The sequence below is a fragment of the Halomonas sp. LS-001 genome (genome assembly GCF_052983955.1).
Genome location: NZ_CM129816.1, coordinates 2,303,662 through 2,361,332, shown reverse-complemented (window position 1 = coordinate 2,361,332; position 57,671 = coordinate 2,303,662). Strand labels below are relative to the sequence as shown.

Below are 57,671 nucleotides of genomic sequence, written 5' to 3'. Positions count from 1 at the left end.
CCCCTTGGGCGAATGAACGCGGTCACGGGTGGCTTTCCATGACGGGCACATCGGGTCGTCAACATCGTAGTTATAGCAGGCACCGTTGCCGTTGCAATATACCGCCGCGTCATAGGCCTGCCAGGCGCGCTCATCGATAGTGCGGTCAAGCTGGCCGCGGGTCGTCACCGCGTCAACCGCGAGCAGCGCCGGGTCGCTGTCGCGGGCAATCACTGCTTCATCCAGTGTCACCGAGGCAGGCAGCGGCGAGGCGATTTTACCTGGGTTCAGCTGATTGTTCGGGTCAAACGCCGCTTTCACCCGCTGCAGGCTTGGGTAAAGCTCCCCAAAGAACTTGGGGCTGTATTCGGAACGTATGCCTTTGCCATGTTCTCCCCATAACAGGCCACCATATTTCTGGGTGAGCGCCACCACTTCATCCGAGACTTCCCGAATCAAACGCGCCTGTTCAGGGTCTTTCATATCAATGGCAGGACGAACGTGAAGCACGCCAGCATCGACATGGCCAAACATGCCGTACTGAAGCTCACGGGCATCCAGCGCGGCGCGAAATTCTGCAATAAAATCCGCCAGATGTTCGGGTGGCACGGCAGTATCTTCCACAAACGGGATCGGCCGTTTTTCCCCTTTAACGTTACCCAAAAGGCCCACGGCACGCTTGCGCATGGCATAAACCTTATTGATCTCGGTACGCCCTTCCGCAAGGGTGTAACCAAGGCGCTGAACGGTGGCATCCTGGCTCAGGTGGTCAGTAAAAGCCTGTATCCGTTGGGTCAGACGTTCAGGATCATCATCGTTGAATTCGATCAGATTAATGCCGCGAATGGGTGTGTCGCCGCCGGGGAAAAACGCCGCCACGCTGTCCCAGACAAAATCCTCCATGGCCAGTAACAGTACCTGATCATCGACGGTTTCAATTGACGTGGGCTGCGCACTGCTGGCCATCAGAGCCTTGGCATCGCGCAGCGCCTCCATAAAGCCTGCGTATCGCACGTTAACCAGCGTGGAATGCTTGGGAATCGGCAGTACGTTCAGCACCGCCTCGTTCAGAAATCCCAGCGAGCCTTCCGAGCCGCATAGCAGACTGTTGAGGTCTAACTGGCCTTCCTGAGTTCTCAGGTGCGCCAGATCATAACCGGTCAGGCAACGGTTGAGCGGCGGAAACCTGGCGTCAATCAAGTCGCGCTGGCGGTCAATGATATCGGCCGCCGTGCGATGTACTTCGCCAATAATGCCGCCTTGCTGGCATGCGGCATGCTCTTCGTCGTCATTGAGTGGCTGACTTTGCAGGTGTTCACCGCCAATCAGGATGGTGTCGAGTACCAGCACATGATCACGGGTTTTACCGTATTCGCAGCTACCCTGGCCGCTGGCATCGGTTGAAATCATACCGCCAATGGTGGCGCGATTAGAGGTGGAAAGCTCCGGCGCAAAGAACAGCCCGTGGGGATTTAGCGCCGCGTTAAGCTGGTCTTTTACCACGCCAGCCTGAACGCGAACGCGGCGTTTCTCCACGTCGATCTCAAGGATTTTATTCATATGACGCGATACATCCACCACGATGCCATCCGTCAGGGACTGACCGTTGGTGCCGGTGCCACCGCCGCGCGCGGTTAACACGACATTGCGATTCGGCACCTGTTTTACCAGGCGGGTGATGCGTTCAAGGTCTTCGCTGTGCCGGGGGTAAACCACGGCCTGTGGCCAGCGCTGATAGATAGAGTTGTCCGTCGCCAGCACGGTACGGCTAGCGTAATCCGGCGCAATCTCACCCTCAAAACCGTTGGTTTTAAGGTTCTCAAGAAAGCGAACATAGTCGCTGTTCAAACGTTCAAACGCGACGTGATTAGAATCCAGGGATGCGATCATGGTGGGGTTAACGCCATCGTTACCGGCTCACCTGCCCCGAAGGGCAGTGCGAGGTGAAAGAACACGGCCAGGTGCCAGCCATTCGAGTTCTCCCACTTTACCGCAGCCGCCGCCCAACTGCACACCGCGACACCGCCAAAAAACGCCACAAAGTGGTCATACAGCTACGCTGGCTTATCCATGCTTTTTCCAGCGTTCTCTTTTTCTTTAGCAGGCGCGGGTGCTTTACTCGCGCTCAGGCTTCGGCCAAGCCATATAACAGTGCCAGAACAGACCACAACCAACAGCACGATTCCACCGTATACATACGGCATCACACTCTCCAACATGAGCATTCTCCCTTTCACGTAATGTATGAATTACTCCCTTTATGGTAGCCATTGGGCCATGGCATTTATTGACCTGGGTCGTCTTTTGCTGCCAGAAAGGGTGAAATTTACGTTGTGTGTTTAAAAGCACTTTGACGAATGCTGACTTGTGTTATTCCCATAGCCCCGGCCCGTGCTTTTGCCTACAATAGTGGGCTTTCTCACGGCGTTGGCCGTGACGTTCACTGAATTCAGGCGAAGGAATGACTCATGCTCGACCCGAAACTGCTGCGCGGTGATCTCGATGCGGTGGCGCAACAACTGGCCCGTCGTGGTTTTACGTTGGATACAGAAGCATTGCAGGCGATGGAATCCCGGCGCCGTGAGCTGCAAACCCAGACCGAGCAATTGCAGAATGAACGTAATACGCGTTCCAAGGCGATTGGTAAGGCCAAGGCGAATGGGGAAGATATTCAGCCTCTGCTTGATGAAGTGAGCGACCTGGGTGATCGCCTGGATGCCGCCAAGCAGCAGTTGGCGGATGTACAGGCCGAGTGGGAGGATCTGGTCAGCGGTATTCCCAACCTTCCGCATGAAAGCGTGCCGGAAGGTGAAAGCGAAGACGAAAACGTTGAGTTGCACCGTTGGGGCACACCGCGCGAGTTTGATTTCGAGGTGTTGGACCATGTTGATCTGGGCAAAAAATCGGGGTATCTCGATTTTGAGCTGGCCGCTAAGCTGACGGGCGCGCGTTTTGCTGTCATGCGCGGGCCGATTGCTCGTCTGCACCGGGCGCTGGCGCAGTTCATGCTGGATACCCAGACGCTGAATCACGGCTATGAAGAGTGCTATGTGCCGTATATGGTTAACCGTGAATCGCTGGTGGGCACCGGCCAGCTGCCCAAGTTCGGGGAAGACCTGTTCCGCCTGGATGATGAGCGTGACTATCACCTGATTCCGACGTCGGAGGTTCCGCTGACCAACTTTGTGCGCGATGAGATTGTTGATCAGGCCGCACTGCCGATGAAACTGACGGCGCATACGCCGTGTTTCCGTTCGGAGGCAGGCTCACATGGGCGCGATACGCGCGGCATGATTCGCCAGCATCAGTTCGATAAAGTCGAAATGGTGCAGATCGTGGAGCCGGAAAAGAGCTATGACGCTCTGGAAGAGATGCGCGGTCACGCGGAAGCGCTGTTGCAGGCATTGGGGCTGCCGTATCGCGTCGTGACGCTGTGTACCGGTGATATGGGCTTTGGTGCGGCCAAGACCTATGATCTGGAAGTCTGGTTGCCTAGCCAGGACACTTACCGGGAGATTTCTTCGATTTCCAACTGTGAAGATTTCCAGGCGCGTCGCATGCAGGCGCGTTTCCGTCAGCCGGAAGTGAAGAAACCACAGCTGTTGCATACGTTGAACGGGTCGGGGCTGGCGGTGGGGCGTTGCCTGCTGGCAGTTCTGGAAAACCACCAGCAGGCAGATGGCAGCGTGACGATTCCTGAGCCACTGCGGCCTTACATGGGCGGCGTGGCGTCAATTACTCTTTAAGCGACCACTCCACGCTTACCCCGGCATCAATGCGAATGGTGCCGGGGCGGTATTCGCTTTTAGGGGCACTGCCACCGGCCGCATCACTTAGCTCGGCGCTCATGGTCATCATGCGTGGCTGAAACATGGGAGATTGGGTTTCTTCAATATGATTCACCGTGCCCAGTTCAGCGCCTAGCGTTTCGGCCATCAGCGTGGCTTTACGGCGAGCGTTTTCGAGTGCCTTGACCAGGGCTTCATCGGTTACCGCGTCACGCTCCTTGAGATCAAATTCCACCCCGTCTAACTGATTGACGCCTGCACTGATCAGCGCATCCAGAATGTTATTGACCTGCTCCGTGTCGTTCAGCGTCACGCTGAAGGGGCGTTCAAGACGTGTGCGCTTGAGGGTTTTACCACTGCCATCTTGCGAGCGGTTATGGATCTGGTGGGGATAAATATTTAACGAGCCAGCTGAAATATCATCGCGATCAATGCCTTGCGCTTCCAGGGTGGTGATTAGTTCACGGGCACGCGTTTCAAGTTGCTCCCGTGCCTTGCCCAGTGCCGCTTCGTCTTCTTCTGCCTGGCGTTCGATAGCGGGCGTCTCTTCCCAGAGTCTTGCATTGATGGTGGCGGTATCCGGCACGACCTCAACATGGGCGTTGGCCTGAACGCTAAGACGTGGTGCGTCACTGGCCTGCGCAGCAGGGGCGATCAGTAATGCGGCGATACCGGTGGCAAGCAGCCAGCGTGGCAATGCAATGGACGTATTCATCAAGTGTCTCCTTACGTTGATATTAATTACGTTGATATTAATTACGTTGATAGATCAATTCTGATTGATTAACGCTGAGCGCTTAAATAACCAAAACGCTTCTTTGGTGCGGCAGTCTGAGATAAACGATGGTCTCATCGTCTGCCGGTCCTGCTTCTGGGAGTCGAACGTACTATAAAAGTTCTTGATTGCACCGTCTTTCCTTTTTGCAGCACCCTGATTCGTTGAGAAAATGGTTCAAAAGCCGTCATGAGCGCCTGTATGCGTGATAGCAGAGAGGAGAGAAGAGAGAAAAGAAGGGAGAATAAAACAGAAGAAAAGACAGAGGAGTAAGGTTTGTGCAATGCCGCGCTAACCGTCATGATGCATTAATTATTATTTTGCCGAGGAGGCTGCGCCATAACCATGCTAGAACCCACTAAGGATCCGTCCGGTAACGACAGCTATAGCAGTATGCCGTTGAATGCCACGCTATCACTGGCGGCACTGGTGATTATTGTCGGTGGCATGAAGGCGGGTGCCAGCCTTATTGTACCCCTGCTGTTGGCGTTTTTTATTGCGGTAGTGTGTACTTCTCCAGTGCAGTGGCTGCATCGTTTGGGCTTGCCAATGCGGCTGTCAGTATTTCTGTCGTTGCTGGTTCTGCTCGGGATTGCATCGCTACTGGGTTTATTGGTGGTGAACAGCTTCAGTACCTTTGTCGATTCTTTACCCGATATTGAGTCACAACTTTACGACGCCTATTGGAGTTTATTGAACACGCTCTCGTCGATGGGGCTTGCGATCGACCCTGAACAGCTGAATGAACTGTTTGATATCGAAAGTGGCACAACCTGGGTGCCGGCCATACTGAGCCAGATTGGCAACCTGTTTCTGCAGAGCATTGTGGTGTCTCTGCTGGTGGTGTTCATACTGTTTGAGACGTTACAGTTTCGCGACAAGGTATCGCTGGCGTTGGAAAACCCGGCGCCGAGCCTGAAGCGTTTCTCTGAATTCAGTCAAACCTTCAAGCGTTATCTGGCCGTTAAAACAATTATCAGCCTGGCGACAGCAGTGCTCGTCTGGATTTCCTGCCTGCTGGTGGGCGTTGAGTTTCCGCTATTGTGGGCCGTGCTGGCCTTTGCGCTGAATTTTATTCCCAATATTGGCTCGGCCATTGCTGCTATACCACCGGTATTGCTGTTGCTGGTGTCGAAGGATGGCGGTTTGTGGCAGGCCTTTCTGCTGGCCCTGTTTTATCTGGGCATCAACTTTGTCCTGGGCAATCTGGTTGAACCCCGGCTAATGGGACGTGCACTGGGGCTCTCTACCCTGGTGGCGTTTTTATCGCTGGTGGTCTGGGGCTGGATATTCGGTACGGCAGGTATGCTGCTGTCGGTCCTGTTGACCATGACCCTCAAAATTGCCCTGGATAGCCACCCACAAACGCGCTGGATGGCTCATCTGCTAGGGCCAGGGGCACAGCTTGCCAATGCGGGAGAAAAGCCTCTGCGCGAAGCAAGAAAGCCACCATTAAAGCGTGAAGATTGAAATAAAAAGACCGCCTACAAAGGCGGTCTTTTGATGCGACGTTGCTGATGCAGTGTTGCGTTAGGGATTAACCATTTTGCTCGATAAATTGGTTTAACTGGGATTTGGATTGTGCGCCAACCAGAGAAGCAACCTTGGTGCCCGACTTGAACAGCATAACGGTAGGCACACCGCGTACGCCTTGTTCTGCCGCAATTTCAGGGGCGTCGTCAACGTTGATGCTGACAACTTTCAGGTTGTCGCCACGTTCGCTGGCGACTTCATCGACGACCGGTGCCATGACTTTGCAAGGGCCACACCAGGGGGCCCAGAACTTCAGTAACACGGGCTGGTCGGCGTTGATCACTTCTTGCTCAAAATTGGCGTTAGTGACGTCAACTTGGGACATGGGATTCTCCTGTTTGCGTTGCTCTTGCTATGGCGTTGCTATAGTGGAAGCAACGTGGGTAATGCGTATTGATAGCGCGTTTGCATTGCGCCAAGCCGATAAATGTTAGCGGGCATCGGCACTGGTGGCAAATAAACACTGACTTAATAGCTTTTTATATACTATAAAGATATTATGATTTAGGTTTTTATTCTATTAAGTTGAGCGTCCCAGCTATCGCCATGATGGGCGTGGACAGATCTCTTGGGCTGAACCAAAGCGTCAGTCCATAAGGATTAACGCTCTACCGATGTTTCAGGGAGGGTGAAATGAAATTACAGCAATTACGTTATATCTGGGAAGTTAACCGGCATAACCTGAATGTTTCTGCCACGGCACAAAGCCTGTTTACGTCTCAGCCGGGAATTTCAAAACAGATACGTCTGCTAGAGGATGAACTGGGCGTCGAAATTTTTGCGCGTAGTGGCAAGCACCTGACGCGGGTAACGCCAGCGGGCCAGGCGATTATCGAGCTGGCGGGCCAGGTGTTGCGTTTGACCGATAATATCAAGGATGTCGCGCAGGAATATAGCGACGAACGCCGTGGCAGCCTGTCCATTTCGACCACCCATACCCAGGCACGTTATGCGTTGCCGCCGATCATCACTGAGTTTACCCAGAAGTACCCGGATGTTGCATTGCATATGCAGCAGGGCACTCCCAAACAGATTGCCCAGATGGTCAGCGAGGGACAGGCAGATTTCGCCATTGCCACCGAGTCACTTGAGCTGTTTACCGACCTTGTACTGTTACCCTGTTACCGCTGGAACCGCTGCGTGCTGGTACCCAAGGATCATCCCCTGGCAAGCCTTGATGGCCCGCTGACGCTTGAGGCGCTGGCAGATTATTCGCTGGTGACCTATGTCTTCGGGTTTACTGGCCGTTCACAGTTGGATGACGCTTTCAGGGAGAAGGGCCTGACGCCCAACGTGGTGTTAACGGCGGCGGATGCAGACGTTATCAAGACCTATGTGCGTTTGGGCATGGGCGTTGGTATCGTCGCTCACATGGCGGTGGACCCAGAGCTGGATAGCGATCTTGTCGCCTTGGAAGCCGGGCATCTGTTTGACAGCTCGACCACCAAGATCGGTATTCGGCGAGGCACGTTTATGCGCGGCTATATGTATGATTTCCTGCGCCGTTTTGCACCGCACCTGACTCGTGAACGGGTTGATGCTGCCTTGACGGCAGGTCCTCGCAATGATCAGTCGATTTTTAGCGATGTGACGCTGCCAGAGTATTAATAAAAAAGTGCTGATAAATAGTGCTGATAAATGGTGCTAATAAACAGCATTGATAAACAGCACTAACCGGTTTTATCAGAACCGCATTAACAGGACAGCGAATTAATCAGGTGGCGGATCTTGTCCAGCGTTTCATGGTACTCGGCGTCAGCCGTTGAATCTGCCACTAATCCGCCACCGCCCCATAAATGCAGCTTGCCCGCATCGGCGACGACGGTGCGAATGGCAATGGATGTATCCATACTCCCGCGTTGATCGATATAGCCCAGGCTTCCGCAGTAAATGCTGCGCTGGCAGGGCTCCAGCTCATCGATAATCTGCATGGCACGAATTTTTGGCGCGCCGGTGATTGAACCGCCGGGGAACGAGGCTTCAAGCAGCGTTAACGGTGAGTTTTCCTTTTTAAGCCGCCCTTTAACGACGCTGACCAGGTGATGAACGTTCGGGTAACTTTCCAGCTGGCAGAGTTGCGGTACGTTGATGCTGCCCGGTTGGCAAACACGGCCCAGATCATTACGCAGTAAATCCACAATCATGACGTTTTCGGCGCGGTCTTTGCTGCTATTCAACAGCTCCTCGGCAAGCTTTTGGTCCTGTGCTGGCGTTTCACCCCGTGGCCGTGTGCCCTTGATCGGGCGGGTTTCGACCTGGCCATGATGTGCCTGAATGAAGCGTTCGGGAGAGAGAGACAGTACCGCTTTATCTTCCCAGGCCATAAAACCTGAAAATGGCGTGGGGGTGGCACCGCGCAGGCGAAGGTAAGCTGACCAGATATCCCCTTGATAATCCGCAGAAAATCGCTGGGCAAGATTGATCTGATAACAGTCGCCAGCGCGAATGTAGTGCTGGACATGGGCAAACCGTTGGCAATAATCCTCCTGGCTCAGCTCGGCTTTGAAAGCACTCTGCAAAGCAAACGGCGCGACAGGCGGTGCGGACTGATTTAGCCACTGCTCTATCTGTGGGTGTTTGGCGGGCGGGGCAATCAGTGATACCTGCTGCTCAACGTGATCAATAATCAACGCCCAGTCATATAGACCCAGGCGGGCCAACGGTAGCGTGTTCGGGGCAGGGCGCTGGCTATACACCCCTTGCGTATATCGACCTAGATCATAGCTCCAGTAGCCTATCAAACCGCCGGTAAAAGGCAGTTCGTTTTCCGGCATCGTGACATCCAGCTGGTCCAGAAGCCATTGCTGTAGCGCAAAGGGGGCGTCGTTCAATGCGTTGGGCGGCGCTGGCAGCTGGTTGGAATCAAACGTCGCTTTACCATCAAGGCCAATGGACAGTACGGCCAGCGGGTCGCTACTGATAATGTCATATCGTCCACTGGCATTGGGGCGTCCACTATCGAGCAGAACGGCACCGGGGCGATGGCGCAGCTGTGTAAACAACGCAAGCGGATCTGTGACATAGGGGAGTGATGTAATGGTTAATGCGACTGTCATGCACCATCAGCCTGGCCAGTGAATGGCCGGTCATTCTAGGGGGCTGGTTCAGGTTAAGCCAGCGTTGCTCACTGACGCCATTTCCACGCTATGGAAATCTGTGCTGATGGGTGAGGGTGACATCAGCGCCACTGACATGATTCCCCAATATCAGTGGTGGATTGTTGACACTGACAGGTGAGACACTCCCTGGAGTACAACGAAAGATGCATAATATCGCCTTGGATGGCTAGTTGACGCCGCCATCAGACGAAGATAAAGTTCACTTACACTATAATTGTCGACAATCAATCATGACAACACTTGCTACGCTATCAACGCCGAAACCGGTCGCAACGAATGACGACGCCTCCCCCGAGGTGCGCACTCTGGCAGAGCGGGTTTTTCATCAGTTGCAGGATGCCATTGTGCGTGGAGAGATTGCCCCTGGGAGCAAAATTACCGAACCCGGGTTATCCAAAACCTATGGCATTTCCCGCGGGCCATTGCGCGAAGCGATGCGGCGCCTGGAAGCGCACCGTTTGATTGAACGTGTGCCGCATGTCGGTGCTCGTGTGGTTCAGTTGTCCATGAAAGAGCTGCTGGAACTGTTTGATCTGCGTGAGGCGCTTGAAAGTATGGCCGCCCGACTGGCCGCAGAGCACATGACGGCCGAGGAAATAGCCGGTTTACGTGAGGTGCTGTCGGTACATGAAAGCCAGGATGATCTTAAGCGTGGAGAAGCCTACTACCAACGTGAAGGTGATCTTGATTTTCATTATCGCATCGTGCTGGGTAGCCACAACAAGATGTTGATGAACCTGCTGTGCGACGACCTTTATTACCTGGTACGTCTGTACCGCACGCAGTTCAGTGCCAGCGGGACCCGGCCGCAGCGAGCGTTTGTCGAGCACCACCGGATAGTTGATGCCATCGAAGCAGGTGATGCTGAATTGGCTGAATTGTTGATGCGACGCCATGTCAGCGCTTCACGAGAAAATGTTGCAGACCGCTACGCAGCAACGCTGGAGCAAAGCGCAAGGCAAACCTCTGACGTGTCTTCAGAGTCGTCGTAATCCTTCGAATCAAGAAAAACCGTACGACAAAAAGGCTAGCGCAATCGTTAGCGATAAACGCTGGCCAAAAAGCCGGCCACCTAACCGGATATAACAGGAGAGACTCCATGTCATCATCAGCTTCTTCAACACTTTCACCCGGCGCGCGTTTCCGTGCTGCCCTCGAAGCCAACCGTCCGCTGCCGATTCTGGGCACCATTAATGCCTACACGGCGATGATGGCCGAGCGGGTAGGGCATCAGGCGATCTACCTGTCGGGCGGCGGCGTCGCTAACGCATCGTTTGGTCTGCCGGATCTGGGCATGACAATGATGAACGATGTGGTAGAAGACGCCCATCGTATCTGCGGCGCGACAGATTTACCGCTGCTGGTGGATATTGATACCGGTTGGGGCGGCGCCTTTAATATCGAGCGTACGGTCAAGGAAATGCAGCGCGCCGGTGTGGCGGCGGTGCATATTGAAGACCAGGTGGCGCAGAAGCGTTGTGGTCATCGCCCCAACAAGGCGATTGTTTCTCAGGAAGAGATGGTCGACCGCATCAAAGCGGCGGCTGACGCCCGCATCGACCCGGATTTCTACCTGATTGCCCGCACCGATGCGTTCCAGAAAGATGGCCTGGATGCGGCGATCGAACGCTCTCAGGCGTGTATCGAAGCCGGTGCCGACGCCATCTTTGCTGAAGCCGTCCACACGCTGGAAGATTACAAAGCGTTCTGTGAGCGCGTTGACGCTCCGATTCTGGCCAACATCACTGAATTTGGTGCTACGCCGCTGTTCAGTCAGCAGGAACTGGGTGACGTGGGTTGCCGGATGGTGCTGTATCCGCTTTCCGCCTTCCGGGCGATGAACGCGGCGGCTCTCAACGTTTACCAAAGCATTCTGGATAACGGCCATCAGCGTGATGTCGTGGACACCATGCAGACCCGTGATGAGCTGTACGATTTCCTTAATTACCACGATTTCGAGCAAAAGCTGGACAAGCTGTTTGCTGAGCAAGGCGGCAACTGATAAGCGTCGGTTTCCTTATAAAGTTTTCCTAATAAAGTTTCCTTATAAATTGGTCGCGCCGTCTGGCGTGACGATGGAATAAAAAAGTTTGCAGGAGTACGCAACATGGCAGATGCAAAGAATAGTGGAGCAGGTCTACGCGGACAAAGCGCGGGTGAAACAGCGCTTTGTACAGTGGGTAAAACTGGCTCAGGCCTGACTTATCGCGGTTTTGATATCAAGGAGTTGGCAGAAAAGGCGACGTTTGAAGAAGTGTCTTATCTTCTGCTTAAAGGCAAATTGCCTAATCAGGCTGAGCTGTCTGCGTATATCGCCAAGCTGAAAAGTCTGCGTGGTTTGCCTGATGCGCTCAAGGCAGTGCTGGAGCACATTCCCAAGGATGCGCACCCGATGGATGTGATGCGTACCGGCACCTCCATGCTGGGTAATCTGGAAACCGAACAGAGCTTTGATGAGCAGCAGGATGCGACCGATAGACTGGTGGCTGTGCTGCCGTCAATCATCTGCTACTGGTACCGGTTCTCCCATGAGGGCGTGCGCATTGAAACCGAAACCGATGATGATTCGGTCGGCGCTCACTTTCTGCATCTGCTGCGGGGTGAAACACCGAGCAAGCTGCATGCCGATGTCATGAACGTATCGCTGATTCTGTACGCCGAGCACGAATTCAATGCCTCGACGTTTACCGCCCGCGTTTGCGCGTCCACGCTGTCGGATCTGCATTCCTGCGTTACCGGCGCGATTGGTTCCCTGCGCGGCCCGCTTCACGGCGGCGCTAACGAAGCGGCCATGGCGATGATTGAAGACTGGAAATCGCCGGAAGAAGCCGAGCGCGAAATGATGGGAATGCTCGAGCGCAAAGAGAAGATCATGGGCTTCGGCCATGCGATCTACCGCACCTCCGATCCGCGTAACGAGATCATCAAGCACTGGTCCGAGAAACTTTCCCAGGATGTGGGTGACAGCGTTCTGTATCCGGTGTCCGTGCGCTGTGAAGAGGTCATGTGGCGCGAGAAGAAACTGTTCTGTAACGCAGATTTCTTCCATGCGAGTGCCTACCACTTTATGGATATTCCGACCAAGCTGTTCACGCCGATTTTTGTCTGCTCGCGGGTGACTGGCTGGGCGGCGCATGTGTTCGAACAGCGTGCCAATAACCGTATTATTCGTCCAAGCGCCGATTACACCGGCCCAGAGAAGAGCGAGTGGGTACCGATCGAACAGCGTGACTGATCGCCCTGTCTGATTTCCTTTACCCGGCGGCCATGTCGTCGGGTAGAGAGTGACCCCAATGTCTCTGACCCAAGCCCCTGTGATCTTCTGATCTCTCGCCGTGAGTTGCCGCCATGAATACCGATTATCGTAAGCCTCTTCCTGGTACCGACCTGGACTTCTTTGACACCCGTGAGGCTGTCGAAGATATTCAGGCCGGTTCTTATGCAGAACTGCCCTACACCTCCCGCGTGCTGGCGGAGCAGTTGGTTCGCCGCTGTGATCCGGCCCTGCTGACCGATGCGCTCAAACAGCTGATAGAGCGCCGCAGCGATTTGGACTTCCCCTGGTATCCGGCACGTGTGGTCTGTCATGACATTCTCGGCCAGACTGCTCTCGTTGACCTGGCGGGGCTGCGCGATGCCATCGCGGAAAAGGGCGGTGATCCGGCCAAGGTCAACCCGGTTGTGCCGACGCAGTTGATTGTCGATCACTCGCTGGCGGTGGAGCATGCCGGGTTTGAGAAGGATGCGTTCGAGAAAAACCGTCAGGTAGAAGATCGTCGTAATGATGATCGTTTCCACTTTATCAACTGGACCAAGACCGCGTTTGAAAATGTCGACGTGATTCCGCCCGGCAACGGCATCATGCACCAGATCAATCTGGAAAAAATGTCGCCGGTGGTTCAGAAGCTCAATGGCGTGGCTTTCCCGGATACCTGTGTCGGCACCGACAGTCACACGCCGATGGTCGATGCCCTCGGGGTGATTTCCGTCGGTGTGGGTGGCCTTGAGGCCGAGAGCGTGATGCTGGGGCGTGCTTCGATGATGCGCTTGCCGGATATCATTGGCGTCAAGCTGACCGGTAAATTGCAGCCGGGCGTGACCGGCACGGATATGGTGCTGGCGATTACCGAGTTTCTGCGCGAATCCAAGGTGGTGGGCGCCTATCTTGAATTCTTCGGGGAAGGCGCTGACAGCCTTACGGTGGGTGATCGGGCGACCATCTCCAACATGACGCCGGAATACGGCGCCACCGCGGCGATGTTCTACATTGATAACCAGACGATCGACTACCTGAAATTGACTGGCCGTGACGATGATCAGGTGGCGCTGGTGGAAACCTATGCCAAGCAGACGGGCCTGTGGGCAGACGACCTCAAGGGCGTAACCTACGAGCGAGTGCTTGAGTTTGATCTGTCATCGGTTTACCGCACGCTGGCTGGGCCGTCCAAGCCGCATGCCAAGCTGCCTACCTCTGAGCTTGCCCAGAGGGGTATCGCGGTAGGTCTGGACGCTGCCCGGGCAGAAGAAGCCGAAGGCAAAATGCCGGATGGCGCGGTTATCATTGCGGCCATTACCAGCTGTACCAATACCTCGAACCCTCGCAACATGGTGGCGGCGGGCCTGATTGCACGTAATGCCAACAAGCTGGGTCTGATCCGTAAACCCTGGGTGAAATCGTCTCTGGCGCCGGGCTCCAAAACGGTCAAGATGTATCTCGAAGATGCTGGCCTGATGAGCGAGCTGGAAGACCTCGGTTTCGGCGTCGTGGCCTATGCCTGCACGACCTGCAACGGTATGTCGGGCGCGTTGGACCCGAAAATCCAGCAGGAAATCATTGACCGCGACCTGTATGCCACGGCGGTGCTTTCCGGTAACCGTAACTTCGATGGGCGGATTCACCCGCATGCTCAGCAGGCGTTCCTGGCGTCGCCGCCGCTGGTAGTGGCCTACGCGATTGCCGGGACTATCCGCTTTGATATCGAAAAAGACATCCTGGGTCACGATACCGATGGCAACCCGATTACTCTGAAAGATATCTGGCCAGAAGATGCAGAAATCGATGCCATTGTGAAAAGCTCGGTGAAGCCGGAGCAGTTCCGCCAGACCTACATCCCGATGTTCGACCTGGATAAGAGTGCCAAGGCACAGGTTGAGCCGCTGTATGAATGGCGTCCGCAAAGCACTTATATCCGTCGTCCGCCGTATTGGGAAGGCAAGATGTCGGGCGTGCGCAACCTCAAGAATATGCGTCCGTTGGCGATTCTGCCTGACAATATCACCACCGACCATCTGTCGCCGTCCAATGCCATCATGATGAACAGCGCAGCGGGTGAGTACCTGCATAAGATGGGTTTGCCGGAGGAGGATTTTAACTCTTACGCCACCCATCGGGGTGATCACCTCACGGCGCAGCGTGCAACACTTGCCAACCCTAAGCTGTTTAACGAAATGGTGCGTGATGACAATGGCGATGTGAAGCAGGGCTCGCTGGCGCGTGTCGAGCCGGAAGGTAAAGTGACGCGGATGTGGGAGGCGATTGAAACCTACATGGAGCGTAAACAGCCGCTGATTATCATTGCGGGTGATGATTATGGTCAGGGGTCTTCTCGCGACTGGGCTGCCAAAGGGGTGGCGCTTGCAGGGGTGGAAACCATTGTGGCGGAAGGCTTCGAGCGCATCCACCGGACAAACCTGATCGGTATGGGCGTGATGCCATTGCAGTTTAAGTCCGGCACAACACGCCATACCCTGGCGCTGGATGGCACCGAAATCTATGACGTTGAAGGGGCGCTTTCGCCAGGTGCGGAAATGACATTGGTCATTCAGCGCCGTAATGGTGATGTTGAGCGCGTGCCTGTCATCTGCCGTCTGGATACGGCGGAAGAAGTCACCATCTATACCGCCGGTGGCGTTTTGCAGCGCTTTGCTCAGGACTTCCTTGAATCCAGCGAAACCGCCTGACCCTTTCGCCCGACTCTTTCATCGGGTTAACAGGACGTCTCGTTTTTAGATGATCCGAATAGGCCCGGCACCCTGGTGTGCCGGGCTTTTTATGAGATGTTAGCCGTGGAGCAAAAACAATGAGTTCAGTGCCACAAATCAGAATTCCCGCCACCTATATGCGTGGCGGAACCAGTAAAGGCGTTTTTTTTAATCTTACCGATCTCCCCGTTGCTGCCCAAGTACCTGGTGAAGCGCGTGATCAGTTATTGCTGCGCGTGATCGGTAGTCCTGATCCGTATCAGAAGCAGATTGACGGTATGGGTGGCGCGACGTCCAGCACCAGCAAAACTGTGATTCTTTCCAAAAGTGAATCGGCGGATCACGATGTCGATTATCTGTTTGGTCAGGTCTCCATTGATAAACCCTTTGTGGACTGGAGCGGCAACTGCGGCAATCTTTCTGCCGCGGTTGGCCCCTTTGCGGTCAGTAACGGTCTGGTGGACCCAGCGCGTCTTCCTGAAAACGGTGTGGTGGACGTACGTATCTGGCAGGTGAATATCCAGAAAACCATCGTTGCCAGTGTCACCCTCCGTGACGGTCAGGTGCAGGAAACCGGTGATTTCGAACTGGATGGCGTGACCTTTCCTGCCGCAGAAGTACCGGTGGCATTCATGGACCCGGCAGATGGCGAAGGAGCTATCTTTCCTACCGGTAATCTGGTCGATGACCTTGAGGTGCCCGGTGTCGGTACTCTGAAAGCCACCATGATAAATGCTGGCATCCCTACCGTGTTTGTTAACGCCGAAGATATTGGCTACACCGGTGCTGAGCTTCAGGATGCAATTAACAGTGATCTGGCAGCATTGGAAAAATTCGAGACCATTCGTGCCTATGGTGCGCTCAGAATGGGTTTGATCAATGAGCTTGGTGAAGCCGCTAATCGCCAGCACACCCCCAAAGTGGCATTTGTGGCACCACCGGTCAGCTATACAGCGTCGAGTGGTAAGCAGGTCAAAGCTGACGACGTGGACCTGTTAGTTAGGGCGCTTTCCATGGGGAAACTCCATCATGCCATGATGGGAACAGCCGCCGTGGCAATTGGCGCGGCAGCGGCCATTGAAGGCACCTTGGTGAATCTGGCGGCAGGCGGTGGAAAACGTCGTTCGGTGACCTTTGGTCATCCGTCCGGCAGTTTGCAGGTTGGCGCGGAAGCCAGTCTGTTGGATGGGCGCTGGCAGATTGATCAGGCGGTCATGAGCCGAAGTGCCCGAGTGCTGATGGAAGGCTGGGTACGTGTGCCCGGGGACTGTTTCCAGGCGAAATAATGGAACATGTCAGCTACCCTTGAGTTTTTCGGGGGTAGCTGACGCTCTGATGTGGTGAATGCATTCAGAGAGGCTTCAGTTTAGAACTCAATCTGTTCTTGCAGGCCTTCAACCGTTGCGCTGCCAATGCCGCTCACCCGAGTCAGATCCTCTGCACTGGTAAACTCGCCATTGGCCTCACGCTCTTTCACAATCGCGTCAGCGCGAGAAGGGCCAATGCCCGGAAGCTCTTCGAGAAGGGCGGTATCCGCTGTATTGATGTTGATCGGGGCCACCTGTTGGGCTAGCAATGTTGATGAAAAACCAAGGCATGAGGTAATTAACAGGGCTGCCAGCCATCCTTTGATGAAAATTCTCATCGTTTATCTCCTTTACGATGTTGTTACTTCTTGTTTGCCTGTGGAAAGCGATTTGGCGTCCCACATCTCTAAATTAGCTATATCTTAATTTTTTGCTGTCATTAATTGGCTTACTTTTTTGTAAGATATTTCGCAAAGTTTTGTCCCGCCAGGATTACGTAGTGGGTGAGGCTGATATACTTCAGGCATATACACTGGGTAATGGAGCACTTCTGTGGCAGTCAATTCTCCTCTAATTATTGCATTGGATTATCCTTCCCTGGATGCCGCCCTTTGCATGGCCGATCAGCTCGACCCGACCCAGTGCCGGGTTAAAGTGGGGAAAGAGCTTTTTACCCGCAGTGGACCTGCGGTACTTGAGGCATTGCACGGGCGTGGCTTCGAGGTGTTTCTTGATCTGAAATTTCACGATATTCCGAATACGGTAGCGGGCGCTGTACAGGCGGCGGCTGAGCAGGGCGTGTGGATGGTCAATGTGCATGCCAGCGGCGGGCGCAAAATGATGGAAACCGCCGTGGAGCGCCTGCAGTCTCAGCGCCTGACGACACATCTTATCGCCGTTACAGTGCTGACCAGTCTGAGCGAAGATGAATTACGCGAAACGGGGGTCATGGCATCGCCCGCAGAGCATGTGGCGCATCTGGCAAGGTTAGCTCAACAAAGTGGTTTGCACGGAGTGGTCTGTTCGGCGCAGGAGTCTGCCGCTATCAGAGAAAACTGCGGGGATGACTTTCTGAAAGTCACGCCGGGTATACGCCCAGGCTTTGCCGCTGCGGATGATCAACAGCGTATCATGACCCCAGCCGCTGCCATGCAGGCGGGAAGTACTCATCTGGTGGTGGGTCGGCCGGTCACTCAGGCAGAAAATCCAATGGCAGCCTTGGCGGCGATTGCGGCTGAGTTAGCCTGAATACTATCTGAAAAGCGTTTGATTATTCCCCTTCTACGCCGGTGACCGGCTCGATAGTGCCCCAGTGTCGACAGCTGGGGCACTGCCACTGGAGGGTGTCGCAGCTGAAACCGCAGTGGTGACAACGGTGGCGTATGCGGTTCTTCAGCAATGCATGGGTATGATGTTTAAGCAGTAACAGGCGCTCGTCTGGCGATGTGCGACCGTTCAGGCGCTGGCTCTCCAGATATAAATCAATCAGGTGATCAAGGCCTCCGAGGCTTGGGCTCCTGGCTAACAGGTCTCCTGTCATACTGATGGCTTTTTCGACGCCCTCCCGTTGGCGTATATGATCACCCAGCCCGATTATCACGCTGGTCAGTGGAGCTTTCTCGAGCAGCGCTAACAGATGTTTTTCATATCCCTCTTCATCACCTGCATGCCAATAGGCGCGCTTCAGTGTGGGTAGCATGGTAGAAATGTGCGCGGGCGCATATTGGGGGATCAGCTCCAACTGGGAAATGGCTTGAGGGTAATGGCCATTTTCCATTTCAAGCTCTGCCAGCAGCAAATAAGCACGCACACAGGCGTTATCCAGCTGCAGGGCTTTTTTCAAGTGGCGTTTTGCGAGGGTGTGGCTTGATTGATGCGCTTCCTGCTGGGCTATTTCACACAGCCAATGAGCCGCAGGGCGCGCCAGTTTCGGGTGTTGCCGGATCATGGGGAGAGTAATATCAAGCGCTTCCTGCCAGGCTCTTTCACGTTCAAGAAGATCGATAAGAAGGCGTTTAGCTGTCGTGCGCGGCTCGTCTAGCTGAGTATGCTCGATCACATTGCTCAGTAGCCTCTGGGCGCGGTCATGAACCCCGAGAGTGATAAAATCGCGTGCCAGCTCCAGTTGAACTTGCTCGTTCTGGGCAGGGCTCAAGGCTGGACGGGCGAGTAGGTTCTGGTGGATACGTGCAGCTTTATCCGCTTCACCCCGAGTGCGAAACAGCCTGCCCAGGGCAATGTGCGTATCAACGTTGTCGCTATTGACCTCAAGTGCCTGAATGAATGCCTGTATGGCTTCGTCGGGCTGCTCGTTAAGCAGATAGTTCAGCCCGACAAAATATTCACGTGTAGGCGCGATGGAGGACGAGCGCTGTAAAGTCGCCTCTCGCTTGCGCGCTTGCCAGTATCCAAGACCATAGCCAATGGCAATGGCTGCCATTAAAACGCTTAGCAGCACGGCATCCAGCATTTAGGCCAGTTCCTTGAACTCCTGGGTACGCAGACGGTCGAGTTCTTTTTGCTGTTGCTTGGTTTGGCGTCTGGTGCGGGCGAGATTTGCCTTGAGACGTGTATACACACCCAGCATGGCCAGCATGCCCATAATAACGCCTGTCGCTAGGGCGGCCAGCAGCCAGACAGACAGGGATACGGGCGGCAATTCAAACCAGATCAGGTTCAAGCCAATGGTTTGCTGATTGTTGACGGCAAACAGAATGCCAACTAAGAGCACCAACAGTAAGATAATGGCTAGAATCAGCCCTTTGATCCAACGCATGTTTAGGTTTCCTGATTTGTGACAAATACAATAACACTATTGTGTATGACTCTTCGCCTCACGTCATCCCGCATAAGGTCGCAAAGACAATGTTTGCTGCTATTAAATGGCTTGTTTTTGTGGTCTGGAGCCCGATCAATAGCCAAGCGTGCGGCTTGCATCAACCTGTTCTCGGAGTTCTTTGCCCGGCTTGAAATGCGGAACATATTTGCCTTCAAGCTTAACGGGGTCTCCGGTTTTAGGGTTGCGGCCGGTTCGTGGGTCACGATAGTGAAGTGAAAAGCTACCGAAACCGCGAATCTCAACGCGACCACCCTCAGCCAGGGCATCAGTGATGTCATCAAGGATCAGCCGAACGGCAGTCTCAACGTCTTTCGCTGACAATTCCGGCTGCCGCATTGCGATTTGTTCGATCAGTTCTGATTTGGTCATCAGTGGGCTCCATGCGAACTCGTTAGGCCGTAGCACGCTTCAGGCATCGTCTCAGGTGCCAACGTATGTACTGATATAAGAACCGTTATGGATATTGGTATCAGTACGTTTGCAATACCTTCAGCATACTGTGCAATGCTGAATAAAACAATTGAGCTAAAACAAGCTTCTAGAAGAAAACTGTTGTGGCTTCACTCGGCAGGCAGCTGGCGTGGCTGGCGTGCCCTGTGTGCTCAGGTATACTGAGGCTTCATTTCATTGATTCAGTGAGGCTGACGTTGAGCGACGACACATCTGCACAAGCAATTCTACGCAAACGACTGTATTGGCATTCTCGGCGTGGTATGTGGGAGCTGGATCTGTTGCTGATTCCTTTTCTCGAACAGCGCTACGATTCACTTGGCCATGATGATCAGGTGGCATTTCAAAAGCTTATTGATGAAGAAGACCAGGATCTGTTTGGCTGGCTGATGCGCCGGGAATGGCCCGAAAGCCCTGATTTTCGTCGCATTGTCCAAATGATCGTTGAGCATGCAGAAACCACCGATAACGCTATCTATCGTACCCTCTAAATGGCAGTTTAGATGCCATTTTGGCCTTTATGCCAGCGGTTTACTCCTGGTCGCCTGGCAACTCGCCTGGCGGCCAGAGTGGATGGCTCTGTTAGTGCCCGCATTGATATTAGGCTGGCAGGGTCTGCATCGTTACCAAGGTGTCTGCGGCGCCCAGCAAATGGCCACCCTCTGGGTGGAACATACGGCTGGCGCTCTGCAGGGGCGCTGGTTACAGAGTAATGGTGAGCTGAGTTACCCCTATGCACTCACGTCTACCTATCTGGGGCCTTGTTTGGTTGGCCTTAATATTGGCGGCCAGAGAGTATGGCTCTGGCCCGACAGTGCGCCTTCCTCGTCCCAGCGTGAATTACGGCTCCTGCTGACTTCATTGCCATGAGAAGACGTCAGCGGGGCCTGAAGCGGGAGGTGGACGGTTAGACCAGTGTTTCCTGAACACTTGGAAAGTCCCGCTGTGTCAGCCGTGACGGCTTGGCGGTGGGCTGTTTCTCTGGCCATTCGGGTGAGAAGTGCAGGCCACGTGATTCATGGCGCTGTTGCGCTGCATACACCGTCAAGCGCGCCAGTTGCAGGCTATGATGAAACTGGCGGCTGTCTGGATGCCCTAAGGTCGGATCGATTGTCATCAGGCGCTTTAGCAGATCGACAAGCGCTTCGGCAGCAATTGCCATACCTTCCTGGTGACGCACGATAGCCAGATGCTGGCTCATAATGGCCCGCATGGATTGACGAAGTTGATGCACGGCAGCGGTATCAACCGGTGCGCTTTTGGCAGTTGCCGATGAGGAGGGCGTTGTCGGGGTAGAAGCTTTCGTCGCAGGGCGGTTCAGCAATGCCTCGGCACAGCTGCGTGCAAACACCAGGCATTCCAGCAAGGAGTTGCTGGCCATTCGGTTGGCCCCGTGAAGCCCTGTGCAGGCCGCCTCCCCGATGACATAAAGGTTGCCTACCTCGGTAGCGCCCGTCAGGTCAGTTGCCACACCGCCGCAGCTGTAATGGGCGGCAGGCACAACAGGAATCGGTGTTTGGCTGATATCGATGCCCCGCGAACGGCAATGCGCCTGAATCGTGGGGAAGTGGTGATGAATGGCGCTTTCGCCGAGATGGCGGATATCCAGCCATACATGCCCCTGGGTGCCGCGCTGAATCTGTGCATCAATTGCCCGGGCAACCACATCGCGAGGGGCGAGTTCAGCGCGAGTGTCGATGGCAGGCATGAAGCGCTCACCGTGTTCATTCAGCAGGTAGCCGCCTTCACCTCTGACCGCTTCGCTGATTAAAAAGGCTGGCCCGCCAGGGTCGTAAAGGCAGGTTGGGTGGAATTGCTGGAACTCCAGATTCATCAAGGTAGCGCCCAATGTCGCCGCCATCATCATTCCTTCACCACTATTGGGTGAGGGAGTGGTGGTGTGCTGATAAAGCCCGCTTGCGCCTCCGGTGGCAAGGACCGTATAGAGTGCATTAAGTGTGTGCGCCTTGCCTTCATCGTCCACGGCCTTTGCTCCGCAACAGTTGCCCGTCGCGTCGGCGTAAAGATCAACGACAGTAAGATGGTCGCGTTGGGTAATGTTGGGATGCTGCTGGGCCTTCAGGTGAAGCGTTTCGACGACAGCCTTGCCGGTGGCGTCATCGGCGTGGATGATGCGCCGGGCATTGTGCCCACCCTCGCGGGTGAGATGATAAGGAAATAAAGCGTCAGGCGAAGTGTCGGGCGTGAAAGGGACGCCGCTATCGATCAGCCACTGTATAGCGGCAGGGCCATTTTCCACGGTGAAGCGAACGGCGTCTTCATCGCATAAACCATCGCCTGCGACGAGGGTGTCTTGTACATGGGCATCAAGATTGTCGCTGGGGGAGAGTACTGCCGCAATCCCGCCTTGTGCCCAACGGCTGGCGCCTTGATCATCCTGGGCAGGGCGAATCAGGGTAACCTGATAGCGTGTTGCAAGTGTCAGCGCGAGGGTAAGGCCGGCAACACCGCCGCCGATAATCAGTACGTCGGTTTGAGACACGCTCATTTGCCGCTCCTATTACGCCAGGTGATCATGGAATAGAACCGCATGATAGCGCGTGAACGCTGATTTGACGACGTGCCAGGACGATTTCTCGACGTAAAAGTCGCAGTAAGCTAACTCGGTGACATAACAGTGATGCTAAGCATGCGGGTTAGAATCAGAGAAAAAGATTCTCAAGGGAACCAGGAGAGAGGATTTATAACGAAGACAAAAGTAGCTAGGAGAGGGAAGTAACTAAGAGGGGAGTAGCTAGAACCAAAGTAACTAAAAAGAAAGTTCTATAACTAGGTGGGGGTTATAACAAGGAAGGAAGCACATGGTGCCCGGAGCCGGACTTGAACCGGCACGGAGTTACCTCCGAGAGATTTTAAGTCTCTTGCGTCTACCAATTTCGCCATCCGGGCAAGGCGGGAATCAAACACCGAAAGGAGTAAAAATCGCCGCAAGAAATATGGAGGCTGGAGTCGGAATCGAACCGGCGTACACGGAGTTGCAGTCCGCTGCATAACCACTCTGCCATCCAGCCTTCAAGGTCTTACTACGTTCAAGGTCTTGCTATGTTGCGAGTTGGAGCGGGAAGGAGATTTGACCGGGCTGGCGTTCCAGCTCACGACCCTTGCCTTACCATCTACAAACTCTTTTTGAGTTGGAGCGGGAAAGGAGATTCGAACTCCCGACCCTCGCCTTGGCAAGGCGATGCTCTACCACTGAGCTATTCCCGCTTGACTCGGATGCGAATTATACGCGCTGTTAAGGGTTTGTCAATGCGTTAAATGCGTCTTTATGAACAAATGCTTACATCGAGCGTGACAGGTGAGGCCAGGCTGCCTGTAGATACTGAATCATTGACCACAATGTCAGTGCAGCTGCCACAAACAGAGTGATAATGCCTAAAGAAGCAATGGCATGGCCTGGCGGGAAGGCAATCAGTATGAAAATGGACAGCATCTGCAGGGTGGTTTTCATCTTGCCAATCCATGATACGGCTACCATGCCGCGCTTGCCCATTTCGGCCATCCACTCACGGAGTGCCGAAATCACAATTTCACGTCCGATGATGACCAGCGCGGGTAGAGTGAGCAGCCAGGTATCAAAACGCTCGATTAACAGCGCCAGCGCAATGGCCACCATCAGCTTGTCGGCCACAGGGTCCAGAAAGGCGCCAAAAGGTGTTGATTGGTCCCAGCGACGCGCCAGGTAGCCATCCAGCCAGTCTGTGATGGACGCAATACCAAAAAACACTGCCGCCGCGAGCATGCTCCATGAATAAGGCAGATAGAACAAAACAACTAACAAGGGGATGAAAGCAATTCTGATCAGAGTAAGAATGTTGGGTATATTCATCGCGGGTTGCGATCCTTGCCGAAGAAAAACGGTAAATTGAAGGGGTTATTCTATCCCCGTTGGGCAGTGGCATCTATGCCAAAGCGACATTATCCGTGTAAAGACTGATAAATTGACTCTGCCAGGGCAGCGCTAATACCGGGAACACGGGCAAGTTCTGCGCGACTGGCCTTTTGTACGCCCTGTAAACCACCAAAAAAGCGTAATAATTCTCGCCGACGCTTAGGGCCTATGCCTGCAATTTCCTGAAGTGTGGAGGTGCGGCGTGCCTTGTCGCGCTGAGCGCGATGGCCTGCAATGGCAAAACGGTGTGATTCATCGCGTATGTGTTGAATCAGATGCAAGGCCGGTGACGTACTATCCAGTGGTAAAGGGTGGTCAGATGTATCCAGGAAAAGGCTTTCCAGTCCGGCTTTGCGGGTAGTGCCTTTGGCGACGCCGAGCAATGTGATCGAGGTAATGGCCATCTCCTGAAGCACGCCGCGTGCCATATTAAGCTGGCCCTTGCCGCCATCGACAATCAATACGTCCGGGGCGATGGCTTCACCACTTTTCACTCTTTTCAAACGCCGCGTCAGTGCCTGTTGCATGGCGGCATAATCATCCCCTGCTGCAACACCTTCTATCCGGAAATGACGGTAGTCACCTTTACGTGGGCCGTTTTGATCAAACACAACGCAGGAGGCCACGGTCGCTTCACCATGGCTATGGCTAATGTCGAAACATTCCATGCGTTGGGGTGGTTCTGCGAGCCCAAGCGCCTCCTGGAGTGATTTGAACCGCGCCTCCATCTGCTGATGACTGGCCATTCGTGAAGCCAGCTGCTGCTCGGCATTGGTGATGGCCAGATGCTGCCACTGAGCGCGATGGCCACGCACCTGATGGGTAACACGAACGCGTTTGCCAGCCTGCTGTGAAAAGGCTTCTGCGAGCAGTTGGCTGTCATCCAGCGCCAGGCTGGTAATGATTTCGGTAGGTAGCTCATGGGGCTGGCCCAGATAAAACTGGCTGACCACGTCGGTTAGCAGGGTGGCCGGGTCAAGGTCCAGGTCGTTGGTGGGGTTGTGGTGCCGAGCGCCGAGCATGCGTCCATCGCGGATACTGAGAATGGCAACGGCGATGCCGCCCGGGCGCTGGGCAAGTGCAAAAATATCCGCATTGCCTTGCTCGTTATCCACGAATTGGCGCTGTTGCAGCTGGCGCAGATGTTGAATCTGGTCTCTAAAGCGAGCCGCCTCTTCAAAATTGAGTGCCTGGCTAGCCGCTTCCATGGAGTCGGTTAGCGCCTGGGTGACGTTTTCACTCCTACCTTCCAGGCACATTACCGCATGCTCGACGTCACGACGGTACTCCTGCTCAGAGATATAGCCCACGCATGGTGCGCTGCAACGATCAATCTGGTACTGCAGGCAGGGGCGTGAGCGGTGGGCGAAAACACTATCTTCGCAATTGCGTATCCGGAAAATTTTCTGCATTAATGCAAGGCTTTCGCGCACCGCGCCGCTGCTGGGATAGGGGCCCAGATAGCGGCCATCATTGCGCCGCTGGCGAACGCGTTTATATTCGAGTGCCGGGTACGCATGGCGATCACTGACAAAGATGAACGGATAGGACTTATCGTCGCGCAAAAGAATATTGTAGGGCGGGCGAAGTTCCTTGATCAGTGTCTGCTCGAGCAGCAGGGCTTCTGTCTCGCTACGGGTGACGGTAATTTGTATGTCGGCAATTCGGCTGACCATTGCCTGTGTCTTTGCGTTCAACTGGCCACGAAAATAGCTGGCAAGGCGGGCGTGAAGCCGTTTGGCCTTGCCGACGTACAGCGTACTGCCCTGTTCATCAAGCATGCGGTAAATGCCAGGCGCTGCGCTGACGGTTGCGAGAAACTGTTTTGCGTTAAAGCTCATCGAGTGGCGTTACATCCTGAAAATGTCCCGGAGAATGACCGAAAAAACGGGGTGTTAATCTGAGTGACAACACGTCTTTTTAACGATTAACTCATCACTAAAAAAATTAGGCGACAGGAGACTCAAATCCTTCGACTAAGCCATGACGCAATGCCAGGTGTGTCAGCTCTACGTCGGTGCCGACCTTCAGCTTTTCAAACAGACGATAACGATAGGTGTTCACCGTTTTAGGGCTTAAATGCAGGCGGTCAGAGATTTCCTGCACTCGCTGGCAGTTCACGATCATCATGGCAATCTGTAATTCCCGGTGTGATAGCAGCCCGAACGGATTTTCCTGATGAGTCATATTGGAAAAAGCCAGTCGCTGGGCAATTTCCTGGCTGAGGTAGTGATTGCCATGAAACACCTGACGGATGGCGTTTATCATCTCGTCAGGGTCAGCGCCTTTGCTCAGAAAGCCAGCAGCACCTGCTTCATACATCTTTTTGGCCACACTATCGTCAAGATGAGCGGTCAGGATCAGCACGCGAATGTTGGATAGGCCGCGCTGAATTCTGCGGGTTGCTTCAAGGCCACCGATGCCCGGCATGCGTATGTCCATCAGCACGATATCGGGTTTCAGCTGACGACATTGCGATACGGCCGTTTCTCCATCGTTGGCTTCACCCACAATATGGATATCACGCTCATTTTCGAGCAGGAGCGCAATACTGCTCCTCACCAGATGGTGATCGTCGGCAATCAACACATTGATCAAGGGCGACTCCTGTGATTTTAGCTCGGTGATGGCATTTATTGGGTTTATATTGCCACACTTGCGGGCGTGGGCGCATTAGCCTTGGGAAGGGAGTGCTCAGTGCTTGACGGACGTCAAGGCGATGAGTAGTATTTGCGCACTTTGTAAAAAAGCAGGGGCCTTAGCTCAGCTGGGAGAGCGCAACACTGGCAGTGTTGAGGTCAGCGGTTCGATCCCGCTAGGCTCCACCAGAATTTTAAAAAACCGCTCATCGGATATTCCGTTGAGCGGTTTTTTTTGCTGATTCGTTTTTTGTTGGGTCGTTTATTGCTGGGTCGTGAGTAGCTTAGCCCGATGACGCCTGGGGTTGCCGGTGTCAGGCAACTCTGCCAAGCATTAAAAACTCAATCAGGGCTTTTTGAGCGTGAAGGCGGTTGCCAGCTTCCTGCCATACGACGGCACGCGGGTCGTCAAGCAGTGTGGTGCTGATTTCTTCTCCCCGATGCGCCGGTAAACAATGTAGAAACACAACATCGTCGTTGGCCAGGTCGAGCATGGCCTCGGTCACCTGGAATCCGGCAAAATCCGCTTCGCGCTTCGCCTGTTCTTCTTCCTGGCCCATGGACGCCCAGACATCCGTGGTCACCAGGTCAACATCCTGAACCGCGGCTCTCGGATCATGCAGAAGTTCTACACGGTCTCCGGCAGTTGCCATGATATCTTCACGCGGTTCATAGCCTTTCGGGCAACAGATGCGCAGCTTGAAATCAAACTGTTTGGCCGCATTAATCCATGAATGGCACATATTATTGCCATCGCCAATCCATACCGCCGTGCGTCCTTTGACACTGCCACGCAATTCCGTCCAGGTCATCACGTCAGCGAGCAGTTGGCAGGGGTGGTAATCATCGGTCAATGCATTGATAACCGGCACTGAGCTGGCGGAGGCGAATGTTTCCAGTCCTGAATGGGAAAACGTACGGATCATAACGGCGTCAACCATTTCAGACAGTACTCGAGCGGTATCTTCAATGGGTTCGCCACGACCCAGTTGGGTATCACGAGGTGAAAGAAACAGGGCATGTCCACCAAAGTGGGCCATGGCTGTTTCAAACGATACGCGGGTGCGCGTGGATGACTTCTCAAAAATCATCGCCAGAGTACGATTGGGAAGCGGAGTGTAACTCGGCCCTTGGGCCTTGAGGTTGCTTTTAATCGTGATGGCCCGCTGAATAAGGTAATTCAGCTCATCGGACGTCAGGTCCATTAAGGTCAGAAAATGGCGTGTCGCCATGATTACTCTCCGCGTAAAACCTTTATCCTAGCGAGGCTATAGGGGATGCGCAACGTCGATGCACCGCGTAGAATGATCAACGTTCAGATATTTAAAGTTCGCGTCGGTAGCGCGACTTATTTTATTCGTGAGTGATACCCGTAAGGAGGTTCCATGAGCTCAACTGTAGAGAATATTCAGCAGCAGATCAGTGAAAACCCGATTCTGATTTACATGAAAGGCACCCCTCAGCTGCCGCAATGTGGCTTTTCCGCACAAACGGTGCAGGCGTTGATGAACTGTGGTGAGCGCTTTGCGTTTGTCAATGTGCTGGATAACCCGGATATTCGCACTGAGCTGCCTAAAGTCGCTAACTGGCCGACTTTTCCTCAGCTTTGGGTAGAAGGCGAGTTGGTGGGTGGTTGCGATATCGTGATTGAAATGCACGAAAGCGGTGAGTTGGAAAAGTTGATCAAGGCTGCTGGCGCACGCGCCAATAGCGCTGAAAATAGCGATAACGCCTGATTCAATCCTGATCCGCCAGTTCTGCGGTTGGCGGGCTGAAGCTCAGCGGCTAGAATGACGGATTCGTTATTCCGTCAAAGCGTTTCAGTCCGCTAAAGACTTCAGTCCGCCAAAGGAAATCTTGCTCAATGAGCTATCAGGTTCTGGCCCGTAAATGGCGGCCACGCACATTTCATGAGTTAGTCGGTCAGGCCCACGTTCAGCGCGCGCTGGTGAATGCTCTGGATCAGGGTCGACTTCACCATGCCTATCTGTTTACCGGCACGCGTGGCGTGGGTAAGACCACGCTGGCAAGAATTTTAGCCAAATGCCTCAACTGTACGGCCGGTGGCCGTAGCGATGAGGGCGTAACGTCGACACCCTGTGGTGAATGTGACAGCTGTCGCGCCATTGATGAAGGACGATTTGTCGACCTTATTGAAGTTGATGCGGCCTCTCGTACCAAAGTTGAAGACACCCGCGAGCTGCTTGATAACGTTCAATATGCCCCTACTCAGGGGCGCTATAAAGTGTACCTGATTGATGAGGTGCACATGCTGTCGACCAGCAGTTTTAACGCGTTGCTGAAAACCCTGGAAGAACCACCCCCTCACGTCAAGTTTCTGCTAGCCACGACCGATCCACAAAAGCTTCCGCCGACCGTTCTTTCCCGTTGCCTGCAGTTCACTCTGAAGCATATGCCGCCCGAACGGGTGGTTGAGCACTTGCAACATGTGCTGGGCGCTGAAGGCGTTGTCTTTGAAGAGCGTGCTCTTTGGTTATTGGGTAAAGCGGCCGAAGGCTCCATGCGTGATGCCATGAGCCTGACGGATCAGGCCATTGCCTTTGGGCAGGGTGAGGTGCGCTACGCTGACGTAGCCGCCATGCTGGGTACGTTGGATCATCGTCATGTGCTGGCGCTGGTAGAGGCGTTGGCGGCGGTTGATGTGGCGACCCTGCTCGGCGAGGTGACAACGCTGGCGGAACAGGGGCCGGATTTTGCTGCCGTTCTGGACGATATTACAGCGATACTGCACCGCTTGGCCGTCGCGCAGATGGTGCCTGACGCGGTCGATAACAGTCATGGCGACCGCGACATGATATTGGCGCTGGCGTCGCGATTTACCGCTGAAGATGTGCAGCTTTATTACCAGATTGGTATTCAGGGGCGGGGGGATATGGCACACGCCCCGGATTTACGCAGTGCCCTGGAAATGACCTTGCTGCGTATGCTGGCATTTCGACCGCAAGGCGTGCCGAAGCCGCCGCGGACACCCCTGCCCCTAACGCCGGAAAGGCCTCAGGAGGTTGCTTCCGCGCCTGAAGGGGCTGTGTCAGCGCCTGACGGTTCTGGGTCAGCGCCTGAGGCGTCGGCATCCGACGCATCGGAACCCGCTGCATCATTATCACCGCCGCCGTGGAATGATACTTCTGTCACCGCTGAAGTCGCCCAGCCGGTAACCGAACCCGTTCAGCCAGAAACTCAACAAGCCCAGCCAGAAACCGAACAAGCACCTCCTGTCGAATTGCCGTCGCCTTCTGAACTTGAGCCTGAATCTGAGCCAGCCGGAGTGGATTTACCGTTTCATCCTGAAAATGGGTCAGATGGTGAGGTGGAGCGCGAGATAGTAGGCGAGATAGAACGCGAGGTAGAGCGCACTGACGAAGCTAATGACGTGAAAGCGTCTGAAGATGCCGCGGTGTCTGATGAGTATCTGACGCATACCCGTTGGCTGGCACTGTTTGATGCGCTTGGCCTGGGCGGGCTAACCCGTAACCTGGCTGCGCACTGCCAGTGTGGTCGTGATGATGGCACCAGGCTTGAGCTATTGCTGGCGCCCAGTCAGGCAGCGATGCAGGCAGACGTCCATAACCAGCGTATTGCCAAGGCATTGCAGTCACAAGGGTTTGAGCGTCAGGTCGTATTTGAGGTGCAGGAGCTTGATCCTGCACTGGAAACACCTCAGCAGCGGGATCAGCGCATCGCGCAGGAACGCCATGCACAAGCGGTTGATACTTTAAGCCGCGACCCCAATATACAGAAATTACAGCAGGCCTTCGGTGCAAGACTGGTGGAGTCGAGCGTCAAACCTGTCGCAGCGAACAGATAAGCTCTAATTACTTGAAACCAAGAACCTTTATTGAACGGTATGAAAGGAGAGGCATCATGATGAAAGGCGGAATGGGTAACCTGATGAAGCAGGCTCAGGAAATGCAGGAAAAAATGCAGCAGGCTCAGGAAGAAGTTGCCAAGGCCGAAGTGTATGGCGAAGCCGGTGCAGGCATGGTCAAAGTGACCATGAATGGACGTCATGATGTGATCAATGTCGACGTCGACCCTAGCGTACTTGAAGAAGATAAAGAATTGCTTGAAGACCTGCTGGCGGCTGCTGTCAATGATGCAGTGCGCAAGGTAGAAGCCAGCTCCAAGGAAATGATGGAGCAAGCCACTGCAGGGCTGAACCTGCCGCCCGGTTTCAAGATGCCGTTCTAGGCCATGCGTTTTTCTCCTCTCATTGAGCAGTTGATGGAAGCCTTTCGGGTTCTGCCCGGTGTTGGTCCCAAGACGGCTCAACGAATGGCGCTTCATCTATTGGAACGCGAACGTGAAGGGGGTAAGCGGCTAGCTGCCTCGATAGATCGCGCGATACAGGATGTTGGCTATTGTCAGCGTTGCCGAACCCTGACAGAAGCAACCCTGTGTGGTCTGTGCGAAAGTCCTCGTCGAGACGACGCTCTGCTATGTGTGGTGGAGTCACCGGCGGATCAGCTGGCGATTGAAGAAGCCGGTGGGTTTAATGGTCGATATTTTGTACTTCACGGGCACCTGTCGCCGATTGATGGCATTGGCCCTGAAACGATTGGCCTTGAGCTTCTTGAGCAGCGGGTTGCTCAAGGCGTTGTGCAGGAAATCGTATTGGCCACCAATCCCACTGTAGAAGGCGAGGCGACAGCTCATTATATCGCGGCACAGCTCAGCGATTATGGGGTGCGTTTCTCTCGGCTGGCTTATGGCGTGCCGATGGGAGGCGAACTCGAGTACGTTGATGGCGGGACCTTGAGTCGTGCTTTCAATGGTCGCCTGCCATTTACCAGCGAATAATTTATCAGTACCCGGTTTACTGTGGCGAGTGCACAGTCAACCGCGCGGGTGGTTAATCGTCGTTGCCTGAAGGCAACGTTCAGGTTCCTATGCCCAGGTTTCTATGCACGCGTTACTATGAACAAGTCACCCGCGTCATTCATTTATCGGGAAATATGCCCTTGTCTATTGCCTCACCCTCATATCAATGGATCGATACGCCCCAAGCGCTGGATGCCGCCTGTGCCAAGGTGGCAGATGCGCAAGTGATTGCGCTGGATACGGAGTTCTTTCGGGAAAACTCTTTTTATCCCGTGCCCGCGTTAATTCAGTTTGCCAGCGATGACACCGCCTATCTGATTGACCCGCTGGCGGTTGAATGTACCCCGGCTTTTCAGGCATTGCTGCAGGGTCAGGCCGCCAAGCTTCTTCATGCCAGCAGTGAAGATCTGGACGTTTTCCAGCGTTGGGCGGGTGAGCTGCCGTCACCCCTGATCGATACTCAGGTCGCGCAAGGGTTCCTGGGCGAAAATCCGGGAATGGGGTACCAGAAGCTGGTGGAGTATTGGACGCAGGAAACCCTGCCCAAGGAAGAGACGCGTTCAGACTGGCTTGAACGCCCGTTAAGTCAGGCGCAATGCGAGTACGCAGCCCTGGATGTGATCTATCTGCTCAAAGTCTGGGCGCTGCAGGAAGAGAAATTAAAGGATCTCGGCCGATTGGCATGGGTTGAGCAGGAATGCCAAGAGATTCTGAACCAGGCGGGCAGCAGCAATGCCGATCAATGGTTTACTCGCCAACGTTTACTCTGGCGATTAACGCCACGGCAGATTGAAGCCTATCGCTTGATGACGCTATGGCGCGAGGAAGAAACACGTCAACGCAATTTGCCGCGCAGCTGGCTAGTCAGCGATAAACTCCTGTTTGCGATTGCTGAGGCCATGCCTAAAAACCGCTATGAGCTGGCCAATGTGGAAGGCGTCAAGCCGCCTCTGGTAAAAAAAGTAGGCGATATTCTGCTGAGTCTGGTCAAGAAAGCCCATGAAACGCCCTCGGAAGCGTTACCTGACGCCTGGCCTGACCCCTCACGACCGCCGTTTAAACCCTTGTTCAAGGCATTGAAGAAAGTGGTTGTGTCCGAGGCTCAAGAATTAGGCGTGGCGCCGGAAATGCTGATGCGTCGGCGCGATATTGAGCGCCTAGTGATGCAATCCATTGTGGGTGAAACACTGGTATTGCCGCAAGGCTGGCGCGGTGAACGGCTTAACGCGTCACTGATGGACGCTCTGCAGGAAGCCCCTGAATGACCTACCTTAATGCTGAACGTTTAATCTGCGAAGTTTTCAAAAGCTCACGTAAAGAAGAAATGTATCTCTACGTAGATAAGCGTCGCGGGCTTGTCGATGTGCCTGAGGCATTGCTGGAGCGTTTTGGAACACCGGTGTCGACCATGACGTTGATGCTGACGCCGGACAAAACTCTGGCGCGCGCCAAGGCTGCCGATGTACTGGCGGCGATCCGTGATCAAGGGTTTTATTTTCAGATGCCGCCAGCAAAAGACGAATATCTGTTAAACCTTTATCGCCTGCCGACAGAATCACGTTTTTAAGAATAAAAAAAGAAAAGAAAAGAAAAGGGGGATACGTGTCTGAGCCGTTACGTGAGCGATTCTGGGAACGCTTTCCACTGGAGGAGCTTTCCGATCAGGAGTGGGAAGCCCTTTGCGATGGTTGCGGGCAGTGCTGTCTGTTAAAGCTGCACGACGAAGATACCCAGGAATTGGCGGTGTTGAATGTGGCGTGTCGATTGCTCGACACGCACAGCTGCCAGTGCAGTGATTATGCTAATCGGTTCGACACGGTGCCAGACTGCACTCAACTGACGCCCACTCTGGTGAAGGAATTTACTTGGCTGCCGTCTACCTGCGGATATCGTCGCGTGGCGGAAGGGCGCAAACTGGCAGGCTGGCATCCGCTATTAAGCAATGATGCTGAAAGAGTCCACCGTAAAGGTGTGAGCGTCCGCCATTTTGCTGTTTCCCAGGATGATGTGCCCGAAGAACAGCTTGAAGAGCATATTATCGCTATCCTGCCGATGTCACCCTGAGACGGCAAGGTCCATAACTAGAACGCCAGCGAGGCGCTGGCGTTCAATCTGGCTTGGTAGATCAGCAGCGCTACCAAACTCTGTCAGGCATTGTCGTCGCAACCCAGTGCCCAGAGAATAAATGCATCCTGACGTGCAGCATCCTGCCATGCCTTGAACCGGCCCGAGGCACCGCCATGGCCGCTGCTCATATCGGTATGCAGAAGAATAGGCGCGTTACTCAACTGACATTGATGCAGTCTGGCGTAATACTTGGCGGGCTCCCAGTAGCTGACGCGTGTATCAAACCAGCTGCCTTCAATCCAAACCGTCGGGTAGCGACGTGGAGAGATATTATCGATAGGTGAGTAGCGCTGGATTCGCTCAGCGACATCGGGATCTTCAGGGTTTCCCCATTCGCTGTATTCTGCCGTGGTGAGCGGCAGGTCCGGGTTTTGCATCGTGCGCAGTACATCGACGAAAGGCACGTCGAGCACGGCCCCACAAAAGACCTCGGGGGCGCGATTCAGGCAGGCGCCGACCAATAGGCCTCCTGCGCTGGCGCCACAGGCAACGATTCGCTGTGCATCGCTGATTCCTTTGCTGACCAGAGCATCACGCGCCGCCAGATAGTCGTGAAAACTGTTTTCCTTGTTGGCCATCTTGCCATTCAGATACCAGGGTTCTCCGCATTCGCCACCGCCGCGCACATGGGCGACGGCAAAAGCGACACCGCGCGCCAGTAATTCCAGACGGGCAATCGAGAACCAGGCATCAAGCGGATCGCCGTAGGCGCCGTATCCGTATAGCAAGGTGGGCAAAGGTTGTGATGCCAGGTCGGCACGCATGACCATGGAAACGGGTACCTGTTCGCCATCGTGGCTAGTGGCCCAGATGCGGCGGCTAACCAGCTGTTGCGGCTGCAGGTCGCCGTAGAGAGGTTGCGTTTTAAGAATGCGGCGCTGATGGGTGTTCAGGTCGAGTTCAACCCAGCAAGGCAGCTGAGTGAACGACTCCTCACGCAAGCGTAACGTCGTGGTGTCAAAGTGTGGCGCATCTTCCAGCAGCTGTGAGCAGGGTGTTTCCGGTAAGCTAAGCCGCTGATCTTCCGTAAGCTGATGGTGCGAATCCAGTACCAGACGGCGTAGGTAAACTTGCGCTTGATGGTGATCCCGTTCGGCGATCATCAGACCCCAGGAAAAGGCGTCGACGCCTTCCAGTGTCGTGTCGTCACGATGAGCGATTAGTGGCTGCCAGTCGTCCATTCTGGCGTCTTCGGCGACATCCAGCTGGAAATGCGCGCCTTGTTGGTTATGCAGGCGATAGAAAAAACCCGGGCGGTGCTCAATACTGACTTCGACCCCTGGTTGACGCGGATGCAGGCACTCAAGAGACGATTCAGGCTCGCTGGCGGAAAGTAAGTGTACCTCGCTGGTGTCTTTGGAGGCGGACTCGACCAGCAACCACTGGCGCGAACGGGTCTTGCTCACGCCGACCCAGAATTCCGGGTCCGACTCACGGAACACCAGAGCCTCAGGCAGAGCAGAGAACCGGTCATTCTCGAAGGTTAGCGGCAGCCGCCATAGGCTATCCGGTCGCTGAGTGGCATCGAAGCGCGTGAATAATAGCGTAGCGCCTGTCGTGGTCTGGTCTTCTGCCCAGCACAGACCCGGGCCGATATCTTCCAGCAAACACTGTGGCGTGCCATGGGGTAGATGCTTTATCCATAAAGAAAAACGTTCGTCACCCTGGGTATCTTCTGTCCATGCAAGCCATTGCTCATCGGCGGGTAATGCCATATCTCCGATATCAAAAAATTCGTTCGATGCCGCGCGTTCGGGAACATCGAAAAAACATTCGGCGCTGTCCGGTTGACCGTTAGGGTAGCGCCACCAGCGAGGATAATCGGCATCGGCCGCTGTTTCATTCCAGAACGTAAAGTGGTCAAGCGCTGTCTCAAGACCCGTGACCGACAGTTCGCGACGTGACAGATGGCTTTGGTAAAGCGTTTCTGCCAATGGCTGCAAAGAGCGGAACCACGCTTCGTGTTCTGCGTTGGCGGCAGACAGAAAATCTTGTACCTGAGGGTCGTCTGCCTCTTCCAGCCAGTGCCAGTCGGGATCATTTGAGCGATAATAGGTACTGACAGGAGAGCGGTGGTCGAGGTCTGGCTGTGCTTTCGTCAATTGAGAGGTACCATGGAAAAAATGAATGTTGGGTGAGACGCACCCTGATAAGGAGCATTATGCTGGTTGAAGAATCAATGTCACTGCTTTGGGCGAGTTACTACGCTATTTCGCTACTGGTCTTCGTGGCTATTTACTTAACGCTGGTTATTCTTCCGCGTTTTTTTCGCCTGTTGCTGACCTGGATGATAGGAGGCGCAATGTGGGCACCAGCGCGGTTCAGTTTGCCATTAGTGGAAGAAGGTGAATTTTACACCGGCTGGGCACCTTCTGCGATGGTAACGGCGGTCGGCTTTCTGGAGGGAAATTCCTCTGCGTTTAAAGAAGGATTGCTATGGCTTTTGATCGGCATAACGCTTGGCGCCTTGATCGGGCTTGCGCTGTGGTGGGTTCGTCGTCCTTCGTCTACGGCTGAAAGCGATGCACCCGACGAGTCGCCTAAAAAATCTCGCCAGGAAGCTCCCGCTTCACCACGCCAGGAACCTGTTTTGTAATTCAGTTTTTTTGGTGGGAAATGTGGTGGCGGGACCTTTCGTTGCAAAGACAGATGCCACGCATTAGTCAGGAAGATAAGGATGCAACATCATGTGTGAGCTCATGGGTATGAGCGCCAATGTGCCAACGGATATCTGTTTCAGCTTTGCGGGCTTCCTTCATCGCGGAGGCGGCACGGGGCCGCACCGCGATGGCTGGGGAATTGCCTTTTACGAAGAGGGAGGCTACCGAGAGTTCCGGGACCCTCATCCTTCGGTTGATTCCCCGATCGCACGGCTGATTTGTGACTATCCCATCAAATCTAATGTGGTCATCAGCCATATACGACAGGCCAATGTGGGCGGGGTGAAACTTGCCAATACGCATCCTTTTACCCGCGAAATGTGGGGGAGACCCTGGTGTTATGCTCATAATGGCCAGCTAAGTGACTGGGAACCCTTGCCCTTCAATGGGTTTACGCCGGTAGGGACCACTGACAGCGAGCATGCTTTCTGTTTCCTGATGGGCGAATTACGCCGCCATTTTCCTTCTCCACCTGATGACCCTCAACCATTGTGGGAGTTGCTGCACCAATTGTGCGAGCAGCTACGTCTGCTGGGCGTTTTCAATATGCTGCTGTCAGACGGTGATTATTTTTACACCTTCTGCTCGACAAAGCTGTCACATATCACCCGTCGTGCGCCGTTTGGCGAAGCGGAACTTTCTGATGCAGAAATGACAGTGAATTTTGTTGAGCACACTACGCCAGACGATATTGTCTCTGTCATTGCCACTGAGCCACTGACGCACAACGAATGCTGGCAGCGCATGGTGCCAGGGGAATTACTTGTCTGGAAAGCGGGAGAAATCTGTGCCCGTTACCTGTCTAATGCATAAATTACCTGGTGTTGAATGTCTGTATTGAGTATGTGCCTGAAAAACAAAAGTTAACATTGTGTTAAAACATTGGTTTCAATCGGTCGTTTTACAGCGCGGGCGGTGTCGTATATGGTTACTTCAGTTATGACGCTGAAAATGCTGTTAACAACAATAAAGTCGGTATTAACACCGACTGGGAAAGTGGAGAATGCCGATGAGTGAATTTGCCAACGCCCCCGTGCTCAGAGGGCCCGCGCTGGAAGGCCTTGATCAATACAGCTCGATAACTGATGTTTTTCATGCCGCGATAAAGCGATTTTCAGACAAACCAGCGTTTACCTGTATGGGGAAGACGCTGAGTTTTGCTGACCTGGATCGGCTATCGGGAGATTTTGCTGCCTGGTTGCAGAATGAAACGGATCTGGAACCGGGTGACCGGATTGCGATTCAGCTGCCTAATGTGTTGCAGTTTCCGGTGGCGGTCTTTGGTGCGCTTCGCGCAGGGCTGGTGGTCGTTAATACGAACCCGCTCTATACCGAGCGTGAGATGGCGCACCAGTTCAAGGATTCGAACACCAAGGCCATTGTGATCCTGGCGAATATGGCCAGCAAGCTTGAAAAAGTGTTGGATAAAACTGACATCAAGCATGTGTTGGTAACGCAACTGGCAGACCTGCATGACGCGCCAAAGCGCTGGGTCATCAATGCCGTCGTCAAGCATGTGAAAAAAATGGTGCCCGCGTATTCGCTTCCGGGCGCTATTGGCTTTCGTGATGCGCTCAATAAAGGGGCTTCGCTTTCGCATCAGGACGTGCATCGCAATCTTGATGACCTCGCCGCGCTTCAATATACCGGGGGAACCACAGGAATGCCCAAAGGGGCAATGCTGACCCACCGCAACCTGGTGGCGAACATGCTGCAGGCGCGTGAAGCGATTGGCGGCACCCTGAGAGACGGGGAGGAGCTGATCATTGCCCCACTACCCGTTTATCATATCTATACTTTTACGGTTAACTGCCTGTTTTTGATGGAAACAGGGAATCATTCCCTGTTGATTACCAATCCTCGAGATCTTGATGCTTTCGTCAAAGAGCTGAAGGGAGTGCCATTCACCGGTTTTATCGGCCTTAACACGCTGTTTAATGCGCTGTGTAACCGTGAAGATTTCAAACAGCTCGACTTTTCGAACTTACGCTTGACGATTTCTGGCGGGATGGCGCTGACCAGTGCTGCTGCCAAGCGTTGGCAGGATGTCACTGGCTGCGTCGTGGCAGAAGGCTACGGGCTTACTGAAACGTCGCCCATTGTCAGCTTTAATCCTAGCGATTCGGTTAAACTTGGCAGTATAGGTAAACCCGTTGCCGGTACTGCCGTGAAAGTGGTGGATGCTGATGGGGCGGATGTTGCCTTTGGAGAGCCGGGTGAGCTTTGTGTGCAAGGCCCGCAGGTGATGAAAGGGTATTGGCAGCGCGAGGAAGAAACCCGTAACGCAATTGATGCGGAAGGCTGGTTTCACACCGGGGATATAGCGGTTATTGATGAGGATGGCTACCTGCATATCGTGGATCGCAAGAAAGACATGATTCTGGTGTCGGGGTTTAATGTGTATCCTAATGAAGTGGAAGATGTGATTGCAGGACACCCGGATGTGCTGGAAGCGGCCGCAGTCGGTGTCGCCGACGAGGATAGCGGCGAAGCTATCAAGCTGTTTGTGGTGTCTAAAAATGATCAGCTTACCGTTGAAGATGTCCGCAAATGGTGTAAAAAAGACCTGACCGGCTACAAAGTGCCAAAATTTGTCGAATTTCGTGATGAGTTGCCTAAAACGAATGTTGGCAAGGTTCTTCGGCGCGAATTGCGTGATGAAAAGGCAGCATCATGAACCGATAGAGGGATAATTCGGTGACGTTTCTGGTGGATGTGTGTTGCTGAATTACCTGCGTTAAGCCATGCCCGTTAGATGTCTTTTGCGCAAAAGCGTTACAATATATGGCCCGCTCACCGAGCGGGCCATGTTTTTGTTTACGTTTTGAATGTGTTTTTGCATATGGTGTTATGAAGAATGTTGTCTATGTTCTTGACCCGACCTGACAGGAAGATACGCTGATTGTGACTTCAGAGACGCCTATAACCGCCAGTGATGCCCAACGCCTGGAGCAGCTTTTCCAAGCCACGTCCCGTGTCATGTTACGTGAGGCCGAATCGTTAAATAAGCGCTTGGTAGGCTTGAAACGACGTCTACAAAGCCAACAGCCGATAGATCGTGGGCTCGACAAAGTTGAGCACGAGTTACGTCGTGCTGAACGCACCCTGGCCCAGCGGGAGGCGCTCAAGGTTACTCTCAATTATCCTGCAGAGCTGCCCGTGGTTGAGCGGCGTGAAGATATTCTGCGCGCGCTTGACGATCATCAGGTCGTGGTGGTGGCCGGGGAGACCGGGTCAGGTAAAACGACTCAGCTACCCAAACTCTGTCTTGAGCTTGGGCGTGGACGGCGTGGATTGATAGGCCATACCCAGCCGCGTCGGTTGGCTGCGCGCAGTGTGGCCACGCGTCTGGCCGAAGAGCTGGAAGTGTCGCTGGGAGACCAGGTGGGTTACCAGGTGCGCTTTACCGACCAGAGTAGCGCCACGACACTGGTCAAGTTAATGACGGACGGTATTTTGCTGGCCGAAACCCAGCACGATCCGCTATTGCTCCGTTACGATACCATCATCATTGATGAAGCCCATGAGCGCAGCCTGAACATTGATTTTCTGCTGGGGTATCTGAAACGTCTGTTGCCCAAACGGCCTGATCTGAAAATCATCATTACTTCAGCCACGATTGATGTTGAGCGCTTTGCCGCTCACTTTGGCACGCCTGAAACCCCCGCCCCAGTGGTTGAGGTGACAGGGCGAACCTACCCGGTTGATGTGCATTACCGGCCCCTGGTTCGGGATGCTGACGATGAGGAAGACCGCACTTTGCAAGAAGGCATCGTCCACGCGGTAGAAGAAATCGAGCAGATCGAGCGTGAAAAAGGCTGGCTGCATGGCCCGCGCGATGTGTTGATCTTTTTGCCAGGTGAGCGAGAGATTCGCGAAACTGCCGATACGCTGCGTCGTGCTGACTTGAAAGGTACGGAAATCCTGCCGCTTTACGCTCGTCTTTCCAATGCTGAGCAAAATCGTGTTTTTGCTCCTCACCGCGGGCGCCGGATTGTGCTGGCAACTAACGTGGCGGAAACGTCTTTGACGGTCCCTGGGATTCGTTATGTGATTGATCCGGGTCTGGTGCGTATCAGCCGTTACAGCTATCGCTCGAAAATCCAGCGCTTGCCGGTGGAGCCCGTCAGTCAGGCCAGTGCCAATCAGCGTAAAGGGCGGTGTGGCCGTGTGGCAGAAGGGGTCTGCTTACGCCTGTATGACGAAGACGATTTTCTTGCGCGGCCAGCGTTTACCGACCCTGAAATTCAGCGCACCAATCTGGCTTCGGTGATTCTATCGATGCTGGCATTGAAGCTGGGTGACATTGAGGCGTTTCCGTTTGTTGATCCGCCAGATAGTCGCTTTATCACGGACGGTTTTCGCTTGCTGTTTGAACTGGGTGCGGTAACCGAACAGCAGCACCTGACGCCATTGGGGCGTAAGCTGGCCCGTTTGCCTATCGACCCCCGCCTTGCCCGAATGGTGTTAGAGGGCGCGGATCGCGGAAGTCTGCGCGATGTGCTGATCGTGGTGTCGGCGCTGGCCATTCAGGACCCGCGAGACCGCCCGGCAGACAAGCGCCAGGCGGCCGACCAGGCCCATTTGCGCTGGCATGACCCGGAGTCTGATTTTGTGGCTGTGCTGAATCTCTGGCATGGCATTGAAAACGCCCGTGAGGCGCTATCAGGTAACCAGCTTCGCCGCTGGTGCCGCGAGCACTATATTAACTATCTGCGGGTACGCGAATGGCACGATACTTTCCGCCAACTACGTCAGTTACTGCGTGACATGAGCATTGAGGTGCCGTCTCCGCCGCCCGTTGACCCAGAGCAGAGTGAAGAGGAGGCCCGCAAGCTGCGCCGCAAGACCTCCGGTAAGCTTCATCAGGCGCTGCTTTCCGGGCTGTTATCAAACCTTGGCATGCTGACGGAAAATCGCGAGTACCTGGGGGCGCGCAATCGCAAATTCATGATTCACCCAGGCTCAGGGTTGGCGAAAAAATCGCCGAAATGGCTAATGGCCTTTGAACTGGTGGAAACCTCCCGCCTGTTTGCGCGTACGGTGGCCAAAATTGATCCAGCGTGGATCGAGCCTCAGGCACTACACCTGGTCAAGCGCAGTTATTCCGACCCGCACTGGGAAATGAAACGCGCTCAGGTGGTGGCAAAAGAACAGGTGACGCTGTTCGGGCTGCCGATTGTAGCCGGACGCCGTGTACATTACGGCCCGATTGCCCCGCAGGAATCCCGTGAGCTGTTTATTCGTCGGGCCCTGGTAGAAGGGGAGTTCCGTACGCGGGGTGAGTTTTTTGACTACAATCGTGCGTTGATCGACGAAGTGACTGACCTGGAAGACCGCGCCCGTCGGCGGGATATTCTGGTCGATGAAGATACACTCTTCGCCTTTTACGACGAACGCCTACCCGATAATATCGTTAACGGTAAAGGGTTTGAACACTGGCGCAAGAAAGTCGAACGCAGTGACCCCGATTGCCTTAAGTTCGATATCGAGACGCTAAAGGCGCGGGATGCCGCTGAAATTACCCAGGCAGATTACCCGGATCACCTGATTCTCAATGGCAATGCGTACCCTCTCAGCTATCATTTTGCGCCAGAGGCGGACGACGACGGGGTGACGCTAACCGTACCGGCTGCCATGCTGCCGCAGTTGCCTGCTTACGCGCTTGAGTGGCTGGTGCCGGGGCTATTACGGGAAAAGTGCATTGCGCTGCTCAAGTCGCTTCCGAAATCGATCCGTCGCCAGGTCGTGCCGATTCCAGATTGGGTCGACGCTGCTCTGGAAACGCTGGTGCCAGATGATCGCCCGTTAACCGAGGCGCTGGGAGAATTTATCCGCCGCCGTACGGCTACCCGCGTGCATCCCGATGACTGGCGTCTGGAGCAGTTGCCAGCGCACCTGTTCATGAACCTCAAAGTGATCAGCCATGCTGGTGAAGTGATCGGTCAAGGGCGGGATCTGCGTGCCCTGGAAAAGCGCTTTGAAGAGGCGGCAAGCGCGGGGGCCAGAGCCATGGCCGAGCAGGCAAGTCAGGCGCCGGCGGTGAGCCATTTGCCCGACGAGCCTCTACCGGCGTCGAAAGTGACTGAGCAGTCAGGTATTCGGGTAGAGGCTTATCCGGCGTTAGTGAATGAAGGGGCAGCATTTAATGTTGTGCTGTTCGATCATCCCGCCAAAGCCGAGATGGCACACAGGGATGGCGTGACGCATCTGGCGATGACGCAGCGACCTGAGGCCGTTAAGGCCATCAGGCAGCTTAAAGGTCTCGACACCTGTGCACTGCTGTTTGCCAAAGTCGGTAGCAAACAGGCGCTGGTGGATGATCTTGTGAAAGCCGTCTTTGCTCAGGTGGTTGCGGTTGAGCCACTGCCACGCTCTGCCACTGAACTTGAAAAACGCCTGGAAGAGAGTGAGTCGTCACTTCTGAATCATGCAGAAACACTACTGACTCAGGTGGAAGCGGCGTTGAAAGCTCATCTGGAGGTAGCCAAGCAGTTGAAGGGCAACATTAACTTTGCGCTAGCGTTGACCTACAGTGATATAAAGCAGCAAATGCTGAGACTGGTTTACCCGGGTTTTATCAGCGATGCTGGAGAGTGGCTGATGGAGTATCCACGTTACATGGAGGCGGCGCTTATCCGTCTTGAAAAAGCCCCGCGTGAACGTGGGCGTGACCAGATGATGTTGGCGGAAGTGCAGGCGCTTGAAGAACGCTGGGAAGCGCGCCGAGCTGCAGAACGCCGTGGGCAGGTGGAAGCGCCAGCGCTGCTGGATTTTGGCTGGTGGCTGCAGGAACTGCGCGTTTCGCTATTTGCCCAACAGTTGGGCACTAAAATGCCAGTCTCGGTCAAGCGGCTTGAAAAGCATTGGGAAACGATTACGCGGCAGTAAAGACATGAATATTTGTTAAAACACTAGTGATACGCCCCCGAAAGGCACAAAGTAGGTTATTAACTAAGTCAGTTTTAACTTAGTCAGGTTTAACTAAGCTAGGTTATTAACTGAGTCAGGTTGTTCACTTACGAGGTGATGTGGGGCATTCACGCAGCAGCTTATTACGAATCATGATGGGCAGTCAGGCAGCATGCCAGCTCACAGCATTGCAAAATGGCGGCGTATCGTCGAAAGGAGAAACACATGACAGACGTGGTGATTACCGGTACGGGGCTTTATACGCCGGAACACGCCATCGATAACGACGCGCTGGTGGCAACATTCAACGCCTGGGTTGAACAGGAAAATAACCGTAATGCCGAGGCAATTGCTGCCGGCGAATGTGAGCCACTGGCCTATTCAAGCAGTGAGTTTATCGAGAAAGCATCCGGTATCAAAAGCCGCTATGTGCTGGATGCTGACGGTATACTTGATCCGCAACGCATGCGTCCGCAGCTTCCTCAGCGTGGTAATGACGAACTTTCCATTCAGGCTGAAATGGCGATAGCCTCTGCCAGACAGGCATTAACGGCGGCGGAGGTAGAGGCCAGTGACATTGAGCTGGTGATTGTCGGTTGCTCAAACCTGGAGCGTGCCTACCCGGCAGTCGCGATTGAGGTTCAGCAGGCGTTGGGGGCTCAAGGCTATGGATTTGATATGAACGTGGCCTGCAGTTCAGCGACATTTGCGATTCAGACCGCTGCCAATGCGATCGCCTCGGGGAGCGTACAGCGGGCGTTGGTAGTCAATCCTGAAATCTGCTCAGCGCACCTGAACTTTAGAGATCGTGACAGCCACTTTATTTTCGGCGATGCTTGTACAGCAATGGTACTGGAAAATCGTGTTATTGCCAGGGCGCAACAACAGTTCATGCTTTTGGGGACACGGCTGGTGACGAGTTTCTCCAATGCGATCCGCAACAACGCCGGGTTTTTGAATCGGGTGACGGACAGTGATCCACAGGCGCTGGACAAGCTGTTTATTCAGGAAGGTCGACGCGTGTTCAAAGAAGTGTGCCCGATGGTGGCGCGACTGATTACCGGGCATCTGAGTGCGCTTGAACTGGCGGGCAGTGATGTGAAACGCATGTGGTTACATCAGGCAAACCGTCATATGAACGATCTGATTGCGCGTAAAGTGCTGGGTTTTGACCCGGATGCGTCACAAGCACCCATCATTCTTGATCAGTATGCCAATACCAGCTCAGCAGGTTCGATCATTGCGTTTCATTTACATCAGAAAGGGCTTGAAGTCGGTGATGTCGGGGTGATCTGTTCCTTTGGTGCTGGCTACAGTGCCGGTAGTGTGGTGCTGGAGAAAGTCGTGTGAAGAGGAATTGCATGAAAACTCTGCATAGGCAGGCGTTATCGCAGCACCTTCAATGGGTAGGTTTTTAGAGTAGTGCTTTGAGAGTAAATGCAATGTTGAAGCAGTTAAGGTTGAAGCAGTTAAGTGCAAGGATAGTGAAGAGAGGGCAACCCGCCAGATGGCTGGCGGTTTTTTTCGTTCTGGGCCTTGTCACCGGGTTAAGCGGCTGTGCGACGACGGGCAATGCGCCTGCCGAGACGGCTGAACGAGAGCAGGCTGAACAGGAGCAGTCTCATCCGGATGATCCCTGGGAAGGGTTTAATCGACGCGTTTTTGCATTTAACGACGTAGTGGACCGTTATACGCTCAAGCCGGTTTCACAGGCCTATGTAAAAGTCATACCTGGGCCAGTTCGAACTGGCGTGGGAAATGTGTTTTCCAACCTGGGTGAGGTGCGGACGGCAGTCAATAGCCTGCTGCAAGGTAAACCCGGTAATGCGGGCCTTGCCACGTCACGTTTTTTGATCAACTCCACGGTAGGGCTTGCTGGCCTGCTGGATTACGCGACATTGATGGAAATTACCGCAGACAAGGAAGACTTTGGTCAGACATTGGGCGTATGGGGTTGGGAAGACTCCCGTTACCTTGTACTGCCGCTCTGGGGGCCAAGTACCCTGCGTGATACAGCAGGCTTACTGCCGGATCGTGAGCTTTACCCGATCACCTATCTGGACAGTGATGTGGAACTGGCCCTGCAATTTCTGAGGATTGTTCACGCGCGTGCCGGCATTCTTGATCAGGAATCGATGATCCAGGGGGAGCGGTATAGTTTTGTGCGCGATGCTTACTTGCAGCGGCGTACCTTTCTCATCAACGATGGTGAGCTAGGTGACGATCCGTTTACGATGGACGACTTTGAATTCGATGACGCGGATTTTGATGATGACGCGTTCGCCGATTGAGGCCTCTCATGCAGCGTTCAAAGCAGTTAATTGCGGTAATTGATGAGCCAGGTGAGGAACGCGATGCCCTGGCGGAAGCGATCACCTGTAAGGGCCTTGGGGTGTTCGCCGCCGACAGTATTGAGCACCTGCCAGCAGAAACGGCACTGATCGTGGCCCATGCGCGAGCCGTGCCACGTCAGCACTGGTCAGGGCTTTCACACCGCTTACCAACCCTGGTGGTCAGCGAGTCGCGCCAGGATGCCGACCTGATCAAGGCGATTGATGTTGGCCTGGTGGATTATATTGTACATCCTCTTCGCCATGCGGAATTGCTGCGCAGAATGATACGCAAAGCCATTGAACTGCATCAACTGGCACAGGAGCGTGAGCGCGACCGTGCCCGATTGGCTGAATTGAACGAAAGCCTGGAAACTCACCTGGCATTGTTACGCATGGATCAGCAAAGCGGCGGCCATATCCAGCGTCGTTTACTGCCGGCTCATCCTAATGTGATTAACGGGGTCTATTTCGATTACTGGTTTGCCCCGTCACTTTATCTGTCTGGTGATTTTCTTGACTATCAGCGTTACGATGAACGCTTCAGTGCGTTCTATTTTGCTGATGTATCCGGGCATGGTGCCTCATCAGCGTTTGTTACCGTGCTGTTGAAATACCTGTGTAATCGCTGGTTGAATGAGTGGGATGGCGAACGGCCGGAGCGTTTGCCAGCAGACTGGCTACTGGCACTGAACCGGGAGCTTCAGGGGACGGATATCGGTAAACATGCCACTCTTTTTGTCGGCGTTATTGACCACCAGGCTCAGAGGCTTCACTATTCGCTCGGAGCTCAGTTGCCGATGCCATTTCTGAACGTGGGCGGAAAAATATCACGTCTGAAAGGTGAGGGAATGCCGGTTGGATTATTCCCTGATGTGGAATATCCGTCCTTCACTCTTGAGTTGCCCGAGCAGTTTTCGCTATGGCTTTGTTCAGACGGTGTTCTGGAGTGTCTTTCCGGTGCGACGCTTGATGATCGGCTGGACGAGCTGGAGCAACTGATCAACCAGAGTTCTACCCTTGAACAGCTAAGAGACCGGCTTGCCTTTACCAGCCAGTTAATTAGCGATGATGAAGCATTCGATAGTGAAGTCACCCCTGATCGTAATGCTCTGCCCGACGATCTGACAATCATGATGGTGAGCGGATTTGGTCATGTTGAGTGAAGAAGGTCGTATTAAAGCGGCGTTTGAATCTGGTGTTTTTGTCCTCAAGCTGTGCGGCGATGTCCGCTTGACACTGTGTGCAACGTTGGATTCCCAGGCGCAGCGCCTGGCGCAGACCCCTGGATTACAGGCTGTCATGATTGATCTGCGAGAAGCGACGAACGTTGACTCAACCGCGTTAGGTTTTTTGGCCAAGGTAGCCATCGCGGTGAAAGGCCGCCTGGAGCAGCCACCTACCATCATTGTTGATAACCCTGATGTGCGCAAAATGCTCGACGTCATGGGGTTTTCGCGTTTCTTTACCTTGATGAATACGCCGTTGAAACAACCGTTGCCTGTTGTGGATGAAGAGCTGCCGGAAGTACCCGCTGACGAACAGGGAATGCGTGAGCGCATTCTTGAAGCCCACCGCATTCTGATGCACATGAACGAGCATAACCGGGAGCAGTTTCAGCCACTGGTCGAGATGCTGGAAGCGCAGGATAAATAAACAACGCCGACAAGATTGTCGGCGTCATCACCGTGAATAGATTAACTGCGACGCAGCTCAGCCAGCAGTGATTCCAACTGATGCTGGTCAGCCATGAATTTGCGAATCCCTTCAGCCAGTTTGTCATTGGCCATCTCGTCTTCATTCATCTGCCAGCGGAACGTTGCTTCATCAAGTGGCTGATCCGCTTCTGAGTTGCCGCGTGTCGCCTTAAGGCGTTGCGCCAACTCTCCCTGTTGCTGATCAAGTTCCTCAAGCAGCTTGGGGGAAATCGTCAGCCGGTCGCAGCCTGCCAGTGCCTGAATTTCGCCAATATTGCGGAAGCTGGCCCCCATCACGATCGTTGGGTAATCGTGAGCTTTGTAGTAATCGTAAATGCGCTTGACGGATTGAACGCCCGGATCCTGGTCGCCACTGAAGTCAGCCTCGGGTTGGCGTGCTTTGTGCCAGTCAAGAATGCGACCGACAAACGGTGAGATCAAGGTGGCACCTGCATCGGCGCATGCCTGTGCCTGGGTGAAACCGAACAGCAGGGTAAGATTCGTTCGAATGCCATCCCGTTCCAGTTCGCGTGCTGCCTGAATGCCTTCCCAGGTTGAAGCCATTTTAATAAGAATGCGTTCTGCGCCAACCCCTTTGCGTTGGTAGCGTTCAATCAGTGCGTGAGCACGGGCGATGGTTGCGTTGCGGTCAAAAGAGAGGCGTGCGCTGACCTCGGTTGATATGTAGCCGGGTACCAGCTCGCTGATTTCACTGCCGATATCCACGGCAACGCGATCGACGGCCTCGTCGACATCGGCACTGTCTCGGGCGATCTTGGCCAGCTGTTCGCGGCGGGCTTCCTGTTGGGAAGCCTGCAGAATCAATGACGGATTCGTCGTGGCATCCTGCGGTTGAAAACGGCGAATGGCTTCCAGATCACCGGTGTCGGCCACCACAGTGGTCATCGTTTTAAGTTGGGAAAGTAAGCTCGTCGCCATATAACACTCCTTGGTAGTTATATTGAGTACTTTACCAAGGTGTCAGCACTTCGAACAGAGACCGACAAAGTTACTAAAAGACGATATACTTAGCGCCCTAATCAGTTAGATGATAAAAGGAAACTCATGCAACTTGATGCGCGTCGTGTAGCGATACTGGTCGCGGCGAATACGGCATTAGCGCCATTCGCTATTGATGCTTATCTGCCGGCAATGTCGGCACTGGCGGCGTCTGTTGACGCCAGTATTCACCATACCGAACTTTCCATCAGTATTTTCCTGTTCGGTTTTGCGTTCGGCCAGCTATTCTTTGGGCCGTTATCTGACCGTTTGGGACGCAAGCCGGTACTGATGGGAGGGTTGATGGTGTTTGCCCTGGCAAGTCTCGCCATCACCCAGGTCGAAAGCCTGACATCGCTGTTGGTCTGGCGTTTTATTCAGGCACTGGGCGGTGGTGCCTGCGTGGTCAATTCGGCAGCCATCGTGCGTGACTGTTTTCAGGGTCGTGAGGCGGCCAGGGTCATGTCCACCATGGCCATGATCATGATGTTGGCCCCACTGGTGGCGCCCGCGGTGGGCAGTGTTCTGCTGATAGTGGCCGGTTGGTGGTTAATCTTTGTGTTTTTGGCGGTATACGCGGCTTTTCTGGCATGGCTTCTGGGTACACAGTTACCGGAAACCCGCGATATGACTCAGCCTGTTGCTTCACCGCGTCAGGTAATCCGCAATTACGCCAGCGTACTGAAGCATCGGGAAGGCATGGGATATATCTGTGCGGTTGCCGCGTCTTTTGCAGGCCTGTTTGCCTTTGTAACGGCATCGCCATTTCTGTACCTGGATTATTTTTCTTTATCGCCAACGGTTTATCCGTTTGTATTCGGGGTCAATGTCGTGGTGATTGCGTTTTCTAATCGAGTGAATATCTACCTGCTCAAAAAACGCACGCCTCAGCAGAATTTACGTCTGGGTTTGACCGTTCAGCTGTTTGCCGCGTCAGCGCTTGTGCTGGCGATGTTATTGAATCTGGCGACCTTGCCGGTGGTGGTCGTTCTTGTCATGTTATTTACCGGCATGATCGGTTTGATTACCCCCAACGCCATTTCCTCTTTGCTGGATCATTTCGGGCATATCAGTGCAACGGCGACGGCGCTGCTGGGTGGGATTCAGTTTGGTTGCGGGGCGCTTGCGGGCATGATGGTGGGTTTGTTCGAGGTCGAGCATATCGCCCCCATGGTGCTGACCATGCTGGCGGCATCGGTGCTGGGTAATATCGGCGTCAGGTTATTGACGCCGCCTGACAGCGAGGAGGAGCCGAGTCGATAAGAGGTCATGCTTCTAGACACATTGTTTAACAAAAAGATTGTTTTGGTTGTCATGAAGCTGTCATGGAAGGCAGGCAATGTGTGTCATGCGAAGGCCAGATCCCTTACATGAACAGGAGTATTTCGCATGAACCGTATTCTCAAAACTACCGTTATCGCTGCCGCTGTAATGAGCGTTGCCGGTTTGGCTCAAGCCCGCGAACAAATCAACATTGTTGGCTCCAGCACCGTTTACCCGTTTGCCAGCTTCGTATCTGAAGAGTTCGGTGCAACGACTAACTACCCGACGCCAGTGATTGAATCTACTGGTTCAGGTGGCGGTATGCGCTTGTTCTGTAATGGTATCGGTGAAGGTACACCGGATATTACCAACTCCTCACGCCGTATGAAGGTATCCGAGTTTGAGCGCTGTGAAGAAAATGGCGTGACAGACATCACGGAAGTCTATATCGGTAGTGATGGTATCGCCTTTGCTCAGACAAACGAGAATGAGCCGATGCCGGTAACACGCGAGCAGATCTTCCTGGCAGCTGCCCAGCTGGTACCGGTAGATGGTGAGCTGGTTGAAAACCCTTACACCAACTGGAATCAGATTGATCCGTCTCTGCCGGATCGCGAAATCGTGATCGTAGGGCCGCCGACCACTTCCGGTACCCGTGATTCCTTTGAAGAGTTGGTCATGGAAGCTGCATCCGAGAGCTTCCCGGAATATGGTGAAGAGTATTCTGACCTGCGTACCGACGGTGCTTGGATTGACGGTGGCGAAAACGATAACCTGATTGTTCAGCGCCTGACTCAGGACAGCACAGCATTTGGTGTCTTCGGTTACTCCTTCCTGGAAGAAAACGATCATCTGCTGCTTGCCTCCAGCATCGATGGTGTTGATCCGTCTCCTGACACCATCGCCTCTGATGAGTATCCGGTCGCGCGTACCATGTTCTTCTATGTCAAGAATCAGCACGCGGATGATGTCCCGGTCATGTATGACTACGCCGAAATGTTTGTCTCTGACATGATGATTGGTGCGGATGGCCTGTTGAAGGATATCGGTCTGATCGTCCCAACAGCGGAAGCATTGGAGCGTGTTCAGTCTGATCTGGCTGATCGTAAACAGCTGACTGCAGATATGCTCAAGTAAACAGTTACGCTAGACGTGAAGACCGACGCCAGGTGGCGTCGGTCTTTCTTTTTTTAGGCCATCATTCTGGCGGCTTTCATTAGAATCTTCGCAGCTCTGTCACATTGCTGTCATCTTCATGCTTCACCATGCGCTAAGTTGATTCATTGTCTAACCAGAGACACCTACGATGCTGACCAACCATCCTTTCCTGATCTTTTGTGGCTTGCTTTTGCTACTTGGGTTAATGGCTTTTTTTACCGCGCGTAAAAAAGCCACTCAAGTTCGCGCCTCTGGCACCGCCATGTTTTCCCAGCCAGACCAGTATGCCTGGTTTGCCGTTGTGGCTACCGCAGGCCCTGCCATCTTGCTGAGTGCGCTGGGCGCTTTTGTCATGTTGCTGATCGGGGCTGATATCCCGACGTTTTCGTTACTTTTGGCAAGCCTGGTGTTGGCCGCTATCGGTCTTGCGGTGGGGATGACGCTGGTTCGCGCCAACTTCCACGCGCGCCAGGCCATCGAGCGGGTGATCCGTTGGGTGCTGGCGGGAGCGGCAACCATCTCGATTCTGACCACCCTCGGTATTCTGATATCGATCGTCGGTGAGGCGCTTAACTTCTTCCAGATGCACAGCTTCTGGGATTTTATCACTGGCACCACCTGGGCACCCGGTAACAGCTTTCTAATGGCTGCCGGTCGCGGCGAAGGCGCTAGTGGCGGCGCTGAGTTTGGTTCGATACCGCTGTTTGCGGGTACTTTCATGATTACGGCGATTGCCTTGGCGGTGGCTGTTCCGGTGGGATTACTTTCAGCCATTTATATGGGGGAGTATGCGCCAAGCCGGGTACGCGCCATTGCCAAACCCATGCTGGAAATTTTGGCGGGCATTCCTACCGTGGTCTACGGCTTTTTTGCGGCGGTTACCGTGGCACCTTTTATTGTGCGTGTTACTGACACCATTGGCCTGGATGCTTCATTCAATAACGCCCTGGCACCCGGGATTGTGATGGGCATCATGATCATCCCTTTCATTTCTTCGCTTTCCGACGATGTGATCAACGCGGTGCCAGACAGTATGCGTCAGGGGTCATTGGCGCTGGGAATGACCAAAGGCGAAACGATTCGTGATGTGGTCGTGCCTGCCGCGCTCCCCGGTATCATTTCCGCGTCTCTTCTGGGCATGTCTCGCGCGCTGGGTGAAACCATGATTGTGGTGATGGCAGCAGGTATGCGGCCTAACCTGACGATTAATCCGCTGGAAGAGATGACAACGGTGACCGTGCGTATCGTAGCCGCGATGACCGGTGATCTGGAGTTTGAAAGCGCTGAAACGCTATCGGCTTTCGCCCTGGGCTTGGTGCTATTTGTCGTGACGCTGTCATTGAACCTTGTGTCAGTGATCATGATCCGTCGCTTCCGTGAAAAATACCGCGTCAACAATCTGTAACGCCAGGATATTTCAATGAGTGATTCATTCGATCAGATCAGTCAGCAACTCAAGCGTCGGCATCGTAAATCAGCCCGCTTGAAGTACATATCAATGGGTGCGCTGGTTCTAGCGGCGGCATTCCTGTTGATCTTCTTTGCCGATATGTTGAACAAGGGTCTACCGGCTTTCCAGCAGGCAATGGTCAACGTAGAGGTTAATTACTCGGAAGAAGCGTCAAGCAATGGACGAGCCGCAATTGACAGAGACCTGTCAGGCATTGTCAGCCGTAGTGTGGTACGTGTTATCCCGCTTGATATGCGTAATGATCCTTCTCTACTGGGAACAACGGAGCAGCGTTGGGTGCTGGCCAGCAGTGAAGTAGATCAGTATCTCAAGGGGAATCTTGTCCGCCTTGATGACGAAGAGAAGGCGAGAATTGATCGGCTGGTAGAAAGTGGCAAAGTCGAGATGCAATTCAACGCAGGATTTTTCTCTCGCGGTGATTCGAAAATGGCCGAACTGGCAGGCATCATGTCAGCCGTCGTCGGTACCGTAATGACCATGATTGTGACGCTGGCGATAGCTTTCCCCATTGGTGTAATGACCGCCATTTATCTGGAGGAATTTGCACCGGATAATCGCCTGACTCAGCTTATCGAAATCAACATCAATAACCTGGCCGCCATCCCTTCCATTCTGTTTGGTCTGCTTGGTTTGGCAATATTTATCAATTTCTTTGGTGTGCCGCGCTCGACGCCTCTGGTCGGTGGTATGACGCTGGCGTTAATGACCTTGCCCGTCATTATTATTTCCACCCGTACGGCGCTGCGCAGTGTGCCTGAGTCAATTCGCCATGCGGCTTTCGGGGTGGGGTGCTCACGCTGGCAGGTGGTGAAAGACCACGTTCTACCCTTGGCCATGCCGGGCATCATGACCGGCTCCATCATTGGTCTGGCACAGGCCATGGGGGAAACCGCACCGCTGATTATCGTCGGTATGGTAGCGTTTATTCCCGATGTCACGGCCTCTTTTACAGAAGCCGCGACGGTCATGCCTGCGCAAGTATTTACCTGGGCCAATGAGCCGGATCGTGCCTTCGTTGAAAAAACCGCAGGAGGCATTCTGGTGCTGCTGGCGGTACTGATTTCACTGAATGCTTCTGCTGTCATGTTACGCAGGAAATTTGAACGTCGCTGGTAAATCGGCCGCAAAAAGGAAACTGTTATGGATACTAAAACACCTGAATTTATTGAACAGCATGCACCAGCGGTCGGGCAGCCTTACACTCGCAATAATGAAGCCTGTCATGATTTGAGCATTCGTGTTCGCGACCTGAACCTCTGGTATGGCAAGACACAAGCGTTAAGTAATCTCAATATTGATTTGTTCCAGAAAAATATTACGGCATTGATTGGCCCGTCCGGTTGCGGTAAGTCGACGTTTCTTCGCTGCCTTAACCGTATGAATGACCTGATTCCCAGTGTTCATATCGAAGGGCTGGTGGAAATGGATGGCCGCGATGTCAATGCGGTGAAGATGGATGAAGTGGCGCTGCGCCGTCGTGTGGGCATGGTGTTCCAGAAGCCCAATCCATTTCCGAAATCGATCTATGAAAATATTGCCTATGCACCGCGCATGCATGACCTGGTAAGCCGCAAGGCCGATCAGGATGAACTGGTTGAAAAAGCCTTGCGCGATGCAGGTTTGTGGAATGAAGTGAAGGACAAACTTCATGAGCCTGGTACATCATTGTCAGGTGGCCAGCAGCAGCGCCTGTGTATCGCACGGGCGATTGCGGTGCAGCCGGATGTGATCCTGATGGATGAGCCGACATCAGCATTGGACCCGATCTCGACCGCCACGATTGAAGATTTGATGGACCGTCTCAAAGAGCAGTTCACCATCGTCACGGTGACGCACAATATGCAGCAGGCCGCACGGGTAGCCGATTACACAGCGTTTTTCCACCTGGGCGAAATTATCGAGTACAACGACACCAAGGTGATGTTCTCGACCCCCGCTCAGAAAAAAACCGAAGACTACATTTCTGGCCGCTACGGTTAACCTCGCCAGGCCCGTGCTATGTCACGGGCTTTTATTTTTTATTATATATATGAAAAAATATATATTTAAATCAGCATTATATTTTGGTCAGGAGAATAGCCGCATGACAGTCAAAATTGGTATCAATGGTCTGGGACGCATCGGACGTTTAACATTGCGTTGTCTGTGGGAGGCAGTCTCAGAAGGGCGCGTTGAGCTGGTACGTGTGAATGACCCCGGCGGCGATGCGGCCACCTTTGCTCACCTGCTGGAGTTTGATTCCGTGCATGGCCATTGGTCACCGGGCAAAGGGATCAGCGCGTCTGACGATGCGATTGTTCTTGATGGCCACTCGGTCGCTTTTAGCGCCAACAAGGCGATTGCGGATAGCAACTGGTCAGGCTGTGACGTCGTGATTGAATGTTCCGGCAAACATAAAACCACCGATGTGCTGCAAGGCTATCTGGATCAGGGGGTTCAACGCGTCGTGGTGAGTGCACCGCTCAAGGATGCCAGTGTGCTTAATGTTGTTGTGGGGGTTAACGAACATCTTTACGATCCGGCTCAACATCAGATTGTGACGGCAGCCAGCTGCACGACCAACTGTCTGGCACCGATCGTTAAAGTCATCCAGCAGCAGTTCGGTATCCGTCATGGTTCGATGACTACGGTGCACGATATCACCAATACCCAGACGATTCTTGATGCGCCGCACAAGGATTTACGCCGTGCCCGTGCCTGCGGTATGAGCCTGATTCCAACCACCACAGGCTCGGCGAAAGCCATTACAGCGATTTTTCCGGAGCTGGAAGGAAAAATCAATGGCCATGCCGTGCGCGTACCGCTGGCGAACGCTTCATTGACCGATATGGTGTTTGAACTTGAGCGCCCTGTGACGGTGGAAGAGGTCAATGTGGCATTAAAAGTGGCGGCTGAAGGCGATCTGGCCGGTATTCTCGGTTACGAAGAGCGTCCCCTGGTGTCGATTGATTACCGCACCGACCCGCGCAGCAGCATTGTGGATGCGCCTTCTACCATGGTGATCAATGGGACTCAGCTTAAACTTTACGCCTGGTATGACAATGAGTGGGGTTACGCCAACCGTACGGCAGAGCTTGCGCTGAAAGTGGGTGGTGAGCAGGTGGACCGTGAGTGATTCTCTGCTAGGTCGCATCAAGGCACTGCCTTTCGAGGTACGCCAGTACATGCTGATTACCGGCAATTATTGGGCGTTTACCGTCACTGATGGTGCCCTGCGCATGCTGGTGGTGCTGCATTTCCATCAGCTGGGCTATTCGCCGTTTGAAATCGCCATGCTGTTTCTGTTTTATGAAGCCTTTGGTGTGGTGACTAACTTGGTCGGCGGCTGGCTGGGCGCGCGGTTGGGGTTGAATCGCACCATGAACATGGGGCTGGCGATTCAGATCGTCGCCTTGGGCATGCTGCTGGTGCCTGCGGGTATGCTGACCGTCGTCTGGGTAATGGCGGCGCAAGCACTGTCGGGTATCGCCAAAGACCTTAACAAGATGAGCGCCAAAAGTGCGGTGAAGGTACTGGTGCCCAAGGATAGCGCTAACGCAAACAGTGCGCTCTACCGTTGGGTCGCGATGCTGACTGGCTCTAAAAATGCCCTTAAAGGCCTCGGATTCTTTGTGGGTGGGGCGCTTTTGACCTTGATCGGTTTCCGTGGCGCAGTGTTGGTGATGCTGGTGATGCTGGCGGGCGTCTTGATGCTTTCGCTGTGGCGTTTGAAAGCTGATCTGGGGCGTCAGAAACGCAAGCCGAAATTTTCTGAGGTGTTTTCAAAGTCACGTGCCATCAATGTATTGTCAGCAGCGCGGCTGTGTTTGTTTGCCTCTCGGGATGTGTGGTTTGTGGTGGCACTGCCGGTGTTTCTGTATGACCAGCATGGGTGGTCGCACTGGACGGTGGGTGGGTTACTGGCGATTTGGGTGATCGGCTATGGTGGCGTGCAGACACAAGCGCCTAAACTGACGCGCTTAATCAAGGGAGACGCCCGCTGGTTAACGGCTGGGTGGGCAGCCGCGCTGGCGGTACTGGCCATTGTGCTGGCGATGCTGCCGCTTGCCCAGGTGGGCTGGCTGGTCGTGGGGTTATTGGCATTCGGTGTGCTGTTTGCGATCAACTCAAGCTGGCACAGTTATCTGATTGTTCACTATGCACGGGCAGATGGCGTATCCATGGATGTGGGGTTTTATTATATGGCCAACGCCATGGGGCGCTTGATTGGCACGCTGTTATCGGGCTGGTTGTATATGGCCTACGGTCTGAGTGCCTGCCTGTGGTTGGCGGCGGTTCTGGTGACGGCCAGCGCCTTGATGGCGATCGCACTGCCTATGGACAAACAAACGACAGGTGCGACACAGGGCTGAGCCTTGATGGTCAGCGTTGGCGCGGCGAGTGTATCGCCGCGCCTTCCACATACAGATGACGTAATTTCCACCAGCCTTCGATATCAACCCGCAAGCCTTCGTCAACCAGCTCAGGTGTTAGGTACAGCTTAATGCCATCTTGTTTGTGACAGGTAAATGCCTGGATATTATCCGGCGTGCGTGCCTCTGCAATGGCTAGGCTGGCCACGCCACCACAACAGCCGTGGCGTGGTGAAAGCCTGACGGTCAGCACACCACCTTTTTCACGAATGTACTCGGCAGCGGCTTGTGAAATGTCGATGGCATCAGTGGGCATATATCACCCAGTCCTCCCTATGAAAGTCAGATAGATCGTTGATTGACGCGTGCGGAAAGCTCCGTTGCGTTTTCTTTGCGCTCAGAATAGCGATCGGTTAATCCGCTGACTCTATCTCGCGTCAGGTAGGTGAATTTAACCAATTCTTCCATGACATCAACGATGCGGTCGTAATACGCCGAAGGTTTCATCCGGCCGTTGTCGTCAAACTCCATAAACGCCTTGGGTATTGATGACTGATTGGGGATGGTCAGCATGCGCATCCAGCGGCCTAGTACACGCAATTGATTAACGGTATTGAAGGATTGAGAACCGCCGCAGACCTGCATGACAGCAAGGGTCTTGCCCTGTGTCGGGCGTACCGCTCCCAGTGCAAGGGGAATCCAGTCAATCTGGGTTTTCATGATACCCGTCATTGCGCCATGCCGTTCAGGTGAACACCACACCATGCCTTCTGCCCATTCGGCCAGGTCGCGTAGTTCGGTTACCTTGGGATGTGAGACATCTTCTGCGTCTGCCAACGGCAAACCGCGCGGGTCAAAAATGCGTGTTTCAGCACCCATGGCGTTCAACAGGCGTGCTGACTCTTCCACGCTTAATCGGCTGAACGAGCGTTCCCGTAAAGACCCATATAGCAGCAAAATTCGCGGCGGATGCGTGCTGCTGGTTGGCATTGTCAAAGTATCGGATGACGGTGCGCTAAAAAGGTCGTGATTGATATTGGGCAGGTCATCGAGAGAAGAGGGGAGTGTCATGCGCTACGATTATCCTGAATAAAAATAAAAGGGAAACTATCGTATAGGCTTATTCATATCTGCTCAAGGTCGAGGTAAGTGCATTGCTGATACAGAAAGGCTCGCCATACGACTTCAAATACTGACGTGTGGCGAGCCTTGTTTGATCAGCCTTGTAACATGGCCTTGATTTGGTCTGAATTTGGCACACTGCCACTATGAGCAAGCTTGCCGTCGATAGCGACGGCCGGTGTCGACATCACCTGATAGCCCATAATAGTAGCTGGGTCAGTGACTTTTTCTATCTGGGCATCAATACCCAGTTGCTGAGCGATAGCATCAATCTGTTCGGCAGTGTTGACGCATTTTTTGCAGCCAGTGCCTAATACTTCAATCTTTTTCATGTTGATTCTCCTGGGGTGTGACTAAAACAGGGTGTTGTTAAAAAACGGTGTTATTCGAACAAGGTGTTGTTCGAGCGTTAGAAAG

Annotated in this window: 53 protein-coding genes and 4 tRNA genes (2 of these 57 only partly in view); 35 read left to right on the top strand and 22 right to left on the bottom strand. The window is 54.0% G+C overall.

What is annotated here, in order from left to right:
• On the bottom strand, positions 1–1,869 hold the 5' portion of the coding sequence (gene ydiJ / locus ACU6TU_RS10710; protein WP_447141408.1) for a D-2-hydroxyglutarate dehydrogenase YdiJ. 1,248 nt of this gene lie to the left of the window's left edge; the window shows 1,869 of its 3,117 coding nt (coding positions 1–1,869); its start codon is at positions 1,867–1,869; its stop codon lies off the left edge, out of view.
• 578 nt (positions 1,870–2,447) lie between these two features.
• On the opposite strand from ydiJ, the gene serS reads away from it, so the two are divergent.
• Positions 2,448–3,725 (top strand): serine--tRNA ligase, encoded by a 1,278-nt coding sequence (gene serS, locus ACU6TU_RS10705; RefSeq protein ID WP_447141407.1) that lies wholly within the window; start codon positions 2,448–2,450, stop codon positions 3,723–3,725.
• Here serS and ACU6TU_RS10700 read toward each other — a convergent pair.
• Positions 3,715–4,482 carry an SIMPL domain-containing protein gene (locus ACU6TU_RS10700; protein ID WP_447141406.1) on the bottom strand — a complete coding sequence of 256 codons (768 nt, stop codon included), beginning with the start codon at positions 4,480–4,482 and terminating at the stop codon, positions 3,715–3,717. The genes serS and ACU6TU_RS10700 overlap by 11 nt on opposite strands.
• A 405-nt stretch (positions 4,483–4,887) precedes the next feature.
• Between ACU6TU_RS10700 and ACU6TU_RS10695 the strand changes: the two genes are divergently transcribed.
• The gene (locus ACU6TU_RS10695) at positions 4,888–6,012 is read left to right on the top strand and encodes an AI-2E family transporter (protein WP_447141405.1); all 1,125 of its coding nucleotides are present in this window, start codon (positions 4,888–4,890) and stop codon (positions 6,010–6,012) included.
• Between the two features lie 67 nt (positions 6,013–6,079).
• Here ACU6TU_RS10695 and trxA read toward each other — a convergent pair whose 3' ends face one another.
• On the bottom strand, positions 6,080–6,400 hold the full coding sequence (gene trxA / locus ACU6TU_RS10690; RefSeq protein ID WP_100821578.1) for a thioredoxin: 321 nt from the start codon (positions 6,398–6,400) through the stop codon (positions 6,080–6,082).
• 308 nt (positions 6,401–6,708) lie between these two features.
• On the opposite strand from trxA, the gene cysB reads away from it, so the two are divergent.
• Positions 6,709–7,683, top strand: coding sequence for an HTH-type transcriptional regulator CysB (gene cysB / locus ACU6TU_RS10685; RefSeq protein ID WP_447141404.1), 975 nt, complete (start codon positions 6,709–6,711; stop codon positions 7,681–7,683).
• A gap of 86 nt (positions 7,684–7,769) precedes the next feature.
• Here cysB and pabB read toward each other — a convergent pair whose 3' ends face one another.
• Positions 7,770–9,131 carry an aminodeoxychorismate synthase component I gene (gene pabB / locus ACU6TU_RS10680; protein ID WP_447141403.1) on the bottom strand — a complete coding sequence of 454 codons (1,362 nt, stop codon included), beginning with the start codon at positions 9,129–9,131 and terminating at the stop codon, positions 7,770–7,772.
• Between the two features lie 22 nt (positions 9,132–9,153).
• Here pabB and ACU6TU_RS10675 point away from each other — a divergent pair, with 22 nt between their 5' ends.
• From ACU6TU_RS10675 to prpF, 6 genes are all read left to right on the top strand, one after another.
• Entirely contained in the window at positions 9,154–9,312 is a 159-nt protein-coding gene (locus ACU6TU_RS10675; protein ID WP_447141402.1) for a hypothetical protein, read from the top strand.
• 112 nt (positions 9,313–9,424) lie between these two features.
• Positions 9,425–10,186 (top strand): GntR family transcriptional regulator, encoded by a 762-nt coding sequence (locus ACU6TU_RS10670; protein WP_447141401.1) that lies wholly within the window; start codon positions 9,425–9,427, stop codon positions 10,184–10,186.
• Between the two features lie 107 nt (positions 10,187–10,293).
• The gene (prpB, locus tag ACU6TU_RS10665; RefSeq protein WP_447141400.1) at positions 10,294–11,196 is read left to right on the top strand and encodes a methylisocitrate lyase; all 903 of its coding nucleotides are present in this window, start codon (positions 10,294–10,296) and stop codon (positions 11,194–11,196) included.
• 105 nt (positions 11,197–11,301) lie between these two features.
• Positions 11,302–12,429, top strand: coding sequence for a bifunctional 2-methylcitrate synthase/citrate synthase (gene prpC / locus ACU6TU_RS10660; RefSeq protein WP_447141399.1), 1,128 nt, complete (start codon positions 11,302–11,304; stop codon positions 12,427–12,429).
• Between the two features lie 113 nt (positions 12,430–12,542).
• Positions 12,543–15,155: a Fe/S-dependent 2-methylisocitrate dehydratase AcnD gene (acnD, locus tag ACU6TU_RS10655; protein ID WP_447141398.1), complete on the top strand. Its 2,613-nt coding sequence runs from the start codon at positions 12,543–12,545 to the stop codon at positions 15,153–15,155.
• A 119-nt stretch (positions 15,156–15,274) separates the two neighbouring features.
• The gene (gene prpF / locus ACU6TU_RS10650; RefSeq protein WP_447141397.1) at positions 15,275–16,462 is read left to right on the top strand and encodes a 2-methylaconitate cis-trans isomerase PrpF; all 1,188 of its coding nucleotides are present in this window, start codon (positions 15,275–15,277) and stop codon (positions 16,460–16,462) included.
• Between the two features lie 80 nt (positions 16,463–16,542).
• On the opposite strand, the gene ACU6TU_RS10645 is transcribed toward prpF, so the two are convergent.
• Positions 16,543–16,821, bottom strand: coding sequence for a ComEA family DNA-binding protein (locus tag ACU6TU_RS10645; protein ID WP_447141396.1), 279 nt, complete (start codon positions 16,819–16,821; stop codon positions 16,543–16,545).
• Between the two features lie 214 nt (positions 16,822–17,035).
• On the opposite strand from ACU6TU_RS10645, the gene pyrF reads away from it, so the two are divergent.
• On the top strand, positions 17,036–17,731 hold the full coding sequence (gene pyrF / locus ACU6TU_RS10640; protein WP_447141395.1) for an orotidine-5'-phosphate decarboxylase: 696 nt from the start codon (positions 17,036–17,038) through the stop codon (positions 17,729–17,731).
• Between the two features lie 22 nt (positions 17,732–17,753).
• Here the strand turns inward: pyrF and lapB are convergent, their stop codons facing one another.
• The 3 genes from lapB to ACU6TU_RS10625 all read right to left on the bottom strand — a co-directional run bounded on the left by lapB (position 17,754) and on the right by ACU6TU_RS10625 (position 19,691).
• Complete coding sequence (gene lapB / locus ACU6TU_RS10635) at positions 17,754–18,953, bottom strand: lipopolysaccharide assembly protein LapB (protein WP_447141394.1); 1,200 nt, start codon at positions 18,951–18,953, stop codon at positions 17,754–17,756.
• On the bottom strand, positions 18,954–19,259 hold the full coding sequence (locus tag ACU6TU_RS10630) for a LapA family protein (protein WP_100821589.1): 306 nt from the start codon (positions 19,257–19,259) through the stop codon (positions 18,954–18,956).
• Between the two features lie 135 nt (positions 19,260–19,394).
• Positions 19,395–19,691, bottom strand: a complete 297-nt coding sequence (locus ACU6TU_RS10625; RefSeq protein ID WP_447141393.1) for an integration host factor subunit beta — start codon at positions 19,689–19,691, stop codon at positions 19,395–19,397.
• Between the two features lie 278 nt (positions 19,692–19,969).
• Between ACU6TU_RS10625 and ACU6TU_RS10620 the strand changes: the two genes are divergently transcribed.
• Positions 19,970–20,263, top strand: coding sequence for an FAD assembly factor SdhE (locus ACU6TU_RS10620; protein WP_447141392.1), 294 nt, complete (start codon positions 19,970–19,972; stop codon positions 20,261–20,263).
• Complete coding sequence (locus tag ACU6TU_RS10615; protein WP_447141391.1) at positions 20,223–20,642, top strand: hypothetical protein; 420 nt, start codon at positions 20,223–20,225, stop codon at positions 20,640–20,642. Before ACU6TU_RS10620 ends, ACU6TU_RS10615 begins: the two co-directional genes overlap by 41 nt.
• A 37-nt stretch (positions 20,643–20,679) precedes the next feature.
• On the opposite strand, the gene nadB is transcribed toward ACU6TU_RS10615, so the two are convergent.
• From nadB to uvrY, 7 genes are all read right to left on the bottom strand, one after another.
• Positions 20,680–22,281: an L-aspartate oxidase gene (gene nadB / locus ACU6TU_RS10610; RefSeq protein WP_447141390.1), complete on the bottom strand. Its 1,602-nt coding sequence runs from the start codon at positions 22,279–22,281 to the stop codon at positions 20,680–20,682.
• A 314-nt stretch (positions 22,282–22,595) separates the two neighbouring features.
• Positions 22,596–22,682, bottom strand: a tRNA-Leu gene (locus ACU6TU_RS10605).
• A 48-nt stretch (positions 22,683–22,730) separates the two neighbouring features.
• Positions 22,731–22,804: transfer RNA gene (locus ACU6TU_RS10600), tRNA-Cys, on the bottom strand.
• A 121-nt stretch (positions 22,805–22,925) separates the two neighbouring features.
• A tRNA-Gly gene (locus ACU6TU_RS10595) sits at positions 22,926–23,000 on the bottom strand.
• Positions 23,001–23,073: 73 nt separating this feature from the next.
• Positions 23,074–23,622, bottom strand: a complete 549-nt coding sequence (gene pgsA / locus ACU6TU_RS10590; protein ID WP_447141389.1) for a CDP-diacylglycerol--glycerol-3-phosphate 3-phosphatidyltransferase — start codon at positions 23,620–23,622, stop codon at positions 23,074–23,076.
• 89 nt (positions 23,623–23,711) lie between these two features.
• Positions 23,712–25,526 (bottom strand): excinuclease ABC subunit UvrC, encoded by a 1,815-nt coding sequence (uvrC, locus tag ACU6TU_RS10585; protein WP_447141388.1) that lies wholly within the window; start codon positions 25,524–25,526, stop codon positions 23,712–23,714.
• A 106-nt stretch (positions 25,527–25,632) separates the two neighbouring features.
• Positions 25,633–26,283, bottom strand: a complete 651-nt coding sequence (gene uvrY, locus ACU6TU_RS10580) for a UvrY/SirA/GacA family response regulator transcription factor (RefSeq protein ID WP_447141387.1) — start codon at positions 26,281–26,283, stop codon at positions 25,633–25,635.
• A gap of 154 nt (positions 26,284–26,437) precedes the next feature.
• Between uvrY and ACU6TU_RS10575 the strand changes: the two genes are divergently transcribed.
• Positions 26,438–26,513: transfer RNA gene (locus ACU6TU_RS10575), tRNA-Ala, on the top strand.
• A gap of 125 nt (positions 26,514–26,638) precedes the next feature.
• On the opposite strand, the gene argF is transcribed toward ACU6TU_RS10575, so the two are convergent.
• Positions 26,639–27,556: an ornithine carbamoyltransferase gene (argF, locus tag ACU6TU_RS10570; protein ID WP_447141386.1), complete on the bottom strand. Its 918-nt coding sequence runs from the start codon at positions 27,554–27,556 to the stop codon at positions 26,639–26,641.
• A gap of 153 nt (positions 27,557–27,709) precedes the next feature.
• Between argF and grxD the strand changes: the two genes are divergently transcribed.
• From grxD to ACU6TU_RS10535, 7 genes are all read left to right on the top strand, one after another.
• Entirely contained in the window at positions 27,710–28,060 is a 351-nt protein-coding gene (gene grxD / locus ACU6TU_RS10565; protein WP_447141385.1) for a Grx4 family monothiol glutaredoxin, read from the top strand.
• 128 nt (positions 28,061–28,188) lie between these two features.
• On the top strand, positions 28,189–30,150 hold the full coding sequence (gene dnaX, locus ACU6TU_RS10560; RefSeq protein WP_447141384.1) for a DNA polymerase III subunit gamma/tau: 1,962 nt from the start codon (positions 28,189–28,191) through the stop codon (positions 30,148–30,150).
• 56 nt (positions 30,151–30,206) lie between these two features.
• Positions 30,207–30,533, top strand: coding sequence for a YbaB/EbfC family nucleoid-associated protein (locus ACU6TU_RS10555; protein ID WP_447141383.1), 327 nt, complete (start codon positions 30,207–30,209; stop codon positions 30,531–30,533).
• A gap of 3 nt (positions 30,534–30,536) precedes the next feature.
• The gene (gene recR, locus ACU6TU_RS10550; RefSeq protein ID WP_447141382.1) at positions 30,537–31,142 is read left to right on the top strand and encodes a recombination mediator RecR; all 606 of its coding nucleotides are present in this window, start codon (positions 30,537–30,539) and stop codon (positions 31,140–31,142) included.
• A gap of 155 nt (positions 31,143–31,297) precedes the next feature.
• Positions 31,298–32,428 (top strand): ribonuclease D, encoded by a 1,131-nt coding sequence (rnd, locus tag ACU6TU_RS10545; RefSeq protein ID WP_447141381.1) that lies wholly within the window; start codon positions 31,298–31,300, stop codon positions 32,426–32,428.
• Positions 32,425–32,730 (top strand): YcgL domain-containing protein, encoded by a 306-nt coding sequence (locus ACU6TU_RS10540; RefSeq protein WP_447141380.1) that lies wholly within the window; start codon positions 32,425–32,427, stop codon positions 32,728–32,730. Before rnd ends, ACU6TU_RS10540 begins: the two co-directional genes overlap by 4 nt.
• A gap of 35 nt (positions 32,731–32,765) precedes the next feature.
• The gene (locus ACU6TU_RS10535) at positions 32,766–33,227 is read left to right on the top strand and encodes a YcgN family cysteine cluster protein (RefSeq protein WP_447141379.1); all 462 of its coding nucleotides are present in this window, start codon (positions 32,766–32,768) and stop codon (positions 33,225–33,227) included.
• Between the two features lie 83 nt (positions 33,228–33,310).
• On the opposite strand, the gene ACU6TU_RS10530 is transcribed toward ACU6TU_RS10535, so the two are convergent.
• Positions 33,311–35,392, bottom strand: a complete 2,082-nt coding sequence (locus ACU6TU_RS10530) for a S9 family peptidase (protein WP_447141378.1) — start codon at positions 35,390–35,392, stop codon at positions 33,311–33,313.
• Between the two features lie 59 nt (positions 35,393–35,451).
• Here ACU6TU_RS10530 and ACU6TU_RS10525 point away from each other — a divergent pair, with 59 nt between their 5' ends.
• From ACU6TU_RS10525 to ACU6TU_RS10490, 8 genes are all read left to right on the top strand, one after another.
• On the top strand, positions 35,452–35,886 hold the full coding sequence (locus tag ACU6TU_RS10525; RefSeq protein WP_447141377.1) for a hypothetical protein: 435 nt from the start codon (positions 35,452–35,454) through the stop codon (positions 35,884–35,886).
• Positions 35,887–35,977: 91 nt separating this feature from the next.
• Entirely contained in the window at positions 35,978–36,763 is a 786-nt protein-coding gene (locus tag ACU6TU_RS10520; RefSeq protein WP_447141376.1) for a class II glutamine amidotransferase, read from the top strand.
• Between the two features lie 196 nt (positions 36,764–36,959).
• Positions 36,960–38,627 carry an AMP-binding protein gene (locus ACU6TU_RS10515; protein WP_447141375.1) on the top strand — a complete coding sequence of 556 codons (1,668 nt, stop codon included), beginning with the start codon at positions 36,960–36,962 and terminating at the stop codon, positions 38,625–38,627.
• 302 nt (positions 38,628–38,929) lie between these two features.
• Positions 38,930–42,841, top strand: coding sequence for an ATP-dependent RNA helicase HrpA (gene hrpA, locus ACU6TU_RS10510; RefSeq protein WP_447144229.1), 3,912 nt, complete (start codon positions 38,930–38,932; stop codon positions 42,839–42,841).
• A 246-nt stretch (positions 42,842–43,087) separates the two neighbouring features.
• Positions 43,088–44,212, top strand: coding sequence for a beta-ketoacyl-ACP synthase III (locus ACU6TU_RS10505; protein WP_447141374.1), 1,125 nt, complete (start codon positions 43,088–43,090; stop codon positions 44,210–44,212).
• Positions 44,213–44,346: 134 nt separating this feature from the next.
• Complete coding sequence (locus ACU6TU_RS10500; RefSeq protein WP_447141373.1) at positions 44,347–45,153, top strand: MlaA family lipoprotein; 807 nt, start codon at positions 44,347–44,349, stop codon at positions 45,151–45,153.
• 8 nt (positions 45,154–45,161) lie between these two features.
• Positions 45,162–46,358, top strand: a complete 1,197-nt coding sequence (locus ACU6TU_RS10495; protein ID WP_447141372.1) for a PP2C family protein-serine/threonine phosphatase — start codon at positions 45,162–45,164, stop codon at positions 46,356–46,358.
• The gene (locus tag ACU6TU_RS10490) at positions 46,348–46,848 is read left to right on the top strand and encodes an STAS domain-containing protein (protein WP_447141371.1); all 501 of its coding nucleotides are present in this window, start codon (positions 46,348–46,350) and stop codon (positions 46,846–46,848) included. The genes ACU6TU_RS10495 and ACU6TU_RS10490 overlap by 11 nt, the downstream gene beginning before the upstream one ends.
• A gap of 41 nt (positions 46,849–46,889) precedes the next feature.
• On the opposite strand, the gene tal is transcribed toward ACU6TU_RS10490, so the two are convergent.
• Positions 46,890–47,828 (bottom strand): transaldolase, encoded by a 939-nt coding sequence (gene tal, locus ACU6TU_RS10485; protein ID WP_447141370.1) that lies wholly within the window; start codon positions 47,826–47,828, stop codon positions 46,890–46,892.
• 126 nt (positions 47,829–47,954) lie between these two features.
• Here tal and ACU6TU_RS10480 point away from each other — a divergent pair, with 126 nt between their 5' ends.
• The 7 genes from ACU6TU_RS10480 to arsJ all read left to right on the top strand — a co-directional run bounded on the left by ACU6TU_RS10480 (position 47,955) and on the right by arsJ (position 56,132).
• Entirely contained in the window at positions 47,955–49,151 is a 1,197-nt protein-coding gene (locus tag ACU6TU_RS10480; protein ID WP_447141369.1) for a Bcr/CflA family multidrug efflux MFS transporter, read from the top strand.
• Positions 49,152–49,277: 126 nt separating this feature from the next.
• On the top strand, positions 49,278–50,288 hold the full coding sequence (locus ACU6TU_RS10475; protein WP_447141368.1) for a substrate-binding domain-containing protein: 1,011 nt from the start codon (positions 49,278–49,280) through the stop codon (positions 50,286–50,288).
• A 169-nt stretch (positions 50,289–50,457) separates the two neighbouring features.
• Complete coding sequence (pstC, locus tag ACU6TU_RS10470) at positions 50,458–51,714, top strand: phosphate ABC transporter permease subunit PstC (RefSeq protein WP_447141367.1); 1,257 nt, start codon at positions 50,458–50,460, stop codon at positions 51,712–51,714.
• A 15-nt stretch (positions 51,715–51,729) separates the two neighbouring features.
• Positions 51,730–52,896: a phosphate ABC transporter permease PstA gene (pstA, locus tag ACU6TU_RS10465; RefSeq protein WP_447141366.1), complete on the top strand. Its 1,167-nt coding sequence runs from the start codon at positions 51,730–51,732 to the stop codon at positions 52,894–52,896.
• Between the two features lie 24 nt (positions 52,897–52,920).
• Positions 52,921–53,760, top strand: a complete 840-nt coding sequence (gene pstB, locus ACU6TU_RS10460; protein WP_447141365.1) for a phosphate ABC transporter ATP-binding protein PstB — start codon at positions 52,921–52,923, stop codon at positions 53,758–53,760.
• Between the two features lie 103 nt (positions 53,761–53,863).
• Positions 53,864–54,895, top strand: coding sequence for an ArsJ-associated glyceraldehyde-3-phosphate dehydrogenase (locus ACU6TU_RS10455; protein ID WP_447141364.1), 1,032 nt, complete (start codon positions 53,864–53,866; stop codon positions 54,893–54,895).
• A 49-nt stretch (positions 54,896–54,944) separates the two neighbouring features.
• Complete coding sequence (gene arsJ / locus ACU6TU_RS10450) at positions 54,945–56,132, top strand: organoarsenical effux MFS transporter ArsJ (RefSeq protein ID WP_447144228.1); 1,188 nt, start codon at positions 54,945–54,947, stop codon at positions 56,130–56,132.
• 10 nt (positions 56,133–56,142) lie between these two features.
• Here arsJ and ACU6TU_RS10445 read toward each other — a convergent pair whose 3' ends face one another.
• From ACU6TU_RS10445 to ACU6TU_RS10430, 4 genes are all read right to left on the bottom strand, one after another.
• Positions 56,143–56,448, bottom strand: a complete 306-nt coding sequence (locus ACU6TU_RS10445; protein WP_447141363.1) for a CC/Se motif family (seleno)protein — start codon at positions 56,446–56,448, stop codon at positions 56,143–56,145.
• Positions 56,449–56,474: 26 nt separating this feature from the next.
• On the bottom strand, positions 56,475–57,203 hold the full coding sequence (gene arsH / locus ACU6TU_RS10440; protein WP_447141362.1) for an arsenical resistance protein ArsH: 729 nt from the start codon (positions 57,201–57,203) through the stop codon (positions 56,475–56,477).
• A 146-nt stretch (positions 57,204–57,349) separates the two neighbouring features.
• Positions 57,350–57,586: a thioredoxin family protein gene (locus tag ACU6TU_RS10435; RefSeq protein ID WP_447141361.1), complete on the bottom strand. Its 237-nt coding sequence runs from the start codon at positions 57,584–57,586 to the stop codon at positions 57,350–57,352.
• Positions 57,587–57,663: 77 nt separating this feature from the next.
• Positions 57,664–57,671 carry the end of a permease gene (locus ACU6TU_RS10430; protein WP_447141360.1) on the bottom strand. It continues 1,003 nt past the right edge of the window, so the window shows 8 of its 1,011 coding nt (coding positions 1,004–1,011); its start codon lies off the right edge, out of view; its stop codon occupies positions 57,664–57,666.

Bases quoted from the DNA above. Each gene is read 5' to 3' on its own strand.
- serS (WP_447141407.1), top strand. From the start codon at position 2,448: ATGCTCGACCCGAAACTGCTGCGCGGTGATCTCGATGCGGTGGCGCAA.
- ACU6TU_RS10700 (WP_447141406.1), bottom strand. From the start codon at position 4,482: ATGAATACGTCCATTGCATTGCCACGCTGGCTGCTTGCCACCGGTATC.
- ACU6TU_RS10695 (WP_447141405.1), top strand. From the start codon at position 4,888: ATGCTAGAACCCACTAAGGATCCGTCCGGTAACGACAGCTATAGCAGT.
- trxA (WP_100821578.1), bottom strand. From the start codon at position 6,400: ATGTCCCAAGTTGACGTCACTAACGCCAATTTTGAGCAAGAAGTGATC.
- cysB (WP_447141404.1), top strand. From the start codon at position 6,709: ATGAAATTACAGCAATTACGTTATATCTGGGAAGTTAACCGGCATAAC.
- pabB (WP_447141403.1), bottom strand. From the start codon at position 9,131: ATGACAGTCGCATTAACCATTACATCACTCCCCTATGTCACAGATCCG.
- ACU6TU_RS10675 (WP_447141402.1), top strand. From the start codon at position 9,154: ATGGCCGGTCATTCTAGGGGGCTGGTTCAGGTTAAGCCAGCGTTGCTC.
- ACU6TU_RS10670 (WP_447141401.1), top strand. From the start codon at position 9,425: ATGACAACACTTGCTACGCTATCAACGCCGAAACCGGTCGCAACGAAT.
- prpB (WP_447141400.1), top strand. From the start codon at position 10,294: ATGTCATCATCAGCTTCTTCAACACTTTCACCCGGCGCGCGTTTCCGT.
- prpC (WP_447141399.1), top strand. From the start codon at position 11,302: ATGGCAGATGCAAAGAATAGTGGAGCAGGTCTACGCGGACAAAGCGCG.
- acnD (WP_447141398.1), top strand. From the start codon at position 12,543: ATGAATACCGATTATCGTAAGCCTCTTCCTGGTACCGACCTGGACTTC.
- prpF (WP_447141397.1), top strand. From the start codon at position 15,275: ATGAGTTCAGTGCCACAAATCAGAATTCCCGCCACCTATATGCGTGGC.
- ACU6TU_RS10645 (WP_447141396.1), bottom strand. From the start codon at position 16,821: ATGAGAATTTTCATCAAAGGATGGCTGGCAGCCCTGTTAATTACCTCA.
- lapB (WP_447141394.1), bottom strand. From the start codon at position 18,953: ATGCTGGATGCCGTGCTGCTAAGCGTTTTAATGGCAGCCATTGCCATT.
- ACU6TU_RS10630 (WP_100821589.1), bottom strand. From the start codon at position 19,259: ATGCGTTGGATCAAAGGGCTGATTCTAGCCATTATCTTACTGTTGGTG.
- ACU6TU_RS10625 (WP_447141393.1), bottom strand. From the start codon at position 19,691: ATGACCAAATCAGAACTGATCGAACAAATCGCAATGCGGCAGCCGGAA.
- ACU6TU_RS10615 (WP_447141391.1), top strand. From the start codon at position 20,223: ATGCAGAAACCACCGATAACGCTATCTATCGTACCCTCTAAATGGCAG.
- nadB (WP_447141390.1), bottom strand. From the start codon at position 22,281: ATGAGCGTGTCTCAAACCGACGTACTGATTATCGGCGGCGGTGTTGCC.
- pgsA (WP_447141389.1), bottom strand. From the start codon at position 23,622: ATGAATATACCCAACATTCTTACTCTGATCAGAATTGCTTTCATCCCC.
- uvrC (WP_447141388.1), bottom strand. From the start codon at position 25,526: ATGAGCTTTAACGCAAAACAGTTTCTCGCAACCGTCAGCGCAGCGCCT.
- argF (WP_447141386.1), bottom strand. From the start codon at position 27,556: ATGGCGACACGCCATTTTCTGACCTTAATGGACCTGACGTCCGATGAG.
- grxD (WP_447141385.1), top strand. From the start codon at position 27,710: ATGAGCTCAACTGTAGAGAATATTCAGCAGCAGATCAGTGAAAACCCG.
- dnaX (WP_447141384.1), top strand. From the start codon at position 28,189: ATGAGCTATCAGGTTCTGGCCCGTAAATGGCGGCCACGCACATTTCAT.
- ACU6TU_RS10555 (WP_447141383.1), top strand. From the start codon at position 30,207: ATGATGAAAGGCGGAATGGGTAACCTGATGAAGCAGGCTCAGGAAATG.
- recR (WP_447141382.1), top strand. From the start codon at position 30,537: ATGCGTTTTTCTCCTCTCATTGAGCAGTTGATGGAAGCCTTTCGGGTT.
- rnd (WP_447141381.1), top strand. From the start codon at position 31,298: ATGCCCTTGTCTATTGCCTCACCCTCATATCAATGGATCGATACGCCC.
- ACU6TU_RS10540 (WP_447141380.1), top strand. From the start codon at position 32,425: ATGACCTACCTTAATGCTGAACGTTTAATCTGCGAAGTTTTCAAAAGC.
- ACU6TU_RS10525 (WP_447141377.1), top strand. From the start codon at position 35,452: ATGCTGGTTGAAGAATCAATGTCACTGCTTTGGGCGAGTTACTACGCT.
- ACU6TU_RS10520 (WP_447141376.1), top strand. From the start codon at position 35,978: ATGTGTGAGCTCATGGGTATGAGCGCCAATGTGCCAACGGATATCTGT.
- ACU6TU_RS10515 (WP_447141375.1), top strand. From the start codon at position 36,960: ATGAGTGAATTTGCCAACGCCCCCGTGCTCAGAGGGCCCGCGCTGGAA.
- hrpA (WP_447144229.1), top strand. From the start codon at position 38,930: ATGTTACGTGAGGCCGAATCGTTAAATAAGCGCTTGGTAGGCTTGAAA.
- ACU6TU_RS10505 (WP_447141374.1), top strand. From the start codon at position 43,088: ATGACAGACGTGGTGATTACCGGTACGGGGCTTTATACGCCGGAACAC.
- ACU6TU_RS10495 (WP_447141372.1), top strand. From the start codon at position 45,162: ATGCAGCGTTCAAAGCAGTTAATTGCGGTAATTGATGAGCCAGGTGAG.
- ACU6TU_RS10490 (WP_447141371.1), top strand. From the start codon at position 46,348: ATGTTGAGTGAAGAAGGTCGTATTAAAGCGGCGTTTGAATCTGGTGTT.
- tal (WP_447141370.1), bottom strand. From the start codon at position 47,828: ATGGCGACGAGCTTACTTTCCCAACTTAAAACGATGACCACTGTGGTG.
- ACU6TU_RS10480 (WP_447141369.1), top strand. From the start codon at position 47,955: ATGCAACTTGATGCGCGTCGTGTAGCGATACTGGTCGCGGCGAATACG.
- ACU6TU_RS10475 (WP_447141368.1), top strand. From the start codon at position 49,278: ATGAACCGTATTCTCAAAACTACCGTTATCGCTGCCGCTGTAATGAGC.
- pstC (WP_447141367.1), top strand. From the start codon at position 50,458: ATGCTGACCAACCATCCTTTCCTGATCTTTTGTGGCTTGCTTTTGCTA.
- pstA (WP_447141366.1), top strand. From the start codon at position 51,730: ATGAGTGATTCATTCGATCAGATCAGTCAGCAACTCAAGCGTCGGCAT.
- pstB (WP_447141365.1), top strand. From the start codon at position 52,921: ATGGATACTAAAACACCTGAATTTATTGAACAGCATGCACCAGCGGTC.
- ACU6TU_RS10455 (WP_447141364.1), top strand. From the start codon at position 53,864: ATGACAGTCAAAATTGGTATCAATGGTCTGGGACGCATCGGACGTTTA.
- arsJ (WP_447144228.1), top strand. From the start codon at position 54,945: ATGCTGATTACCGGCAATTATTGGGCGTTTACCGTCACTGATGGTGCC.
- ACU6TU_RS10445 (WP_447141363.1), bottom strand. From the start codon at position 56,448: ATGCCCACTGATGCCATCGACATTTCACAAGCCGCTGCCGAGTACATT.
- arsH (WP_447141362.1), bottom strand. From the start codon at position 57,203: ATGACACTCCCCTCTTCTCTCGATGACCTGCCCAATATCAATCACGAC.
- ACU6TU_RS10435 (WP_447141361.1), bottom strand. From the start codon at position 57,586: ATGAAAAAGATTGAAGTATTAGGCACTGGCTGCAAAAAATGCGTCAAC.